This is a genomic window from Maribacter sp. (assembly GCF_039974175.1).
GTDB lineage: Bacteria > Bacteroidota > Bacteroidia > Flavobacteriales > Flavobacteriaceae > Maribacter_C.
Genome location: NZ_JBDWJN010000013.1, coordinates 115,344 through 173,014 on the forward strand (window position 1 = coordinate 115,344; position 57,671 = coordinate 173,014).

Sequence of the window (57,671 nt, forward strand, 5' to 3'; positions counted from 1 at the left end):
TTTAATTTTCCGAAATTGTAGGTCGCCACGAATCTAAAATTTTGAGTATTATAAACGCGATCAAAAAAGATGCGCGTATCTCCCAGTCTATAATTTCCATCTGGTTTATTAGTGTGAAAAATATCGTTAGCGACAATTTGCAACTTTAAGGATTTTTTGAGAAACTCCTTTTCAATTCCAATTGTTACATCGGCTTGATTCTTTCTAAAATAAATGCCGTCATAGCGGTCGCTCAGATACCAAGCCAGAAGTTGAATTTTGAAGCCTTGACTAATGCTAAACTTATTGTTGGTATAGAGATAAGCTTGTGGCCTGGTCACATTGAACCCGAACGATGAACGGGTATCAACAATTTTACGGTAACTAACAGTAAAAGTGTTGGTGGAAGTCCACCAGTTCGTGTTTAAGGGTGCCGACAGGCTTGCAAAAATATGATGTTCCGCATCACTGTTGAGTCTTTGAAGAATATAGCTTTTGGGGTTTTCTCCCTGAACCGCACCTCCAGTAATGGGGTCGATGGTATGGGTATAACCTAGTTTTACGGTTAGTTTTTTCAAATTTACACCAAGTTCAAAGGCATGAATCTTCTCAGGAACAATGTTTGGGTTTCCTTGTATAGAAGTAAACGCATCTTGATATACTATAGTAGGGTTTAGTGATTGATATCGCGGCCTAAATATCCTTGACGAATACGAAGCAAACAGTGATTTATCATCGTCAATCGAAGTATTAAAGGAAAAATTAGGGAACAAATTGGTATAGTTTTTTTCAAGTAAACCACTGTTTTCGGCATCTGAACTTAGGTTATATGTCGTGTACTCTGTACGAAGACCAACAGCATAATTGAATTTATTCTCAACCGCTTTGCTGTAATTCATATAGGCCCCATATATATTCTCATTATATTCAAAGTCACGAGATAGATTGGTATCGAAAATGAATTCTCGGTTATCGGTGGCGGTTAAAAACTGAGACGAAGAAGTATTCGAAACTGTACTAAGTTTTAGTCCCATCTCTATCTGGCTTTGATCTGCAAAGACTTTGGTGTAGTCTCCTTGTGCACTCAAAATGGGAATGCTACGTTTCACTAGATTTTTCAAGGTACGACCACGCGTTTGGTTTTCAGCCGTAGCTATCTCATCTATAAGGTCATTTATGGTAGTTTTGTTTAGCGAATATTGACCTCCAATATAGAGAGAGGAACCGAGGGTGTCTAATACCTTAGATAGGTTCAATGCGAGAGCATGTTGGCTGGTTAAATCGTCTTTATTTACGATACTTTGAAAATCTTCCATCTCAGAATTTGCTATTATGGTATTATTACTTGTTTCAGTACCACCTAAATCATTGGTAAGTCCGTTGTAAGCAATTGATAAATAGCTGCCCTCATTAAAATTATGCTGTACACCTAAACCATAGTTTGCAAAATACTTTTGTTTCCATTCCCAATCTGTAGTAATATCGGAGTTGAAAAAATCGCCTTCAGCTGAACGGGTTCTCGTGGTGTTAAGAATGAATCGAGACGGCCCCATTTCTACTCCATAGTTTCCTCGTATCGACATTTTTTTCTTTCGGTAGTCTAAGCTAAGATTTGTGTTTGACAACGGGGAGGCAAAATCAGATACCGTAATATTCTGTTGTAGCAATCCTTTTACTCCTTCTAATGCTTTTTTTATGGTAACAATATGTATAACCGCTTCACCTTCAGCATCGTATTTTGCCGAGGGATTGGTAATAATATCAATACGTTTAATTTCAGAGGGTTGTATGTTGGCAAGTTGCTCATTGAGAATACGCTGCCCATTGAGGTAGATTATAGCTGAGCCTTTGCCAAAGATGGCTATGCCATCGTCTTCAACGATTACATTTGGAGACCGTGATAATATTTCTTCCACCGAAGTGCTTGTTGCAAGCACGGTATTTTCAACATTTACTTGAACACTGCCATCACTTTTGGTCTGAATAGGGGGAATATTTGATACAAGTACTACTTCGTCTAAGGTAGTCACGGCTTCATTGGTAACGATGTTTCCTAAGTCTATTTCCGATTTTCCCTGGTATTCGATAACGCTATAGTAATCCTGAAATTCTAAAGAAGTCAGTTTCAGTAGTACTTTTTGTTCGTTGATATCAATAAGTTCAAACTTGCCTTCGAAAAAACTGGTCCCTTTTAGAATGGTAGAATCTTGCAAGGAAAGAAGAAGGGCATTTCCCAACATAACCTCATTTTTCGCGTTGATGACATTTCCTTTAATAGAAACTATAGATTGCCCTTTTACCAATAAACAAAGATGTAAGCATAGCGCCAGGCTGAAATATTTTAGACAGTTTTTCATAGTTTGCATTTTGATTAAATCAAAAGTAAAGGCCATGATTCCCGACTTTTTAAAAAGTAGACCAATGCCATACTTTTCGCTATGGAAAAGTATTTAGGCGTTGGTAGGTGATTTAGGGTGATTCATAGACCAAAGTGGTGGTTTGGTATACTATCGAATTTGTGAATGGATTTTAAAAGCTATTTTTAGTACCGATGCAAAGTATCTTAACATATTTCAACACCTCTTTTTTTAAACATCTATTGTTCTGGGTGGTGGTATTTTTATACTTTATATTATCGGTAGGTAATCTAAGTATTTACGCTAGTTACAAGCATTTACTAGAGTCTTACGGTATGATAGTCTTGGTGCAGATGATAATGGCATATTGCTGTATTTATGTTTTGGTGCCAAGGTTTCTCGAACGGAAGAAAATTGGTCTTTTCATTTTTTGGATGCTAATTCTATTCATGGCTGTTTTTATCCTGTATCAAGCGGTTAAACTGCTGTATTTTGATGTGGAGTACTTTGATTTTTATGGTGAAGCTCAAAGAAAATATGCAGTAGAACCTTTATTTAAGCGACTGTCCTATCCTTCACTTTGGTTAAGTAAAAGTGTCTTATATCTGACGCCCACAGCAATTTTATTGATGTATCGCTTTTATAGAGATCAACGGAAGTTGTTAAAAATCAATGAACAAAAAAAGATAGCTGAACTAAGTGCCTTAAAGCGGCAATTGAACCCGCATTTTCTATTCAATACGTTGAATAATTTATACGCCTTGGCTTTAGAAAAATCGGAAAAGACTGCAGAGGTAATAGAAAGGCTTTCCGATATGCTTGATTATATGTTATACCGTACCAATAGCAAATTCGTATTGCTACAAAAAGAGATCGAACTTATTGAGAATTACCTGGCCCTAGAAAAAATACGGTACGGAAATCGTGTTGCTGTTACCTTTGACTACGAGGCACCAAATGACGTCAAAATTGCTCCATTGCTTCTGTTGACTTTTATTGAGAATGCTTTTAAGCACGGGGTACGACAAGAGTTAAAAAAAGCTTCAATAGATATATCATTACATTTAATGAAAGAAGATATACTTTTCAAGATTAAAAACACCAAGCCTATGGCAGCAGTGGAAAACAAGAATAGGGAGGAAGCCTTAGGATTGAACAATGTAAAGCGACAAATGGAATTATTATATCCAAATGCCTATGAATTGCAATTGCACAATGAAGAATCTAGCTACGCGGTACAACTAAAACTTCAACAAAAATGATGTATAACTGTGTTGTCGTCGACGATGAAGATTTGGCGAGAAGACTTATTGAAAATCACCTTTCACAATTAGAAAACTTCAAAGTCATAGCTTCCTGTCAAAGCGCTATTGAAGCTAGCAAGATTTTGAAAAGCGAAAAAATCGATTTACTCTTTTTGGATATTGAAATGCCAGTTTTGACGGGAACAGATTTTTTTGCTAACCTGGTACAAAAACCCAAGGTCATCTTTACTACGGCATATCGTGACTATGCTTTAGATGGGTTTGAACTTAACGCCGTCGACTATCTCTTAAAACCAATAACTTTTGGTCGCTTTTTCAAGGCCGTCGAGAAATTCTTAGAGCAACATCAGGCGACAACGGCACTTCCAAAAGAATCAAACGATGTACGCAACGACTATGTTTTTGTTCGCAAAGACCGGAAACAGGTTAAGGTATTCCTTGCAGATATGCTGTATATAGAGAGTGTAAAAGACTATATCAAGATTGTAACAGATACGGAGAATCATTTGGTAAAACATAGTATCACAGCTTTTGAAGAGCTTCTCGATAATAGGTTTGTTCGTACACATCGGTCATACATTATCAACTTAGACAAGGTTACTGCTTACACCCATCTAGATGTTGAAATTGGAAAGATTGAAATACCAATAAGCGATACTTATCGCACCAAAGTACAAGGGCTTCTGGCGGGTTAAATTATGCCGAGTCGCTTGAGCCAACGCGATTCGAGTAGCCCCGTTCTGACTATCTGAAAATGTAAAGATTTTAAGGTAGCTCATTAATCATCTGAACAAGTTTGAGCCTACTATTGATTCCAATCTTTGAGTAGATTCTATGGGTATGGTCTTTTACAGTCTGTAAACTTATGAAAAGGTCATCGGCAATTTGTTGGTTTGTATTGCCTTCACATATCTTATTGATGATTTCCTTTTCGCGTTTCGTTATTCGGTATGTTTTAAACAAGAGCTCCTTTTTCTCTTCATTGGGTTGTTCGGCATGTACGGGTGTGAAAATTAAATCTGACTTTAGTCTTAGATAAAAAATTGGAATGAAGTTGGTCAAAAAATATAGCAGTAGAAGCAGTGCCAATACCCACATGTTTACCTCATGAAATATAAGAACGCATACCCTTAAAAGAAGACCCAAAATCATTAATTGAACAAACTGAGTCAGTACCGTTTTATTCTTTTTATTGCGCCTTTTTGACCCGTACAAAACTAGGCTTGCAAACCATAGTATATAGACGAATTCAATGATAAGCAGTATGCTTATTTCAAAATAGAAAAGGTGTTCTCCGAAAAGCGGATGATCCTTGCCCAAAACCACCAGCATGGTTCCAACTAGGGCGACCACGGTAAAAAGGATAGGAGCATGAATTAATAGCTCCTTTCTTTTGGCAACCACTTGCGCTAAATAGTATCCCATCTTGGGTAGCATTATCCACGAAATCATAAGAAAAGGAATTCCTAGAACAGGCAAGAAATTAGCGACCATTTGCACCGTTTCACTATCAGTTTTCATAGCGGAAAGAAAAGATCGCATTAAAATTTGTCCCCAAATGCCATAAAACCCAAATCCAAAAGTAGTAATAAGGTAGTAAAAATAGGTCTTGTGAAACTTTGTGTTATAGGTCGAAATAAACTGATATGAAATCCAAGTACCTGCAACGGCAATAGCCAAACAGAAGACAAATACAATTATTAAAGTAAGACTTAACAAGTGAAGTGGTTTAATAGGTTAAAAGTAGCTAAATCGCTTTAAAAGCGGTAAATACCTTAGTAGTGATTTTTGAAAACACTACTTAAGTTGGAAGTATTTCATTTGATATGCAGCTATATTTACGCAAATTATAATCCTCAAGAATTATGGAAATCGTAGATGAAAAGAAACCCAAGACAACCATCTCAGGCAGTTATGGATATGGTTGGCAGCAGATGAAAAAGAACTTTCTTTATTTCTTCTTAATCCTATTGATTGTTGGTATAGCAGAGTCTCCTGCTTCCTTGGCGCGTGAATCGGAGTTGGACAATTCTGCCATACGAATGCTCTTGCAAGTACTCTCCGCAACATATGCTTTGCTCATACTTCCCGTTTTTACTTATGGCGGCAATCTTTTGTATTTAAGAGGAATTAGGAATGAAGAAATTGATTTTTCAGAGTTGTTTGTCGGCTTTAGGGAAAAATACGTCAATATTGTTCTTGCGAATTTACTAAAGTTTGCCATCGTAGGAATTGGTCTTGTTTTTCTAATTATTCCTGGAATTATTCTCCTCTGTAGGTTGGCATTTGTATCGCTTTTGGTAATGGACAAAGATTTAGATCCAATTGCAGCGATAGAGAAGAGCTGGCAGATGACTAGAGGACACGGTTGGCGGATTTTTGGTATGGCACTGTTGGCGGTGCCTCTATTTATTGCAGGGCTGATTTGCTTTCTTGTGGGTGCTGTTGTTGCGGTTATGTGGATTTCCGCTGCCTTTACCGCCTTGTATCATGCCATTGACCTAGAAGAAAAAAAGCTACTGGAAGGCTAACTATTTAATAGGTTACATCTGGAAACTCAAAAGGAGATGCCTAATTCAATTTAGGTTTTGGCAATGTTTCGAATCATCCCGCCGAAGATAAAATAATGAAAAGGAACGATACTGTACCAATACAAACGCCCACGCAAACCCCGGGGGCGGAAGGTTGCCGTTTGATGCAATACATTGTTATCATCAATCTTGAATTCTAACCAAGCTTCTCCCGGAAGTTTCATTTCGGCAAACAATAAGAGTCGTTTTCCATTTTTATCGGCTAAGAGTACCCGCCAAAAATCAAGTGCGTCACCTGGATATAATTTATCGGGATGTGTACGCCCCCTACGTAAACCTACTCCGCCTGACAGTTTGTCTAAAAATCCGCGGATCTTCCAGAGCCAATTTCCATAATACCAACCTTTCTCCCCACCAATACTCCAAATATTCTCTAAAACCATTTCTTGGTTTGTAATGCTTCGTTTTTGTTCATCTTTTAAAACGCCGTATTTGGGTACTTGTATGTGCTTTTCCAAATCTTGGCGAAAACGACCGCTAACCATACTATCCTTCCAGCTACTTACAACCTGATTTTGAGCAATCTTTTTAAATGCCATGTCAATGGCTTCTGCGTAGGTGTGCGTTTTTACACCTAGCAATTCTTGCAATCGATGGTCTTTTGCAACAACTTCTATTTTCATACTGTCCACTAAGTTTAGCGCGAGTTTAAATGAGGTTGAGGTTACAAAATATAACCAGTACGATGATAACTTTGGGGTCATTATGGGTACGGTTAGGATCCAGTTTTTGAATCCCCTTGCCTTGGCATATTGCTGTAGCATCTGTTTGTAGGTCAGCACATTTGGTCCGGCAATATCGAAAGAATTGCTGAGTGTATTTTCGTTACCCAAAACGCCAACCAAAAAGTTCATGACATCACGGATGGCAATGGGCTGCGTTCTCGTTAAGACCCATTTCGGAGTAATCATAAAAGGGAGTTTCTCACACAAATCACGAATGATTTCGAAGGACGAACTGCCAGAACCCACAATAATTCCGGCCTTAAGAACGGTAAGTTTGAATGGGCCATCAGATAATATCTGCTCAACGTTTTTTCGTGACCACAGGTGTTTCGATAGGTTTTCATCGTTGACAATACCACTCAAATAGATGACCTGTTTTACTGACGTTTCTTCTAGGTAACTATTGAAGTTTCTAGCGGTTATGGCTTCCATTTCATCAAAATCCTTTGTAGAACTGCTCATTGAATGAATAAGAAAATAAGCGGCTTCAATATCGCTAGGAATCCTTCCCTGAATGGGGTCTTCTAGGAAGTCTATTTCTAAAACTTGAATCTTTGCTCTCGTTTCGTTGTCTATTGACAAGCGTTCTGCATCTCGAACCGTACAGGTCACTTCGTGGCCAAGTTCGAGCAGCATGGGAAGCAACCGCATGCCGATATAACCGTTAGCGCCTGTGAGGAGTATTTTCATAAATCTTCAATCGACGTTGGTGTATTGTCAGCTTTGTAATCTAGCATTTTACGAAAGTATTTTTGAATGGCTTTGGTGTCTGCTGTTACTTTAATAAAATGGTGGTCAATAAAAATAGAATATGCGGCCAAGTCTCCCTTGTAAACAGTTAATTTATAATATGGTATTACCAGAGCAAAGGTCTCTAACAAGGAACGAAACCTAACAATGATACCCGTAGGTCTCATTTCGATATTACAAGAATCCGTATTGTTGTCTAGAATAAGGAGGTTTTGAATTTCGACGCTTGTTTCAGTAATGAAAAGCCTAGGTGAGCCTATGCCGCTCATTTTCCAGCGCTCTTTCAAAGTAAAAGGTTTGCCTACAGCGTCATCTACTTTGCGGGTAATAGCTTTATTATTATAGGATACGTTTACGAGCATATTTAAAGGTTCTCTCCAAATTTTATCATATTTCCATCCTCATCTAAAATGGCAAACTCTCTGATTCTCCAAGGTTGGTCTCTCAGCGCTCCGTTCGGATGCACAACTCCAGCTTTCTTCATTTCTGCGTAAAGTCCGTCTACATCCTTCACTCGTATATAACAACTGGTATGCTCAGGGTGAATCTTATCATTACATTTCCAAAAATGGATTTCGATTTTATCTCTTGCGATTACGGCATAGTCCTTATCCTTCCAACCTATGCGGTCGAAGCCCAGATTTTCGTGATAGAATTTGACCGTTCTATCAATGTCAAGGGAAGCAAGTACCGGAATGGCTATTTGTAAGTGTTCCATTCAACAATTCTTTTCCATAAAGTTAACGAAAAGCGATGGCATTACTACCTATGCTTGCTTCAAAAGCACAAAAATTGCTTAGTTTTGCAGGCTTAGAAACCAGATTGTAATGAGTATTCAAATTTTATTGGAAACCAAAGTAAAAGAAGGGGTACGTTCGTTATTTGACACGGAATTACCATCGGTAGAATTTCAGCCTACGCGAAAAGATTTCGAAGGTGATATCACTGTGGTTGTTTTTCCGATGTTACGCGTTGTGAAAGGAAACCCTGTGCAGATAGGTGAACAACTCGGTGCTTTCTTGAAGAGTGAAGTTGATTCAATTTCCAGTTATAATGTTGTCAAGGGGTTTCTGAATCTTGTAGTTAGTGATTCGTTTTACATCGATTTCTTTAATGGAATAAAAAATGAATCAAACTACGGCTTGGTAGAAGAGAGTGTTACTGATGCCGTTATGGTCGAATATTCTTCACCCAATACAAACAAACCGTTACATCTGGGCCATATTCGTAATAACCTCTTGGGATATGCTGTAGCTGAGATTATCAAAGCTTCTGGAAAGAAAGTCTATAAAACACAGATTATCAATGATAGAGGTATACATATATGTAAGAGTATGGTAGCTTGGGTGAAGTTTGGAAATGGCGAAACACCCGAAAGTACCGGATTGAAAGGTGATAAATTGGTAGGGAATTACTATGTAGCTTTTGATAAGGTCTATAAAGAAGAAATTGCCAAAATGGTGGCCGATGGAATTGATCAAAAAGTAGCGGCCAAGGAAGCCCCGATTTTACTGGAAGCACAAGAAATGCTTATAAAATGGGAATCTGGAGATAAAGAAGTAGTTTCTCTTTGGAAAAAAATGAATAGTTGGGTATACAAAGGGTTTGATGAAACCTATAAGACTATGGGTGTTGATTTTGATAAGCTCTACTATGAAAGTGATACCTATTTGTTGGGTAAGGACTTTGTTGCAGACGGACTCGAAAAAGGGGTATTCTATAAAAAAGAAGATGGCAGCGTTTGGATAGACCTTACTGATGATGGGCTCGATGAGAAGATTGTGCTGCGTTCTGACGGTACTGCCGTTTATATGACACAGGATATTGGAACAGCGATACAGCGTGTAAAAGACTATCCAGATATCAAAGGAATGGTCTATACTGTAGGTAATGAACAAGACTACCATTTCAAGGTCTTATTCCTCATTTTAAAGAAACTTGGTTTTTCATGGGCGGAACAACTGCATCACCTAAGTTATGGAATGGTAGACCTACCTAGTGGAAAAATGAAGAGCCGCGAAGGTACCGTTGTAGATGCCGATGACTTGATGGTCGATATGACAGCTACTGCCCGCGAATTATCTGAGGAGCTGGGTAAACTTGAGGAGTATTCTCAAGCAGAAAAGCAAGAGCTTTACAAAATGGTAGGGCTTGGTGCCTTGAAATACTATATTCTAAAAGTTGATCCTAAAAAGCGAATCCTTTTTAACCCAGAGGAGTCGGTTGATTTTCAAGGAAATACGGGTCCATTTATTCAATATACCTATGCGCGTATTCAGTCGATATTGCGAAAAGCCAATGCTACGGAAGTTGACTGGTCGAGTGCTGTCGATACCTCTTTTGAATTGCACCCCAAAGAAAAGGAATTGATAAAGCAACTACAGCTCTTCCCCGAAACGATTCAGTTGGCAGCTGTGAATTTTAGTCCGGCACTGATTGCCAATTATGTATACGACTTGGTCAAGGAATTCAATTCCTTCTATCAGCAAGTTTCCATACTTGGAGAGACTGGTGAGCAAAAGAAAGTACTTCGTATTCAACTTTCGAATAAGGTAAGCGAGGTTATCGAATCTGGCTTCAAACTTCTGGGTATACAGGTGCCCGAGCGCATGTGATCGAATTTTAGGCAATTTATGACTGTTTCAAGAGTTTTAAACCTATGCAGTTATGGGATGTTCTGAAATATTTAGCTCCTGTTTATATCGTTGGTCATGCCTTGTATCTGGTGTACTATGCGATTGACCTATATCAATTGAATCCTTTTGTGAAGTTAAAACCCTTATCACCAAAGGAGGAAAACTTTGTTTCGTATAACTTTCCCATATACAAGGAGCTTACAGCTGAACAAAAGAAGCGGTGCAAAGAACGCATTGTTTGGTTTCGAAGTAAAAAACACTTTGTTTTCTATGGGGCTATTGATCAAAAGGAAGAATTACGACTACTTCTAAGCGCTACCTCGGTTATCTTGACCTTGGGTCTACCCCAATACCGCATGATGCGCTCTTTGCTTCGAGTAATCGTGTATCCGACCCAATATTATTCAAGAATTAATCGCAAGCATCATTTGGGAGAATATAATCCCAATTTTAAGACAATCGTACTTTCTGCCGACAAAATCTGGGAGGGATTTGAAGACTTATCAGACAATAGGAATCTAGCAATGCATGAGTTCGCCCATGCCCTTAGTTTTGAAATGATAAAAACCGGTACATGGCAAGCGCGGAAGTTTCGAGTTGGATTACGGCGTATTAAAAAATTATTTGAGCAAGAAGATTTTTTAATCAAATTCGCGGCCTCGGAGTACTTTCGGGAATACGGACTTACTAATTTACAAGAGTTCTTTTCTGTAGCGGTAGAAAACTACTTCGAAACACCTGCCATTTTTAAGAACGACTTCCCTGAATTGTTCGAAGCGTTGCAAGAAATGCTGAACATGAATTTTCACTACAACAAAAAAGGGCGGACTTTTAGAACTTCACTCGAAAGCTGAAGTTAGGTGTAATTCCTAACGAAAAACTCTCCACAGTTTCAATGGTATTGGCTTCGTTCACCTGAAAATAGGTATTCAAAATATTTTCACGATCTGTAAAGTTTAAGACAGAGATTCCGGCTGAAGCTTTCACATTACTCCCAAGGTCGAAATTATAAATTGCTGAAGCATCAGCTCTCAAGTACTCTGAAAGACGTTGGCTATTGGGCTCTTGATAGTTGATCAGACCAGGAAAAAAGGTAGTGTCTATAGGATTATCAGGGTCTGGCTCTGTAAATGGCTTTCCGGTGCGGTAGTTTAGTCCGATACCGATTTTAAACTTGTTGAAAGTAAGTGTACCTGCAAAAGTGGCCGTGTGCCGTATGTCTAAATTGTTAGGAAAAGTTGGGGGCACAATGGCATCGAAGGTATAGTTGTTAAAATTGTAGGTATAACTGGCCCAAATACTATAGTTTGATGTTTTTCTGTTGATTAAAAATTCAACCCCTTTAATATCATATTTACCGATTTCACTGCCAAACTGATTTTGATTTTGAAACCCTTGGGTGGTTGTATTAATACCCTTCACTTCTTTGTAAAATCCTTCAATTCCAACGTATAGATTTTTCGCATCATAATTAATACCCAAAGAAAGCTGTTTGCTTTTTATAACTGGAAGATTAGTGCCATCAGATAGTATCCAACGCCGCTTTTCGATACCTAAAAAGTTTTGTTCTAAATCTAGAATTTGATTAACACCCTGACTTTTAAATTCTCCCAGTAGAATTGCCTTCAATTCTCTGGTTATCGCATAGTTGAGGTTGAGGCGTGGTTCAAGCACAAATTCGGTAAACGTATCGGGATTATCAAAATAATTAATCCGAGCACCTCCTCTTGCGTGTAGTTTTTGATTGGGTGATGTATAACCGAGTTCTGAAAATAGAGAATGTACTTTAATAATATCCTTGACCTTACTGCCAAAGGCAGGTTGGGTAACTTGAGTTTCATTGGTTATACTTGTTTCGGTTAGTTGATATCCATTTAGCCAGTGCAAATTGTTTTTGAGTTGATAATTCGTGTTGAGTTTGAATGCCTTTTCAATAACGGTATTGTTTTGTAAAAGTATTTGTTGTCCCAATGCATTACTGTTGCTAGCGTCAAGATTGTAATTGCTATAATAGCTATTCAGAAAAGTGGAGAACTTTTTTGACCAGTTGCTTTCAAGGCTTCCACCAAAGGAATAGTTGGTCTGGTCTAATGCACTTTGGGTCTCACGATTAATACTGGGAATACGTTCGTTATAGTCTAAAAAGTTATTGATATTTATAAAGCTGAATCTCAATTTTTGATTCTCGTTGATATCATATAATACCTTTCCGGTAAAATCATAAAAGTAGAACTTGTCTTCTCTTTCTATACCAACATCTTGAGCGATGCCATCCTTGATTTGATTATTTAAAAATGCTTTGGTAAATAGATTATCGAACGTACTGGTAGCAAAGAAATCGGTAAGAGATCTTCTTCCTGAGAATTGAAAGGCAACCTTTTCTCCCAAAGGAACTTGTCCATATAAATCACCGCTAATTAGGTTAAACCCGGCGCCGCCATAATAATTCTCGGTAAGTTTATTGTTTGTACGCATATCGATAATACCGCTTACGCCATCACCGTATTGAGCACTTGTTCCATTTTTGATCAGGGTAACTTTATCCGTTAAAAAGGGATTAAAAGCGGAAATCAGTCCAAAAAAATGTCCAGATTGATACATTTTAATTCCATCCCATAAGATGAGGTTTTGGTCATTGCTACCGCCACGGATGTTGATGTCTGAAACCGTTTCATCAATACTTTTGATTCCGGGAAGCGCTTGAATGGTCTGTAATACGTCAGGTTCTATCAACCCTGGAAGTATTCCGAATTCGTCGGTATTCATTTGAATACTTCCGTCAAGCTGTTTTACCAAACCTTTTGTTAAGAATTCATAAACAACGACTTCTTCTAGTTTTTGGTAGAATTGCGCCAGCAATAAGGTTTGACATGGGGCGGTATGCTGTAAGCGCTTGGCATCGATAAAAAGTGTTCTAAAACCAATATGTTTTATTTGAATTTTGGCATCTATAGGAACATTTTCAAGCGTGAAATTTCCAAGTATATCAGTAACCACTGCTTTGTCGGTTCCCAAGATTTCAACGGTAGCACCTGAAACAGTATTTTGTTGAAAATTATCGAGTACGACCCCGCAAATGGAAATGGTATTGGTGTTTACAATAGTGTAGTATCGCTCGCTGAGCTTCTTGATTTGAAGTTTGGTTTGAATTCTGAGGTGATTGAGAATCTCGTCTAAGACCTCCGATTCGGGAATGGTAATCTGAACAGACCCAATACCGGCATCTGCGTAGGAAAATTTGACTTCGAATCTAGTTTCAAGTTGTTGTATATACGGAATAAGATTAATTTTCTCCTTGCCCTTTTCTTGGGCATTGCCAACCGAAAAGATAAAGAGTAACCCCAAACATAGGATTGCCAAACATTTACTGCGAGTTCTCGGCATAGAAGAGCACTTTGTTGCCCTCTAATTTAAACTTTATTCGCGAAGGCGTACTAATACTTTGTAACGCCAAATTAGCATCCGTATTGCTAAATGAACCCGTATACAATAGGTTTGTGTCAATATTTTTAGTTTCAACAATAATGTTGTGCTGTCTTTGAAACTCGTCAAGAACATATTTTAAGGGAATACTCTTAAAGGAGCTTTCAGCATTTATCCAAGAAGGTGTTTTCGCAACAGGCGCTTCTTCAGAAATAATTTTACCATCAATGGCCACAAAAGAACTTCCTGCTGGTAGTTTTGTTTCTTTTCCGTTAAAAGAAACACTTACCAATCCTTCAAAACATGTAACTTCAAAGAAGTCTTTTCTATTTTCAACATTAAATTGGGTACCTAATACAGCAACTTCACCTGCGTCAGTAGCTACCGTGAAACGTTTTCCCTTAGCCACTTTGAAGAAGGCTTCTCCTTCTAAAGCTATATTTCGGTTAGTGTCCCAATTCTTCTTGTTATAGGTAACCTTCGAATCTGCATTTAAGACTACCTCAGAATTATCTGGAAGTACAATTTCCTTATTTTCCGCGTATTGGGTAGAAACGGTTGCATCTAACGAATTCACATAAAAATAGGTGCCAGTAAGAAGAATAACAATAGCCGCAGCTACTCTTAAAAACTTCTTGAACGGATTCAATTGAATAACCTTAGTATCTGTAAGCGAACGCTTATTCTTTATGGCCTCTAGGGCTTCATCAGCATTAAAATCGGGGGACTTTAAAGCATTTGAGGCATCAACAATACGCTGATAAGCTGCATACTCATCGGAATTTTTAAATTCCGCAAGTTCCGCCTCAGAGAGCTCGTTGTTCAGCCATTTTGCTAAGTAATTTTCTTGCATGATTTCTATCTTACTGTCTTAATAACAACTAATTAGGTGAAAACCCTACCTGATATCGCTTATTGTTTTCCAATTTATCGATGAGGATGTCAATATTCGCGTTCAAATGAGTAAAATCACCATACTAGTTCATTTTTTGTCACTAAATTCCATCAATTTTTTCGCGAAGCGATTTTAAGGCCAAATGCATCCGCTTTTCAATTGCTTTCACGCTAACCCCTTCCATTTCAGCGATTTCCTTATATTTCTTTCCGTCAATGCGATTTAGTAGGAAGGTGGTTCTCTGATTTTCGGGTAAATCGTTGAGTGCCCTGTCTAACTTGGTTTTAAATTCACTCTCCTCCATCAAGTACTCAGGAGTCTCATGTGTTGTCTTTAAGGTCTTGTCGGCATACTTCAAGCGCACCTTTTCAGCCTTAATCACATTAAGGTACAAATTATTGGCAACGGTATAAACATATGATTTTGCTTTCTCAGGAGCCACTTTGGCACAGTTCTCCCAAAGCTTTACAAAGGCCTCTTGTACAGCATCATACGATTTTTCTTCGTTGCCGAATTTATAATATATGTAATTAAATACCGTTTTAGAATTAGCTTTGAAGATGCTGCTAAAGACCTGCTCGTCGCAAATGTTATCGTTGTTTTTGGTTTCCAAAGAGTCGGTTTTTTCCAAAGATATTTAGAAAAAATTTAAAAAAAGAAGTAGGGTGTTTTTAAAGTGAATTGTTTTAAGACCGTATTAACAAACAAAATTCCAAATCGTTATGAAAAAGTTCTTGAATTTTGCGACATATGCAATCCTACTTGCATTCGCACTAAGTTTTACCGCTTGTTCTACTGAGGAACCATTTGCCGTTCAGTTAGATGAGCAACAGACCCTTACTGCTAACTCAGCAACTTCTAAGTTGATTGAGGCTACCGTTTCAAATGATGGCTCATATGATAATATCGTTGATGGCTCAAGTTGTTTTGATATTCGTTTTCCGTATACCGTTATGGTAAACGGGCTTGAAGTTACTATAGACTCCAAAGATGATTTAGAAATAATAGAAGAGTTATTTGATGCCTTCGATGGCGATGATGATATTCTTGACATCATTTTCCCTATTACCATTACAAAGGCTGATTATACTGAAATTACCATTAATAATATTGCTGATTTGAGAGAACTTGCTGAGCAATGTGTAGAAGGTGGTGATGACGATGATATCGAATGTATCGATGTGATTTACCCAGTTACTTTTTTTACATATGACCGTAATCAAGAACAAACAGGTTCCATTACACTTGAAAGCGATAAGGAAGTTAGAAGGTTCTTTGCCGGATTGGATGAAGAAGATATTATTAGTCTACAGTTTCCAGTAATGTTCGAAATGTATGATGGAACTAAGATTACTGTCAACAATATAGAAGAATTGAGAGATGCTCTAGAAAGTGCAAAAGAGGCTTGCGACGAAGATGATGATAATGATCATAACGACGATGATTTTACCAAAGAGCGTTTAGATAAGCTTTTGGTTGAGTGCCCGTGGTTGGTAAAAGAAATCAAAAGACAAGATCAAAACAGTACAGATTACTATTTTGACTATGCCTTAAATTTTAAGGAAGACGGTACGGTAACTGCTCGTGATAGAGAAGGAAACATGTTAGAAGGAGAATGGGGTACAAGAGTATCAGATTACCGCGTAAAGTTGACCTTAGCATTCGAATTCATAGAAGACTTCACTTTGGAGTGGTTCGTTTATGAAATTGATAAGGATAGAATCAAGTTACATATTATAGGTAGCGATGGTGACAAGATAATTCTAAAAAGAGCTTGTGATGAACCAGATGTAGAATGTGGCGAAGCCTTTATTACTGATACGCTACAAAACTGTGTTTGGGCGGTTTCAAATGGAGAGAGTGCAAGCTTTCTTGATTCGTTGAGAATCGATTTCTCAAATATGAACATTCATGTAAGAAACCCAAATGAGACCGTAGTTGACGAAGGAAACTGGGCGATTTCTGGAACCACTATTACGTTCAACGATCTTAGCGCTGAGCTAGCCAACTATATTGGCGACTGGGAGATTATTGAGTGTAGAGCGGATCGTTTTAAAATGAAGCGAGGTGAAGAGTATTTGGTAGTTGAAAAAGACTGCGAATAGTACCACTTATAATAGCAAAAAAATCTAGTCCCTAACCTTTTTTGCCCCACACTTTTGAAAGAGCATTCATCGCAAGATGGGTGCTCTTTGTTTTTGCACCCACACAAACCCTCGCCAGCACGGTGAGCCGGGGTGGCGACATTTTTTAGACATATCATCCTTCTTTCCTATACTTATTCTTAAATTTGCTTTTCTTCAAAAGATAGCAAGACGATGTTTGATAATTTAAGTGAAAAGCTAGATAAAGCCTTACATGTTCTTAAAGGACACGGGCAGATTACAGAAATTAACGTTGCAGAAACTACCAAAGAAGTGCGCAGGGCTTTGTTAGATGCCGACGTTAACTTTAGAATAGCCAAAGAATTTACTAATCGGGTAAAGGAAAAAGCACTTGGTCAAAACGTATTGACCACTTTGCAACCTGGCCAGTTGATGGTAAAAATTGTAAAGGACGAGCTCACCGCATTAATGGGGGGAGAATCTGAAGGAATCAATCTTTCAGGAAACCCTTCAATCATTTTAATGTCAGGACTCCAAGGTTCGGGTAAAACGACTTTTTCAGGGAAATTGGCCAATTATCTAAAGACGAAGAAGACTAAGAAACCATTATTGGTCGCTTGTGACGTATATCGCCCTGCAGCGATCGACCAATTGCATGTAGTTGGAGAGCAAATAGGTGTTGAGGTCTATTCCGATAGAGAGAACAATGATCCGGTTGCGATATCACAGGCAGCTATTGCACATGCCAAAGCTAACGGACACAATGTGGTTATTATTGATACCGCTGGTCGTTTAGCCGTAGATGAGAAGATGATGGATGAAATTTCAAACATCCACAAAGCAATACAACCGCAGGAGACCCTATTTGTAGTTGATTCTATGACAGGTCAAGATGCTGTAAATACGGCAAAGGCTTTCAACGATATTTTGAATTTCGATGGTGTTATCTTAACGAAGTTGGATGGCGATACCAGAGGTGGTGCGGCTATTTCTATTAAATCGGTTGTTGATAAACCTATTAAATTCATTGGTACCGGCGAGAAGATGGAAGCTATTGACGTTTTCTATCCTGACCGTATGGCCGATCGTATTTTGGGAATGGGCGACGTAATTTCCTTGGTGGAAAGAGCTCAAGACCAATTTGATGAGGAAGAAGCTCGAAAAATCCAAAAGAAAATTGCCAAAAACAAATTCGGCTTTGACGATTTTCTATCGCAAATACAACAAATCAAAAAGATGGGTAACATCAAAGATTTGATGGGGATGATTCCCGGGGCTGGAAAAGCCTTAAAGGGGTTAGATATTGATGATGATGCATTCAAGCATATAGAGGCTATTATTCACTCGATGACCCCTGATGAACGTTCCAACCCTTCCAAACTCAATGCCAGTCGTAAAAAAAGAATCGCCAAAGGTGCGGGCCGCGATGTTAAAGAAGTAAATCAACTACTGAAACAGTTTGATCAGATGAGCAAAATGATGAAGATGATGCAAGGAGGCGGGGGCAAACGAATGATGCAGATGATGGGAGGAATGAAAGGAATGCGTTGATTTAGCTAATTGCCAGATGTGCTACGCAGTACGTATAATTAATAATTTTAGCTGTATTTGAAATGGTAAACGTGCCAATTACAACTGCCAACTGAATATTTAGGAAATATGGAAATACTTGACGGTAAAAAAATATCCAATGACATCAAGGCCGAAATCAAGGCGGAGGTTGATAAAATGAAAGAGCGCGGGGAGAAGGTTCCGCATTTGGCCGCTGTTTTGGTTGGCAATGATGGGGCCAGCCTTACCTACGTTGGTAGTAAGGTCCGCTCATGTCAACGCATAGGTTTTGAATCTACTTTAGTACAGTTGCCAAACACTACCAGCGAGGTGGAACTACTAAAAAAAATAGAAGAGTTGAATGAGAATGATGCTATTGATGGTTTTATAGTTCAATTACCACTGCCTCCACAAATCGATGAGCAGAAGGTATTGCTGGCGGTAAATCCGGATAAAGATGTAGATGGATTTCACCCTATGAACTTCGGTAAAATGGCCTTGGATATGAGCACCTTCATACCGGCTACTCCTTTCGGAATTTTAGAACTTTTAGATCGTTATCAGGTCGAAACACAGGGCAAACACACCGTTGTGATTGGTAGAAGTCATATTGTGGGTAGGCCCATGAGCATTTTGATGGGTAGAAAAGGGTTTCCAGGAAATTCTACGGTTACCCTAACGCACAGCCGAACCAAAAACATCAGTCAAATTACCACTCAGGCCGATATCATTATTTCCGCTCTTGGCGTACCGGGCTTTTTAAAGGCTGAGATGGTCAAAGACGATGTGGTCATTATTGATGTAGGTATTACTAGAGTGCCTGACGAGAGCAGGGAAAAAGGTTACTATATAACAGGAGATGTCGATTTTGAAAATGTAAGTAAAAAGGCTTCTTACATTACCCCGGTTCCTGGAGGTGTAGGACCTATGACCATTGCCATGTTGCTTAAAAATACGCTGCTGGCACGAGAAAGACACAGAAACAAGCAATAGCACTCAAAATATAGAAAAAGCCCGCTTCATAGCGGGTTTTTTTATGGTTACTTTGTTTGCACTATTCCCGTTGCTGTACTATCGATCGGGTTCAGTACATCGATATCATTGCTGTCATCGTAGTTACAGCTGCTCAGTGCTACAATAGATCCAAAGATCACTACTGCAAATATTATCTTTTTCATAACTAGAGATTTAGTAGGTATTTAACCCAGTTAGTCTATAATCAACGTAAAAATCAAGCCAAATATTGCTTAATCGATGGTCACGCTGAACGTAGTGGAGCGACTAGATTGATGTGTTTAAACACCTGCAGATTTGTTTCCTAATCGAAAATGAGTACCTTTTGTGGTAAATCAACCGACATGCAAAAACTATACTACTTTTTGGTGTGCTGTACCATCTTAGGGTGCCAGTCTAATTCAAAATACACATCCACAAACTCCATAAACGTCTCATTTACCGAAGCAGCAAGTGCTGAAGTAAAAGATGGTCGCTTGCTACTAATGCTTTCCACAAGCGATGAGAAAGAACCACGTTTTCAGATCAATGACGGCCCGACCACACAATTGATTTTCGGAATGAACGTAGATGCGATGGCCCCTGAAAAGACTATGACCTTCACTAACGAAATCTTCGGATATCCCTATCCCAGTTTGGCAGAGGTTCCGCCTGGAGAATATCATATGCAAGCCTTATTACACACTTATGAAACATTTAAGCTTTCCACTGGGCATACGGTAAAACTACCAATGGATAATGGGGAAGGACAACGCTGGAATAGGTCACCAGGTAATCTATATAGTAAACCCGTTAAAGTAACGGTTACTAAAAACGGAATTCAAAATGTGAATGTGGTAATGGATCAGGTCATACCTCCCATTGAAGAACCCGAAGACACTGAATGGATCAAACACATTAAGGTCAAGTCTGAAAAACTCTCTGAATTTTGGGGCAGAGATATTTACCTTGGAGCTCATGTGCTATTACCAAAGGGGTTCAACGAACATCAAGAAGCAAAATATCCTTTGATGGTTTTTCACGGACATTTTCCTTCTGATTTTGGAGGATTCCGAACCACACCTCCAGACCCCAGCCTGAAACCAGAATACGCAGCCCGTTTTGATTTAGACGGATATAATATCATTCAACAGCAGGAAGCCTATGATTTCTATAAGCGATGGAACGAACCCGATTTTCCGCGGATGTTGATTATAGAAATACAACATCCAACTCCGTATTACGATGATTCCTATGCGGTAAATTCGGCAAATCAAGGCCCGTATGGCGATGCCATAACCTATGAACTCATTCCTGAAATAGAACGACAATTTCGAGGTATAGGAGAAGGATGGTCTCGTTTTTTATATGGAGGTTCTACCGGCGGTTGGGAGGCCTTAGCTGTTCAAGTAAAGTATCCCGAAGAATATAACGGCTGCTTTGCGGCCTGCCCTGATCCCATCGATTTTAGGGCCTATTGTCTTACCAATATTTATGAAGACAAAAACGCTTATTACTACGATAGTGATCACAAAAAGCTTGAAGTACCCGCCCGTAGAAATTATTTAGGTGATATTCAATCTACTTTACGTTCAGGAAATCATTTGGAACTGGTATTAGGGGATAAATCTCGTTCGGGTCAACAATGGGATATTTGGGAAGCTACCTACTCCCCACAAGGCGATGACGGGTATCCTGTTCGAATTTGGGATAAAATGACAGGCGATATCGATCATCAAGTAGCAGCCTATTGGAAAGAAAACTATGATCTCAAACATATTCTAGAAAGAGATTGGGATAAACTGGGAGAAAACCTGAAAGGGAAAATAAATATTTATTGTGGCGATATGGACAACTATTACCTTAACAATGCCGTCTATTTGATGGAAGAATTTCTTGAAGGTACAACCAACCCATACTATGATGGTGAGGTGCTGTATGGTGATCGTGCTGAACACTGTTGGAATGGAGACCCCGATCAACCCAATGCGATAAGTCGATTGCGCTATAACAGTATGTATGTACCAAAGATTATGAAGCGCATTGCCAAAAGTGCCCCCAAAGGCGCTGATTTAACGAGTTGGAGATACAAATAGCGTATGAAGAATACAACAAATAAAGTAGGGTGGTTTGTTTTCGCTTTTTTGGCAATTGGGGTCGGACTGTATCCGCTTTTATATTTTTTTCTAGATCGTAAGTTTGGTTTGCTAGCTTCTAAAAGTGATGCGCTGTTGGCTGATGTTTTTTGGAATACGGGTTTCTACGGTCATATTCTTTTTGGAGGGTTAGCACTCGCGATTGGATGGGTACAGTTTAGTAAAAAGATCAGGTCTCGGCAACTCAATTTGCATAGAAACTTGGGCAAGGTGTACGTCATTGCCGTTGTTATAAGTGGCATATGTGGCATTTTTATTGCTTTCAATGCTACTGGGGGAATTATCACTATGCTCGGCTTTATGGGGCTTGGCTTGGTGTGGTTGTATACTACCTCGAAAGCGTATTTCGCCATTCGGAAAGCAGATATTCAATTGCATCAAGGATTTATGATTTATAGCTATGCGGCTTGTTTTGCGGCGGTGACCTTACGTATTTGGTTGCCCTTGTTGACTATTGGTTTTGGCGATTTCACTGTGGCCTATCGTATAGTGGCTTGGTTATGTTGGGTGCCAAATATCATTTTTGCCTACTTCTGGGTACGGAGAAAAGGACTGATTATTGGATGAGTCTTTGAACCTAATATTTAAACCTATTTGATGAACTTGAAATATCTTTTTATACCGGTTTTGGCACTTACAGTTTGTTGTGCTGCTTTGGGCCAATCATATGCCACCCAAAAACCTACGAATATACTTTGCATATTGGTCGATGATTTGGGGTATGGCGACTTGTCTTGTCAAGGCGCTACTGACATGCAAACCCCAAACATAGATAGCATATCAGCGGAAGGACTCACCTTTACTAATTTTTATGCGAATTCTACGGTATGCTCTCCTAGTAGGGCATCTCTTTTGACGGGTATGTATCCTGATAAAGTGGGAGTGCCTGGTGTAATTCGACAAAATGAAAAAAACAACTGGGGGTATCTCTCAAAGAGCGCCTTATTGATGCCAAGTGTTTTAAAAGCAACTGGATATCATACCGCTATTATTGGCAAATGGCATTTGGGATTGGAAAGCGAGAATGGCCCAAATGCTAGGGGTTTTGATTACTTCAAAGGTTTTCTGGGCGATATGATGGATGATTACTGGAATCATCGCCGAGGAGGAATAAACTGGATGCGGCATAATGAGGAAGAAATCGATCCTGAAGGTCATGCCACCGATTTATTTACGGAGTGGACAGTTGATTATCTTAAGGAACAAAAGGCTTTGGCAAAACCGTTTTTTCTATACTTAGCTTATAACGCCCCTCATTTTCCGATACAACCGCCACAAGCCTTCCTTGATAAAGTGCGCAAAAGGGAACCTCACCTCTCAGAGAAGAGGGCAAAGAACGTGGCTTTTATCGAGCATTTAGACTTCAACATTGGCATCGTAATGAAAACGCTGCAGGAAAGCGGACTAGACGAAAACACTTTGGTTGTATTCACTTCAGATAACGGGGGAGCACTTCGATATGCCCAAAGCAACGGCAAGCTTAGAGGGGGCAAACAAGATATGTACGAAGGCGGTATTCAGGTGCCTACTTTCTTTTATTGGAAGAATAGAATTAAACCCGGCTCAGTAACCAACAGATTGGGTATGTCAATGGATTTGTTTCCCACCTTTTGCGAAGTTGCCAAGGCTGAAACACCCAAAGGCCTTGATGCTATTAGTCTTCTTCCCACGGTATTAGGAAGAGAACAAGTTACTGATAATCGAACCGTTTTCTGGGTAAGACGTGAAGGAGGGCATTATGGCGGCCAAGCTTATTACGCAGCGCGTTACCAAGATTTTAAAATCCTGCAAAATACACCGCATGAAGCTATTCAATACTTTGATATTGGCAATGACGCATATGAAAAAAGAGCTATTGAACCCGCTGTCGATGATGCGATGTATAACAAACTAAGAACAGCTTTGCAAGAGCATATTCGAGAAGCCGGTGCGGTTCCCTGGCAGAAAACCGAAAAATAGCCGCGGCCCTGTTAGCTTCAAATAAAAGTTCCCAAATCGTACTTTATGAGCTGTCGAAGAAGAAGGAGTACTACTATTTGATAAAAGTTATTTACCTCATGGATACGAAAAAACTAGAAATATATGATGCCCTGGTGGCCCAATGCCCAAGATTTGCACGAAAAGGAAAAACCATGCCCTACACATCGGCCAATGGATATATGTTCTCCCTCTTTAATAAAGCGAATGAAATCGGTATTCGATTCTCAAAAGAGGTTCAAAAGAAATATTTGGAAGAATTCAATACAACACTTTATAAGTCTTACGGCGCCGTGATGCAGGGGTATATCTTAATTCCTGAACGGATGTGGCATGAAGAAGGAACCCTTGTAAATTTGTTAAACGAAAGTTATGATTATGTGATGTCACTTCCGCCGAAATAATCCATCATCATTTCTTATCTTGTTGTTTACTTCAATCAATACTGTAAAAAATGAAAAAAATAGTCTTTGTCTGTATTTTAGGTCTCGCCGTGATGGTGTCCTCTTTTGCACAATCGGGAAAAGTTCATGATAACCTAGCGATGACCAGCAAAATTTTAAAAATGGAACGGAAGTATGCGATTTATCTTCCACCAGACTATGAAACCTCAGCACGTAGTTATCCCGTTTTGTACTTACTGCACGGGGCGACCGACGATCATACCGGTTGGGTGCAATTTGGAGAGGTCTTGCGAATTACCGATAATGCAATCAAAGATGGTACTGCTACACCCATGATTATTGTGATGCCTGATGCCGATACCGGAAAAATGGGATACTTCAACCAAGGAAAGGATTGGCGTTATGAAGATTTCTTTTTCGAGGAACTTATGCCGTATGTAGAGCAGAAATACCGCATCAAGGGAGAAAAGAGGTACCGTGCCGTTGCCGGACTCTCAATGGGTGGCGGCGGATCATTTATGTATGCCTTGCATCATCCAGAATTATTTTCTTCTGCCTGCCCCTTGAGTGCCTATGTTGGGCCTCTTACTGTTGAAGATTTAAAAAAACGTATGCAAAGAAGTGATGTAAAATATTCTGAATCTGACATTCAAGCCTATTTTAAACAGCACAACGCCTTGGAATTATTGAAGACGGTACCGGTGGCAGATGTAAAATCTGTTCGCTGGTATATCGACTGTGGCGACGACGATTTTCTGTTTGAAGGAAATAGTCTGATGCATATAGCTATGAAGAAAAAGGAAATTCCACATGAATATCGCGTTCGCGATGGAGGGCATAGCTGGACGTACTGGCGGGAAGCCCTGCCTACGGTATTAGGTTTTGTTTCCGATGCGTTTCATCAGTATTAGGTCTATTAAAATAGAATTTTCAAATGCAAAAGTTGAATATTAAAAAATATATCAGTGATGGTCTGCTGATCGTATTTAGTGTACTTTTTGCACTGTTTATAAACAAGATAGCGGAGCGGATGGATATGCAAACACGCAAGGAGACCGCTTTGACCAGTATTCGCAGCGAACTGTATCGCAATTCAGGGGTAATTGCAATGTGGAATGAAAAGCATGGCGCAATTCAAAACAGATTGGATAGTTTGATAACTGGAAAGAATGACAGCCTAATGAAAGTTATGTTACAAAATGATTATTTAGACTTGGGTATATTGACAAATCAACAGAGTTTGATTGAGGCTGTACTATCAGATACGGCTTGGGAGAGTGCAAAAGCTGCCGGTATCGTTTCACAATTTGATTTTGATACCACGCAAAAATTAACCAATGTCTACAAGATGCAAACAGTTTTAATGGATGATACCGTTCGCAGTATACTAGACCTCTATTTTAGTAGGGAGTCTCACAAAATGGATGATATGGATGCGACACTGTTTCAGTTTCATCTTAGATTTCATGAACTTGTAGGGCAGGAGATCTTAATGAAACAACTTTACGACGAGGCGATTACGGCAATAGACTAAAATGGATTTAAGAAAAATTGTAATACAAGCTGTAGTTGGTTCTATTTTGTTTACCATCATATCTGTAATTTTAGATGGCAGTTATGGGCGAGAAATATGGATTGAGAAGGGTATAAGAGGACTTGTTTTTGGTGCGCTCTATGGTGTATTTTTGGTGTTGAGGGAAAAATTTATTAAGAAAAAGTAATATATGAAATACAGAAATTTTGGAAGAACTAACTGGCCTATTAGTGAAATTGGATATGGCATGTGGGGCATGGCTGGTTGGACAGAAAGTAGCGATATACAGTCGGCAAAAAGTTTAGATTTGGCAGTGGAAAACGGAGTGACTTTTTTTGACACTGCTTGGGGTTATGGAGAGGGGCATAGTGAGGAACTGCTGGGTCAGCTGGTTCGAAGACACCCCTCAAAAAAACTCTATACGGCTAGTAAAATTCCTCCTAAAAACTTCCAATGGCCGGCAAAACCCGAATATGCGTTTGAAGAATCTTACCCAACTGAGCACGTCATTAAGTATACTGAAAAGACTTTGAAGAATCTAGGCCTAGAACAGCTTGATTTGATGCAGTTTCATACCTGGGATGATGGTTGGAGTCATCGTGAAGAATGGCAGCGCGCCGTTGAAGACCTTAAAACTTCGGGAAAAATTGCTGCAATGGGCATCAGCGTAAATCGTTGGGAACCCGAAAATGGAATCAAAGCCCTTAAAACAGGAATGCTAGATATTGTACAAGTGATTTATAACATCTTTGATCAGAACCCCGAAGATGTACTTTTTCCTTTGTGTGACGAATTGAACATCGGAGTGATTGCTCGAGTCCCTTTTGATGAAGGAACACTGACTGGTAATATTACAAAAGAGACCACTTTTCCGGAAGGAGATTGGCGGGGTACCTATTTTGTGCCTGAGAACCTAAACTCAAGTGTGGATCACGCTGATGCCTTAAGACCCCACATTCCTGAAGGAATGACCATGGCAGAAATGGCACTGCGTTTTATCTTGATGAATAAAACGGTAAGTACCATAATTCCAGGTATGAGAAAAGAACGCAATGTGCTGGCCAATGTTGCAACTAGTGATGGGAAGGGTCTAGCTGTAGAACTGCATCAAGAACTTAAAAAACACCGTTGGGATCGAACCCCTACGGAATGGTCGCAGTAGTTCGTCATGCGATTAGGGTATAGCAATCTTTGAATTCTAAACTCCGCTGGCGATTGGGGCTCTATCTCAATAGTCGCCACAAAGGGCCAATATTGGTGTTACTGATGGAGAATCAGTTGGCAAACAATTGTCCTGCATCTTTAAACGCCTTGAATTCAAGTGCGTTACCAGCAGGGTCTTTGAAGAACATCGTTGCCTGTTCGCCTACTTGTCCTTCAAAACGAATATAGGGTTCAATAATAAATTGAATTCCTTTCGACTTCAATTCTTCCGAAAAAGACTGAAAGGTTTCCCAAGGGAGCACCACGCCATAATGTGGTACTGGTACTTCCTTGCCGTCTACAGCGTTGTGATGTAAATCTGAAGTTGCTGATTTTGCTTTGTAATGAATTACCAGTTGGTGCCCGAATAAATTAAAATCGACCCAATGATCGCTGCTTCTACCTTCTTCACAGTTGAGTACATCACGGTAAAAGTTGCGACATTCCGTAAGATTATGCACTGGAATTGCCACATGAAAAGGGGCTAATTTATTCATAAAAAAAAGTTTGATTAAAATTACTTCTTTTTTACGATTTCAAAAAATCAACAATTTGATCACGTACTTTATCTTGATGAAGTGAATGACCCAACCCCTTGGTGGTTACCAGTTTGCTTCCCTTCCAATTGGCATGTACTTGCTCTGATGACCAATAGGGCGCTATGACGTCCAATTCATCATGAATCAATAAACCTTTTTTAGTGATGTCTTTTACAAACTTTGAGGAGGAAAATTCCGCAAAACGAAATCCAAAGGTATTGATGAAATAGTCCTCTAATAGTTGCATCATTCTACCGTTTAGTCCTAATATGTTCTTATACTGTCGCATAAAATCTGAAAGTTCTGAAGGCGATCCTAGGGTTACCACCTTGTGAACCTTTTCATTGTGCTTGGCGTGTTTAAAAAGATTATACAATAGGGTCATTCCTCCTATAGAATGCCCAATGATGAATTGTGGATTATAGGTGTTTATTACTTTTTGAGCGCATGATGTATAGAGGGGAACGTTCAATATAGCTCCAGAGGAGTTGCCATGTGCTGGAGCATCCATTGCGATAATGTTGTAATTCTCTTTTTGAAGGCGTGGAATAAAATTTCGCCAACGAAATGTATTGCTTTCCCAGCCGTGCATTAGCAAGAGCGTGGGGCCAGTTCCTTTCCAGCGATAGGTTTGAATACTGTTATCTCCTTCTTCTAAAATAAGGTCCTTGGCATCCTCAAGAAACCCTTTTTGCCCCTTTATTACTTTTCCTTTTCGAGGTGTACAAAAGAGAACAAATGCTTTTTTCGCTGTTTTTTTTGGTACAAACAAAGAAGTCAGATTAAAATAGAGTCCCAAGCTGCGCGCAAACAATTTGCTGATCAATTTATACATAGGTGTTTCTTGTCATTTACCAATTTATTAGTAACTCTTTTAAGGGCGCAAAGATAGTCTAAGCTTTAATTGTTTATATCGGATTCGTCGTCTAACATGGTAACAATTAAATTTTGATGATGCTCCGCGTGATAGATGGCGTTATACAACATCTCTCTTAAACTCAGTTTTCCTAGTAGTGGGTGTGGTACACACAAGCTGTCTAGTTCTTCTTCTGAAAACCTTTCGATTAAACCACTTAGTTGGTCGACCAAGATATTTAAGCCATGGCAAAGTTCAGCGGTTTGATAAGGTGATTCAGTAGTAGGAATAAAACGCTTAGGAGCTTTTCCGCCTCCTTTGAGTTTTTCAAAATAGAAACCCTTGATAAACTCATATGATCGGGGAGGATCGTTCGTTGTGCCGTACTGTTCGGCTATAGAGTGCTTTTCCATTTCAAAGACATACACCAGCGGTTTTACACTGAGTACCAAATGACCTAAATGCATAACAGCTGACCACTTCTTGTTTATGCTATATTCTGATGCTTCTTTTGACAACGAACTTGTGAAGGCTGTAAAAGAAGAATAGTTTCGTTTTAAGAATTCGATGAGCTCCTTTTTTTTCATGATGTCTATGTATTAAAAACTCTTTTTTGTCATAAGAAGTTGTTGATTCCAAAAAATTAGTTACTTTTAGTAACCTAGTTTTTATTTATTACCAAAAATACACCTTCTTTTTAGTATTTAAAAGAGGTGAAAGAAACCATATTAAGTATCTCTATGGAAACTATTACTGAAAATCAGAAAGTTAAGGTTGCGAAAAAATTAAAAAAAATGTTCGGTCATGTCGACTTGAGGGATACTACCTTGGCGTGTCCTGTACGCGATGTCATGGCGTTGGCCTCGGATAAGTGGAGTATATTGATTATACTATACCTAGGTTATTTTCCTGTACTGCGATTCAATCAAATCAAGAAGAAAGTTTATGGGATCTCTAATAAGGTGTTGAGTGAACGTCTGAAGCACTTAGAGGGCGATGGCTATCTCAAACGAACCATGTACCCAGAAGTTCCTGTTCGCGTAGAATATAAGCTTACCGATTTTGGTCATTCTTATCTTCAAAAACTCATTGAACTTACCGAGTGGGCAGAGATGCACAAAGAATGTGTGATTTCTAATCGCAATAGATTTCAGGGAGTTGAGGCTTAATGAGTATCATTTCGACTGCGTATAAAACACCACAGTACTTACTCCCATCCTAACATCATGTACTTAATTTTGGCTTTGTCAGGAATTTGTACCGCTTCAATATTCACACTCGAGGCATACCGCAAACTTGAAGGTAGTTCTGCTTTGTCAATCGTAAAGTAGAGATCGCTATTTTTTATAAAAACTACTACGTTATTGGTTGAAGTCAATATCTTGCCAAGCTCATACTTTTCTTTAATCTCTTTAAAAGTACTGTTGAGTCCGATTCCCATTTCAGTTTTGAAACGCGAATCTTGAATACGAACATTCTCAATACTTGGAATACTGTCTGAGTTGGGGGTTAAGGTCAATAGGTGACTGCCTCCCTTTTCGAAAATGTCAATCTTTTTTGCCCCAAAGCCTACCAAAAGTTTGGCCGTGTCTTTAACAATAGAATCTTGTTCGTAAATGATCTCCAAATCTCGAGCAAGACTTGATTTATCCAATTTGCCAATGCTGGTTTTGGTGATTAAAAATGTCGTGTCTTTCGGTTTTTGCTCACATTGTATAGCAACAATCCCCAAACAAAATAATGCTGCAGTTGCCAACTTCCTCATAAACTATCGTAATACTTTTTTTAACACCCCTAGAACGCCTCTAATAAAGGTTGCGCTGGTTAAAACTTTTATTATTGGGTTTTGTCGCGTACTTCTTCTTCTCGATGTGGCTCTGGCTTTTGGTTTTGCCTTTTCCTTCTCGGCTGCCTTTTCAGCCTTTTCAATTTTTTCGTTCAGAATTTCATATGCGCTTTCGCGGTCGATTTCCTCACCATATTTTTTAACCAATTTGGAGCTTTTTATAACGCCTTCCAACTCGGCATCGGTAAGCACATCCATACGGCTCATTGGGGCTCTTAATAGAGTTGCAGCTAGCGGGGTAGGCCTTCCTTTTTCATCGAGTGCCGAAATTAACGCCTCTCCGATTCCTAAGGAAGTCAATACTTCCTTTGTATTGTAATAGGGTGATTCTGGATAGTTTTCCGCTGTCAACTTTATGGCCTTTCTATCTCGAGCTGTAAAGGCCCTTAAGGCATGCTGCACCTTTAAACCAAGTTGAGCCAATACATCGTTAGGAACATCGGTCGGGTTCTGGGTAACGAAGTACAGTCCGATTCCTTTGGAACGAATCAATTTTACTATGCTTTCAATTTGATCTAAAAGGGCTTTTGAAGCCTCATCAAAAATCAAGTGGGCTTCGTCAATGAACAAAATCAATTCTGGTTTATCACTATCACCCTGCTCAGGAAATGTGGAATAGATCTCTGCTAATAAGCTCAGCATAAAGGTTGAAAACAATTTTGGTCGATCTTGAATATCGGTCAAGCGAATGATATTGATATACCCTCTTCCGTTTTTGTCGATACGGGTCAAATCGTCAACTTCAAAAGACTTCTCTCCGAAAAATAAATCAGCACCCTGTTGCTCTAACTCTATTATTTTTCTTAAGATGGTTCCGGTCGAACTAGTAGAAATGCGACCATATTCTTTTGTGAATTCGGGTTTGCCTTCTCCGGTGGCATATTGCAATACTTTTTTGAAATCTTTCAAGTCAAGCAAAGGCAGTTTGTTATCATCACAGTACTTGAAGACGACTGCGACAATACCTTCTTGGGTAACGCTCAAATCAAGAATACGCGATAGGAGGGTAGGTCCGAATTCGGAAACTGTAGCTCTTAGTTTAACTCCATCTTGTTCCGATAGGGACAAAATTTCTACAGGAAAGCCTTTCGCTTCAAAAGGAAGCCCAATTTTATCATGGCGTTCATCTATTTTCGGATGCCCAGGACTCGGTTGTGCAATGCCACTTAAATCACCCTTTAAATCCATTAATAACACTGGAATACCCTTTTCAGATAGGTTTTCCGCCAATACCTGTAGCGTTTTGGTTTTTCCGGTACCTGTAGCCCCGGCAATGAGTCCGTGACGGTTTAAAGTTTTTAATGGAATTTTTACATATGCATTGGTGACCGCTTCTTCATCAAGCATTGCAGCACCCATAGTTATGTAATCGCCTTTGGTGGCATATCCCTTTTCAATATGTGAAAAGAATTCGTCTTTGGTACTCATTGGGTTTAATTTGCCATAAAAATAGGGGATTTTTAGGCAACAGAAAAAGAGATAATGCGAGATAGAGTGAAAAATGTCGTGATTACCGCATTGCAAATTTGATTTGACCTAGTCTTCTATTCCTAGCTTTAGAAATAATCAAACAAGGCAATCACACCATTATAAGAAATTACGCAAGAAAATATAAACGCAAGTGAAAGACCGATATTAATCCAAACATTGGTTTTATAATCCTTCATTAGCTTTTTATTGTTGATGAGCAGCATAATTCCGATGATCACCAAGGGTAATACAAACACATTGAAAATCTGAGAGACGATCTGCATTTCAACCGGATTTGAACCAAAAACAGGAACTATCAAAGCAAATAAACAGGCTATAGCGGTAATAATCTTAAATTGCTTAGAACTGGTATCTAATTTCCCAGACTGATAATCGGCTACTAGTATTGGAGCAATCAACAAAATTGGGAAAATGGACGATAGACCAGCGCTTAGGGTTCCAAAAAAGAAGAGCGTCAAGGCAAATTTACCTGCAACGGGTTCCAGCGTATTGACCATGTCTAAAACCTGGGTCACCGGCTTGCCCTGATGAAATAAGGCCCCAGTTGCAACAGCCATCACAGCTGCACTTATGGAAAAGACAAGAATGGCAGCAATAATTGCATCTTTTTTTTGTTGTGCACGATTTTTGATAGTCCAGCCCTTGCCTTTTACGAATAAAGGGCGCGATAAAAAAGTTGCTGCGGCCATCGTCGTTCCAACGAATGCAGCCACCAACATTTTACCACCTTCAACCTTTGGAATTGTGGGTATAAGCCCTTGTAATACTTCGGAGGGTAAGGGGTACACCAGAAAAAGCGAAATCAGGAAAGAAAGCCCCATAATGGTAACAAAAATTACTAGAATCTTCTCGAAAAAGGTATACTTGCCCACCAAGAGCAGTGCATAAAAAACCGCGGTTACTACTACTGCAATGAGAATTACCGATTCATATTTGTATCGAACAATCTCAGGTACATAAATCGCAAATATTTCATAAATAATATTCGCTGAAATACCCATGATTCCCATTAGAGAATTCCATTGACCAAACGAAATGCCAACGATTATAAGAATGGCTATGAGTTTGCCCCATTTCAGGTGTTTCCGAAATGCATATAGGGCCGTTTCTCCTGAAATCAGTGCGTAGTTTCCGTAGACGTACATTAAGAGGCCTGAAAAAACGCAACTCAATAACAACACCCAAAGTAGCTGCATGCCATAGGTGCTACCGGCAACAATCATAGAGGTAACGCTACCTGTACCAATGGTGTAGCCAATAGCAAATATTCCGGGACCGAAGGCCAAGACAAGGGCCATGAATTTTTTTATAAGCGATGTATTGCCTGTTGAATTCTTTGTAAGTTTATTCATAGTCCTTAATTTATTGAGCGCCTAAAAATCCTGATTTTGTGTTAGAAAAAATTTAGGAACCCTTTGAATGCAACGGTTAACATATAGCAATTGAATATAAAAGTAGCTCCTAGCGCTATATTCATCCAAATGTTGACTTTATACGCCTTCATGACGCTAGATCTGTTGAGTAGTATTAATAAAAAGAGTGTAATCAACGGCATTATAAATGGGCTAAGTGCTTGAGAAGCAATCAAAATCCATACTGGTTTACCTCCCAAGATGGGAACAATTAGCCCAGATAAGGCAACCAATACCACCAACAATTTATAGAGTGGTTTTTTCATATTCCGGGCGGTGCCGCTATAGTCTGCAATCAACCAAGGAAACAACAGGAGATTGGGGAAAATAGAAGATAATCCGGCGCCAATAATTCCCAAAGTAAACAAGCTAAGAGCAAAATCTCCTGCCCATGGGCCTAAAGCGTTCATCATATCGGTAGCATCATCAACGGCCAAACCTTTAAAATAAAGGGTGCCGGTTGCACTGATCATTATGGCAAGACTGATAACAAATGTCATCACCATGGAAGACATGGCATCTCTGCTCTCGGTTTTCAAGTCTTTTACTCCCCAGCCTTGCTCTTGAACTAAAATACTGCGTGAAGCTAAACAAACCCCTGCCATGGTCGTACCCACTATACCTGCGACTACCAGACCAGTAGTATCTCCTTGCGGTAATTGGGGAAAGAAATCAGTAAATGATGTTCCTGCCTCCTTAACAACTACGACACTGGTAATAATAAAAGCAAAGGCCATAAAGCCTACCATGATGCTCATTGCCTTTATGAAATTAGCATGTTTTCCTGTCCAAAAAAGACCAATCAAGAGCGCAATGAAGAAGATGGCAATGATGGGTCTATTAAGAAAGGAAATCGAAGTCCTTACCGATATCCATTCCATGGCCACTTCCGCAACCACACCCATTACTCCTATACAAGACGATACTATGGAAACCAGCAGGGCGGCAATGATGAAAATGGTTACTGGCTTTCCGAAAGACTTTTTAAAATTATACATCAGGGTTTCTCCTGAAACAATAGTCAATTTACTAATGCCGACTAAGAGAAAGTACGTGAAAAAGCATGAAAGCAAAAGTGCCCATGACAGGCTTAGGCCGTAATTGGCACCAGAAACCACCATGGAGGTAACACTACCAGTACCAACTACATATCCGATGATGAAAAAAGCGGGACCATAACTTTTAAGTCCTTTTTTTAATCTTTCGGAAAGTGACATACTAGATGATGTCATAGCTATAAAAATGTTTTGACAACTAGGACCTGAGCTTTGATACCAATGCCAAAGTTTGCGCTACCTTTTGTTTTAGGCCTTCAAAATCTTCATTGGCTAAAATTTCTTTGCTTATCAATTTAGATCCCATACCCACACAAGTAACCCCTGCATCGAACCAAGCTTTAAGATTTGATTCTTCTGTGCTTACACCTCCTGTTGGCATAACATTGGTCCATGGTTGTGGGCCTTTTATGGCTTTTACAAAAGATGGTCCGTAGGTAGAACCTGGAAAGAGTTTGACGATCTCACATCCGAGTTCTTCGGCTTCATTTATTTCAGTCAAGGAACCGCAACCGGGAGACCAAAGTACTTTTCTTCGGTTGCACACCACAGCAATGTCTTTTCGTAAGGAAGGTGTAACTATAAAATTAGCTCCCATCTGCATAAAGAGTGAAGCTGCTGCAGCATCGGTTATCGAACCTACCCCCATAATCATTCCTGGGAGCTCATTGATAGCGTATTTGTTCAATGCTGAAAATACTTCAAAGGCAAAATCTCCTCTAGCGGTAAACTCCAATAATCTGGCCCCGCCATCATAGCATGCTTTTAGAACTTTTTTTCCCAAGTCGATATTGGGATGGTAAAACAAAGGAACCATACCTGATTCCTTCATTACCGTTGCTACTTCTATTCTTGAATATTGTGCCACTTTATCTATTTATCTTGCTACTCTACCAGATGCATCACCACCCATTAATTTTTCCACTTCTGAAACGGTCATCAAATTAGCATCTCCTTTTATGGTGTGCTTTAAACAAGATGCCGCAACTGCAAAATCGAGGGCATTTTGGTCATTTTCTGGATATTTCAATAGTCCGTAGATTAACCCTCCCATAAACGAATCTCCTCCACCAACTCGATCTACGATATCGGTAATTTGATATTGTCGGGTGTCGTACATTTTGGAGCCGTCCCATAATACACCTGCCCAAGTGTTGTGCGATGCAGAAATGGAACCTCGTAGGGTTGTAATTACCTTTTTTGCTTTAGGGAATTTCTTCATCATTTGCTTGCAAACTGAAAGAAAAGCTTCCGCTTTTACATCATGACCATCCTTATGCACATCCAAGCCTTCTGGATGAATGCCGAAGTGTTTTTCGGCATCTTCTTCATTACCCAAAATGATATCGCAATAGGAGGTAAGTTCGGTCATGATTTGCTCTCTATCACCTCCATAATTCCATAGTTTGGCGCGATAGTTTAAATCTGTAGAAATAGTGATGCCCTTTTGATCTGCTGCTTTTACAGCTTCTAGGCAAACATCGGCCGCACCTTGTGAAATGGCAGGGGTAATACCAGTCCAATGAAACCATTGCACGTCTTTGAAAACTTCATCCCAATCGATCATACCCGATTCTATTTCTGCAATTGCCGAATGCGCCCGGTCGTATACGACTTTAGACCCACGTGAAACTGCACCAGTTTCAAGAAAATAGATGCCCAAACGGTCACCACCAAAAACGATCTTGTCAGTGCCCACGCCTCTTTTTCGCATTTCCATTAAGGCGCATTGGCCAATATCGTTATTGGGTAGACGGGTCACGAAATCTACAGGAACACCGTAATTCGCCAAGGAAACGGCCACATTAGATTCTCCACCACCATACACTACATCAAAACTATTTGCCTGAGAAAATCTGAGATATCCTGGAGGTGCCAACCGGAGCATAATTTCTCCGAAGGTTACTACTTTGTTCATTCCTACTTTATTTATTGTTATTCCCCTATTTATACCGATTTCATTTCGGTAGTTAAAGGAATTAATTTTAGATTGATTTTAAAAATTTACAACGGCTTTTATTTTATATTCCTAAACCTTGTCCTCCACCAATTTGGATTGTTTCGGCTGTAATAAAGGATGAATCGGCACTTGCCAAGAAAGAAACAACAGACGCTACATCTTCAGGCTGACCCAATCTACCGAGCATAATGTTATTTTTCCATGAAGCAAAAACTTCAGGTTTGGTAGACTTTATTTGTTTATGAAAATCTGTGTCTATTGTACCAGGTGATACGGCGTTCACTCGAATGCCGTATTCGGCCAAGTCTTTTGCCAATGCTCTAGTTAATGTTTGCACTCCTGCTTTTGATGTGCCATAGATTCCGGCGCCAGGGCCACCCGCATTCCACGCGGCATTTGACACATAGTTTATAATGGTTGGATTTTCTCCTTTTTTGAGGAAAGGTATTGCCGCTCTTGAAGCGAAAAATGCTGAGTCAAGATTTAATGCCATTACAAATCGGTAAAAATCTGTGGTCATGTCTTCAAATCGAGACCTTCCACCTAGTCCACCCGCATTGTTGACCAGCACATCTATTTTTCCATACTTTTCTCCAATGGCTTTGATATTTGAAGTTACTGCCTCTTCCTTGGTAACATCGAAACCATAATACTCGGCAGTGATTCCTTCGGCCGCGAGCTCTTCTATTCTTTTTGCCCCTTGCTCATCTTCAATACCGTTCAAAATTACGGTATATCCATCCTTACCTAGTCTTTTTGCAACTTCAAAACCGATACCTCCGGTTGCTCCGGTTACAATTGCCACTTTTTCTGCTGTACTCATATGATATTAATTTTATTTTTTATTTAAATTTTACTTTTAAGCGGTTCAATTTTAGGACATAATATCCACACACTCGCCGTTGTAATTATAGCTAACGCAGCACCAATGATAAATGCTGGCGTATAATTGCCCCCAGATGTAAGCCACGGCACCAAAGCAGTGAGTCCAAACGCCCCTAACTTAGCGGCCATGCCAGCAAATCCAGCAAGTGTGCCAACCGACTTTCCGCCAAATAAATCGCTTGGTAAGGTCTGTACATTGCCAATAGCTGTTTGAAAACCGAAGAGAATAATAGCCATCAAAAGTACTGCTGTTTCAGGCCCTCCCGGATTTGACATCGCTAGTAATGTCGGTAACATAATGAAACATCCAAGTGTAATTACGAACTTACGTGTCTTGTTTACAGACCAACCCGCTTTGATACGATTTTGAGCTAAAAGTCCGCCAAACCAAGCCCCGATCATTGCTCCGACATAGGGCACCCAGGCATAAAAACCAATTGCTTTTACATCCATACCATAAACCTCATTTAGGTAAATGGGAATCCAAAAGATAAATAACCACCAAATGGGGTCAATTGCTGCTGATGCAATGATAACACCCCAGCTTTCTTTGTGCGATAGCATTTGTCCTGTTTCAGGATTGTAGCCTTCATCAAATTCTCCATCTCCGTCCACATCTTGATTTTGCTGCCCTGTTAAAATGTATTCACGTTCTTTATCGGTGATCCACGGGTGTTTTGAAGGAGGAGATTTTACTAAGACCCACCATGGAATAAGCCATAATATGCCTAGGATACCAACCAATATGAAAATGTATTGCCAGCTGAAATATACAGATAAGATTCCGATGGTTGGAAAGGCAATAATTCCTCCTATAGCGGCACCCGAATTGAAAATACCTTGTGCAAACGCACGTTCTTTGGTTGGAAACCATTCTGCGTTCCCTTTTGCCGCACCGGGCCAGTTGCCAGCTTCTGCAATACCCAGTAACGAACGAAAAATAGAAAGGCTCACCACTCCTCTAGCAAAAGCATGTAATGCGGTTGCAATTGACCAAAAACCAATGGATAGTGCAAAGCCTAACCTTGTTCCAACTCTGTCGAAAATTTTTCCAAAAATAGCTTGACCAAATGCATAAGAGAAAATGAATATGGTTGAGATAATTGCGTAAATTCCTTTGCGTTCATCTGCGGTTTTATCTGGATATAATTCTTCAGCCATATCAGGCCATAGCACAGGTAACGCTTGGCGATCTATATAATTGATAACTGTTGCTAGGGCTATTAAGCCTATAACTCCCCACCTTAACCTTTTGACTTTCATAATTTTTTTGTTTGGCTGTTCAAATATTCTTTGTCTCAAATAGACAATAGCAAACCAGCAAGCAATATGCCTGTCTTTACATTCATACTTAAGTTTTAGCTAAAAATTTCTGGAAGTAATTGGAACTGATATTCAATTACTGCGGAATTTGTATAGTCAAGTTTTAAGTATTAATTCCCTTCATATATTTTAACTAGAAAGACAAAATCGTGCACTTTTATCTTTTCGGTATTCATTTAAATGTTATAGCAATATTGATATAGTGCTTTAAAATGTACTTTCATTTTCTCTTTGGCCAATTGCGGGTCTTGATTTTTGATTGCATCAAATATATCTTGATGTTCTTGAATGCCCATAAAAGCCAAACCTTTGTCGCACACATGATATTCTTCGAATTTCGTAATAATCTCAGGTGTAATGATCAACATAAAAGTGTTCATGGTACTATTACCGCTTGCTTTTGCTATGGCAAGATGAAATAGCAAATCTTCTTGCATTGCATCTTCACCATTCTCAACCTTTTCGCTGTAGGCGTCCAAAGCTTCCTTCATTTGTATTAAATCTTCCTTGGTTCTCCTTTGCGCAGCCAGTCGTACTGTCTTTAGTTCCAATAGAATTCTGGTCTCAACCAAAGACTTAAAATCGGGGTCCTCCAATCGAAGAATATCCTCAATCATACCGTTCATAGCCACTTGGCCAATATCTGCAATGAAAGTACCGCTTTGAGGTTTTGATTTTAAGAGTCCGTAAAACTCAAGCTTCTGAATAGCTTCCCTAACATTGGTTCTGCTCACTTCAAACTTCTCAGACAACATTCTTTCCGAAGGTAGTTTATCTCCAGGCTCAAGATTTTTATAATTAATTAAATCCCGAATTTTGGAAATAATCTTGCTTTGGATTTCTTGATTTTCGTTTTTTGTAAGGATTTCTAGTTTCATATACTATTTAATATCTGTCGCTACTAAAACTGGTTAACCAGATTGGTTTGTTAAATTTATGAAAATTACTCCAACCAAGAAAGGTATTCCAACGTTGTTCGCCCCAAAAGAGCAACCATACAACCAATTAAGTTTGAGTAGTTTTACTGGCCTCGTGAAAGACCAGCAAAACAATATAAAACTAACTCAAACAACTCATATTACAACCGTTAGGAACTAAACTTTCCTGATTTTTCTTAGTGCTTTAATGGGTCACTACTAAATCAAAATAATTAACCGTAGCAGATGCCCCCGCATCTATAGTTTGCAGGTAATTACCTGCCTTAAAATAATTTTCGAATACACCCCATTTTTGCATGTTTATATCATCATAGACTACTGACTCATTTTCATTTAGTATTACTTCCATTCTACCTTCTGTCACTATAACTTCTAATGAAAATTTCTGGTCACCTATTTCTTCAGCAAATACAAAGCCCTCATCACTTTGCCAAGCATCAGTAGTTAATATGTCGTCTCCAGATGCGTTGAGATCTTTTAACACTTTGGTCAGAACTCTTATCTTTCCTTTTTGCCAATAGATTTTCAAAACTGGGGGAGCATTATTATCAGTTGCTCCAATACGGTCTCTTTGTTCATTTGTTAACCTACCATGAATTTGCATTACAATGGTACGGTGATATTCGTTATTCGAATCTTTAGAAATGAAAGGAACCGACAAGCTGCCTTTTATGCGTCCTCCTTCAGCAAATGTCCAATTTGTCGAATTGCTACCCGATACCATCTGTTCTCTAAGTTCTGTTCTCGAATAGGACGAATTTTGGGTAGAAGCAGCTGGATATGTATAAAAAACCAAAGAACCATCTTCGGTATCATTGTACATAAACTCTTTCAACATTTCATTGTTTGTATAATTTAAAATTTCAGGTGGTTCAACTTCAATTGTCTTACCGTTTTCCGCAATTGGTAACGTAACCTTCCAGTGACTTAAATCTATATTACTAACTATACCCGAATCTGTCTCTTCCTCACTTTCTTCCTCATTGGTATTTGAATCGCTGTCATCTACTACCACTTCCTCTTCCGGTACTGATTCTTCTTGATTCAGATCAATGGGCTCGTCACCGCTTTGACATGATACCATAACCAAAATCAGTATAAGACCAAATAGTTGCTTATTCAATGTATAAGGGGTAAACCTCATTATTCAATGCTTTTAATGCGCAACTTCAATCTCATAAAAATTTACTTTTGCAAATGCTCCTTCGTCTCGTGTTTGAAAGTAATTACCTGCTTTGAAGTAGTTTTCAAAAACACCCCATCTTCTTAAGCTTTGATTTTCATATACTTTGAATTCACTTTTATTAAGAGTTACAACCATCTTTCCATCTGAAACTTTCACTTCGATCGTAAATTTTCTAAATCCCACTTCGTCTTCAAAGTTAAACCCCTCGTCATCTGTCCAAGCTTCTTTGTGCAATATTCCAGTAGGGCCGACACCGGCAAATTTGAGTTTCTTGGTCTTCACTCTAATTTTACCGTTCTGCCAATAAATCTTCAATACTGGAGGTGCATTATTATCTTTCTGCCCAATTAAATCTCGTTGCTCATCTGTTAATCTTCCATGAATTTGGAGGATAATAACTTTGTGATATTTACCATTTTTATCTCGAGAAACGTCATTCATTGCAAGCTTTGCCTTCAGTGTTCCTCCTTGCTTAAAAGTCCAGTTTTTGTTATCATCACCCGGAACCATTTGCTCTCGAAGTTCTGTTCTTGAATACTTCGTATTTGCTGTGGTTGCGGAAGTTGGATAGGCATAAAATACCAGGGCACCTTTGGTCGAATCGTTGTACATATAAGGCATTAGGGTCTTATTTGTAGCGTAATTCAAAATTTCTGGAGGCGCAACACTAATAGCTCCTCCTTTTCCTTCACCTTCTGGTATGGTAACCTTCCAATTGCTTAAATCAATTTGAGGTAGTTTTACCTTCTTTTTTCTTTTCTTAGATTTTTCAACCTTTACATCCGATTTTGCAACGCTACTTTTCTTTTTTTGAGCAGTAGCGTTAACAAACAGAGCTATCATGAATAGAAACGCTAATAGTTCTTTTCGGAGGAGGTTTTTCATTAAAAGTTAATTATTGAGCAATTACCTTTACATTATCTACATAGGCATCTTTAGGACTAACGGCATAAAACATTACAGCAACTTCACCACTGCTATTGGCGGTAAATGGAATTTGCACTAATGTTCCAAAATCATTATCGGTATCTGAGAATTTCCCTTCAGCTACAAATCCTTCATTAAACCCTAAATTGTTACCGAGATTATCAACTGCATCGGCTCCATCGTCATAATGCTGATCGAGGATTAAACCTACCACTCTTCTTCCACCTATAGGGTCAGTACCACTATCATCTTTTATAGCATATTGATACTCTAAAACATAATTAGCACCGGGAGTTAAGACCAACTCTTGATAGGCATATCTAGAACTTGAAGATCTAAATTCTCCACCAGATTGACTTGAAGACCACTTAGCGCCTCTGGTTTTCCCTCCGGTATCATTTCCATCATAATCGAAATCAGAACCATCTGAGCTTGAACCAAATGGGTTGGTTTCGCCATCCGTAAAGGTCGTCCATTTCCAGAAATCTTGACCATCTTCAAAATCACCATTTAATATGGTTGCTCCCGTCATTCTGGTCATATAAATATTATCAACGGTGATAGTTGCATGATCATTTGCAGTACCTCCAGTGCCTAATTCAAATAGTATTTCATCAAATTGAGCAACTGCTGGCGAGAAATCTGTAGACAAATCAAAATCAAAACCTACCCATTCTCCATCGATTAAATCTAAATCATCAATGACATGGTTTACAGCATTTGTATTATCAACAAAGGTTATTTTTAACTTATCTATACCCGTTGCAAAATTCGAATGCACATCAAAATGAATATTTGACGATCCAACACCACTATAAAATGCATCTGCAATGACAACTTCATCACTCAATTCCAAAACGCCACTTTCACTATGCAGCCTTGAAAATTCAAGCAGATTGTTCCCAGATTCCAATGCTACCACTTTACCTCCAGAAGCTCCCGATCCAACTGAAGTGACGTCAGTAAAAATATTCAACAAATTATAACGCTTACCTTCAGGCGAAGGCGGGGCGGTTGAAATAGATTCTACCGAATGATTCACTGTAATATCTGCAGTCTTGGTCGTACCGCCGGCAGTTACAGATATCGTATAATCTTCTGATGCGTTAATATTCGGATAATCATAAGTTACGGTTTCTCCCTGCGCACCTGTAATAGGACTGCCATCTCCAAAATCTACCACATAAGAGTCAACCCCAACAGTAATTGGTGTTACCGAAACAACGGTGCCATCACCACTTGTTGCCGTTGAAAAACTAGAAAATACAGCGGCTGTTTCTCCATTAAATGAATCATCTGGGGCAATAGGGATAAAACCCTCATCATCACATGAAATTACGATGCCCATTATTAGCAAGGCGCTCGTTGCTTTTTTTAATAAATTCATAATTGTTTACTTTTTTTATTTTTTATTTCTCTCTGCTCAAATTAGCTCGTTAGAAAAACTTCAAACGTATCAACTCTGTTACTCCATAAAAAATAGTGTAACAGCAATAATGCTTAAAGTCGTTCGATACTAATTTTAGAATATCTACATTCAGTACCATCATATTCAATGTTGAATCTCATATTCTCTGTATCGGCACCGGTCGAAAATGAAACTGAATATTCTACATAAGCACTTGCCTGACTAGTTAATGGAATATCTTCACTTAAAAAGGCATCCTGAGTATCAGCATCTTCAATTAATAGCTGCCCAGCGGAAGTTCCTGTAGTTTTACTTACATACCAGAAAGTTATGCGGTAATTCGCCCCAGCAACCACTCTGATGGTTTGATCAAGAAATTGTGAAGAACTACTGATTTTAGCAGCACCATTTCCTTCAGGTGGAGTTGGAGAACTACTGCCTGAGAATGTACTTGTACCTCTACCACCACCCCAAGGTGTTCTTGGGTCACACAAAAAGTCAGGACATTGAAATGCGGCTACCAATTCATCCACAACTTCTACATCGATAGTAACAGAGGAAGTTTCGCCATTAGCATCACTAGCAGTTAAACTAACAGGATAAATACCTTCTCCAGCCTCAAAAGTATACGTAGGATCTCGTTCTGTCGAGGTAGCTCCTCCACCAAAATCCCAAGCATAGGTATTCGCTTCAGTAGATAAATCAGTAAAATTTATCATTCTAAAATCGTCTTGATCTGCTGTATAATCAAAATTCGCTTCCGGAAATACAGTATCTTCTTTAGACCCTGTATCGGGTAGTTCATCTCTAAAAGCATCGGAACCTACACAACTCACAATACTGGCCATAACAAGACCTAAGAGTATAAATGCGGTTTGACGGAAAAATGTCGCTTTATTTTTCATAGTTAAATTATTTAATTATTAATATCCTGGGTTTTGTGTTAATAGACCACCGCTAAGGTTGATTTCGCTCGCTGGTATTGGCAATAATAATTTTCTAGCATCAAAGGCATAACCGAATTCGGCCGAATATGCACTTAAAACGGACTCGGCTACACCAAATCTGATTAAATCAAAAAAGCGCTGATTTTCAAAGGCTAGCTCTACTCGTCTTTCTAACAAAAGCTCTTCCTGCGTTATAGAAGATACCGCAGCCGTTAAACCGGCTCTATTTCTTACCGCTTGAAAAGAAGCTAAGGCAGCTGCATCAGATGTTGATGCTGCACCTGCCATAATGGCTTCTACATGCATTAACAAAACATCAGCATAGCGTAAGGCAATGTAGTCATTACCAGCATCTCGACCAGCTCCGTAAGTTGGAGGTGTTGTAGTGATGTCAGATCCTTCTGGCAAGAATTTAATCACTTCGTTAGACAAACCAAAAGTAGTATAAGAAAGTGCAGTTCTATCTCCACCCGCTGCAGCAAAGTCTGCAACCAAGTTATCCTCTACAATATTTTGTCCGTCTTCTGCACCAACACGAGTAGATGAAGTAAATTCAGCAGAAAAACCTTGACTTTCTAACTGGTTTCCAGAAATATACTGAACTGCGAATATTACTTCACTATTTGCCGATGCATCATATTCTTCCTCGGTTCCTGAATAAAAAACATTGTTAAAATCAGATTCTAGAGCGTAATCTCCGCTATTAACTATGTCTTCACATAATTGTCGTGCTCCTGTATAATTAGGGTTAGTCTGCGTAAGATAAACCTTTGCCAAAATACCTTGAGCTGCTGCTTTAGAAGCTCTTACTACATTTGAATTATCTAAACCTGCGATTGCCTCTTGCAAATCTGCAATAATTTGAGTGTAAATCTCAGCTTCTGGCGTTCTAATGAAAGGGGTTTCCTTGTCATCAGGTGCTACCACTTCAGTTACTAAAGGCACATCACTATACAATCGAACTAGTTTAAAATATGCATAGGCTCTTAAAAATTTAGCTTCCGCAGCATATTTCGCTTGATTTTCAGCATCTGCAACATCAATGAAGGTTAAGATATTGTTTGCTCTAAAAATTACCTCATACATAGAAGCGTAATAATCTTGAGACTCTACATTATTGGCATTAACAAGATATCTGTGAAAATCAGCCTTTGAACCTTCTGTTGTGGCATTTCTTGTATTATCGGTTCTATGCTCTGTTAAAAGGTGCTCAAATTGCACTCCTCTATTTGTAGTGGCTTCATTTGAATTTGTACCATCATTTACTCCTTGGACGGCATCATAAACTCCCATCAGCCCGGAAAAAACGTCCGCATCTGTTTCAAAGAATGCATCTACTGTAACTACAGTGTCTGGTACCGGATTTAAGAACTCTTCCGTATCACAGGAGATCAAAAATGACCCTGCAACAGCAAAAATTAAATATTTTATATGTTTCATAATCGTTTTCTTTTTTTTAATTAAAAGTCAATATTCATTCCAATAGTAAACGTCTTAAATATTGGAGTACCAGCTCTCTGAGAACCAAAGGCTCTGACATTACCATTATCATCATGCTCTGGGTTGAACCCGTGATAATCATCGGCAGTGATATAAATCAAATTCTGAGCTGTAGCATAAAGCCTTAATCCATCTAAACCTATACGAGATGTTAGATCATTTGAAAAATTGTAACCAAGGTTTATGTTGCGCAAAGAAAAGTAGTCTGAACTTGCGATAACTTCACTCGTAACAACCTTACGTTGAATGAAAGAAACATCAGGCACTAAACCAGCTGCAACTGCCTCTTCAGCTCCAGTACCTCTTGTGGTATTACCAAACCAATTGAAGAAGTATTCATCACCTATATTATTTACTTGACCACCTAACTGACCTTGAACCATAAAAGAAAAGTCAAAATCTCCAAATTTAAATTCATTGGTAAAACTATATATCAAATCTGGGTATGGATCTCCTAAAATGGTTTTGTCTTCATCTGTAATCAAACCATCACCATTTAAATCTTTTACAATAGTAGCCCTAGACTCTCCGTTTATTCTGTTCCATGGCCTATCGACATAAGTTGTTCTAAATTCGGTTTCATCAAAAAGTTCTTCATCTACAACAAAACCCCAAAAAGAGGAAATCGGTTCGCCTACCCTATTGATCCACAATGAATTTCTACCATAAGTATCGGCGATTAAAGCATTGTCAGAATCTGCAAAATCTAGTAATTCATTTTTGTTGGTAGATGCTATAAAGGTTGAGTTCCAATTAAAATTCTCATTTACGATGTTTTTAGTTCGTAATTCAAATTCTACCCCGCTATTTTGAACTTCCCCTAAATTTACAATACCCTGATCAAATCCAGTGATATAAGATACCGGGTTTGAAAGCAATAGATTATCACTAGTTCTTTTGTAATAATCAATTGAACCAGAAATTCTATTATTAGCAAATCCGTAATCCAAACCTATGGTTAATTCTCTTGAAGATTCCCACTGTAGATCAGGATTAGCGATATTAAGTGGAGAAGCACCTTGTGCAGTACCATAGTTCGTAGGTTGGCTTAATGCTAGGTAAGGCCATGCGTTTTCAACAATACTCCCCACATTAAAGTTTTCAGTACCTGTAAAACCATAACTAGCTCTAAACTTCAAGTTGCTAATGAGATCACTATCTATTAGGAAGTTTTCTTTTGCCACATTCCAGCCAATTGATACGGCAGGGAAATTACCCCATTTAGTGTCCGTGCCAAATACAGAACTTCCATCGCGTCTAAACGAAGCATTCAACAAATATTTATCCTTATAGGAATAATTTACACGAGCAAAATAACCTAATTTTCTTTGGTCAGCATTAATCTCAGATACTATAGTATTAGCAGGATCGGCTCCTTGAACGTTTTTAAGTCGATCATCAGTAAATCCACTAGCATTAACCTGACTAATTTCAGTTCTTCTTTTCTGAATCGTTACACCACCTAATAAGTTGAGGTCATGGTCACCAAAATTTTTGGTGTAATTTAACGTATTGTCATTAATCAATCTCGTGCGGTATCTGTTTTGCAAACCATATGCAGAACGACTTGCGCCAGATGCGTGATAATTGGTTCCATCCCACCTAGTTTGCTTTCTTTGGTCTATTGTAACACCCAAAGATGTTTTAGCGGTTAGACCTTCCAATATTTCATAGCTTAAATACGTTGATCCAAATAATTTTGTATTGATATCATAATGCTCTCTCTCTACATATTGCTGATACGGGTTTGAATCACCAGAGGTACGAGGTCTACTGGAGCTTCCATCACCATTTAAATCTAAATTCACCAAATGGTTTTCACGGAAGTAATCACCCACACCAACATCTGGAAAGTTTGCTCTATCAACGAACTGAAGCGATTCTTCAGTATGATAAATAGGCAACCAAGGCGATTGACGTGTAGGATTATGAATTGATGTTGGCAAACGTCGCTGCTTCGTATAAGAAGGGGTTGCACGTATGCCAAACCTTAGCTTATCACCAATTTTTGAATCTACCTTTATGTTACCAGTATATAATTTATAATCATCTGTAATTACAACACCTTCATCGTGAAGATACCTTAAAGACGAGCTAAACTTGGTGTCCTCCGTGCCACCCCTTGCAGAAAGCGAGTGACTTGAAACAAATCCTCCATCAAAGAAAACATCTTGCCAATCTCTGTCTACTCCAGTGGTACTTCTTAATAGGTTAATATATTGTGACTCTTCGGAAAGCGTACCTGTGACCGATTGCTCTAGAGCAAACCACTCGTCGGTATTTTTTCTATAATCATCGCTACCATGCGCTTGCTTGTAGCCTGTATATGCTTGATAACTAAATTTAGTCTTTCCTGCCTTCCCACTTTTCGTAGTAATTAGGATGACACCATTAGCACCTTCACTACCATAAATAGCAGCAGATGCCGCATCTTTAAGTACTTCAAATGATTCGACATCATTCATGTCAATGTTTGCAAGAAATTCTGAACTCATAACAATACCATCAACTACTAAGGCAGGCCCTGAATCAGCAGCAACAGAACCAACACCCCTTATGGTAATGGTTGGCGCACCACCCGCTTCGGCGTTGGTTGCTTGAATGTTTACACCTGATACCTGACCGATAAGGGCATCATCAACCCTTGACACTGCAATTTGATCTAGTTTCTCGTTTGTTACTTTAGATATTGACCCTGTAACGGTAGATTTTTTCTGTGTACCATAACCTACAACAACAACTTCGTCAAGTTGGCTAGCATCCTCTGCTAGGACAATATTTAGGGTTGTCTGCCCATTTACAGCAACTTCCTGTGTAGAATAGCCGATATAGCTAAATACCAAAATAGCGGTATTGTCTATATCGTCTATAGAAAAATTGCCATCGAAATCCGTTTGTGTACCATTTGTGGTTCCTTTAACCACAACACTTGCTCCAGGTAATGGTCCGCTAGAATCAGAAACCGTACCGGATACCGTCTGTGCTGATACAGTGGAGAAACAAATAAATGCTCCAAACAATAGCAGCCGCTTTAGTAACATAATCTTCATAAATTTAAATTTTAGTTAAAATAAGTTAGTCAATTTTGCTTTTTGATCTTTAACATGTTTAGAACCTGTTAAATGAAATTTACCGAAGACATGTATTCTAAAAAACCAAATGTTTATTGTAATTTTGCAGAATATGATATCAATGGTATCATGTGAGTATTACTTCCCTTCAAAATGAAGTAATTTGATTTAAAAGGATGGGCGTGCACCCGTCCTTTTTTCTTTTCTTAAAGTTTTTATTTTTTCATCTTGCTAGTTATAATACTTTAGTTGTTAGACTTTTGAGCGATATTAATTGGTTTTCCATACTGGTTAACCAATTTGGTGAACCAAATATATGTTATTAGAATGTTAAATAAAAATTAAATTCAAATTTTATGATTTGTATTTATGTGGAGTCCGTAATTAAAGGGGTCGTCGTCTAACGGTTTGGCAAAATTTCAACAATTTTCTCATGAAAAGACCAATCCTCCATTAATGTCAACATTGGTTCCTGTCATAAAAGAGGTTGCAGAGGAAGCCAAACAAGCAACGGTGTTTGCTATTTCTTCGGCGGAACCTTGTCTGCGAAGCGGTGTCATACCTTCCACTTTTTTTCTGACTTCATCTGTGGTAAAATCATCATGGAATTTGGTCGCAATCATACCAGGACATAAAGAATTCACCCTTATGTTTTGAGGTCCTACTTCTTTGGCCAATCCTCTAGTGAACGTTATCACAGCTCCTTTGGATGTTGCATATGCCAAAGAACCACCTCCTCCACCATCTCTTCCGGCTTGGGAAGCAATATTTACTATTGAGCCCCCTGAGCCCATAAAAGGCAAAGCCGCTTTTGATACTAAAAAGGTAGAGTTAAGATTTAAGAACATGACTTTATTGAAAAAAGCTTCATCCATTTCTGCTATGGTTTTTCTAGCAACCAATCCGCCGGCATTATTCACCACAATGTCAATTGTGTCGCCAAAAGCTGTTGTCGTTTCTTTAATTAAATGGTCAACATCGGCCTTTTGGGTCATATCACCTTTGATGATAATTCCGGTTCCGCCAACTGCTTCAATGGCCGCCAGGGTTTTTTCAGCGTTTTCCTTATTATTGAAATAATTAGCAACTACCTTTGCCCCCTCCTTTGCCAATTTAATGCTAATTGCTCTACCTATATCTCTGGTTCCACCAGTTACAATGGCTACTTTTCCTTTTAAATCCATAGTTGTCTTTATTATTTTTTTCGTAAAATAAATTCTTCTTTAAGCAACTCTTGTTCTTAATACATCACATATTATACACACCGCCATTGACGTCAAGCGTTGCACCCGTAATAAAACCATCATATTCAGATGCTAAATACAATACCGCTCTTGCCACGTCGCTGGCGTTACCAGCGCGTTGAATCGGAATACCAGCAATGGTGTTTGCGGCAGATTCCTTCGTTGTATGTGTATTATGAAATGAAGTTCCGAGAATAAGACCTGGAGCAACCGCATTGACCCTTGTACCTTGAGGACCCAATTCTGAAGCAAGCGCTCTTGTAAAAGTCAATATGGCTCCTTTGCTTGTGGAATACGCCAAAGAACCTGCATGCCCGCCTTTGCGACCAGCAAGTGAAGCCAAATTCACAATACTGCTATTGTCATTTTCGGTAAGGTGAGAAGCTGCAGCCCGTGTCATGAACATCATAGATGTCATATTGATGTCCATTACGCTATGCCAGAACTCCGCTTCCAATTCGTGCAACCTTTTTCGAGCGACAAGCGAACCTGCGTTGTTAATCAATATATCTAAGCCACCTAAGGCTTCTACACTTTTCTCAACCACTGCATTCGCATCGGATTCTTTCGTTAAGTCACCACTTATGGCCACCGCTTTTTGCCCTTTGCTAATAGCGTATGCTGTCAACTGGTTTGCAGTATCGGCACTTGAAAAGTAGTGGATGGCTACATTGGCACCCTTATCAATAAAGTGTTTCGTGATTGACTCGCCAATTCCTTGGGCTCCTGCGGTGATAAGCACATTTTTTCCAGTAAGTTTACTTTTCATATTGATACGATACTAATTCGGTTACTTGTCGTGAATACTTGATTTTTCATTGTAATGAAATCTTAACGACTTGGATTCGCACCTTTTGTTATGACAGCTTATCTCCAAAATAAGATACCCCATCACCGCTTAAGAAATCTTCTCTTACCGGACTAAAGGTGTCAATTAGCATCCCTTCTTCCAAACATACTGCACTGTGCAATAAATTGGGTTCAATATATACGCCGTCTCCGGCTTCTACAATTTTCTTTTCCCCATCAATTTCAAATTCAAATTTGCCTGAAACGCAATAGGTAGTTTGGGTGTGAAAATGTTGATGAGGAGAACCTAAAGCTCCTTTCTCAAACTTCACTTTTACCATCATGATTTGGTTGTCGTAGCCAAGAAATTTTCTTGAAACTCCACCTCCAAGTTCTTCCCATTCCATTTCTTTTGTGCTGATGTACTTTTCACTAAATCGTTTCATAGTTATAGCTATTTCTATTTCAAATAATATGCAGCTGACCATTGCTGATCAAGTCTGTTTCTATTTTAATTATGTGTACTTATTTTACTCGAATCCGTATTGATTTTCAAATATTTTTGGTCGTCGATAAACACCAACTTTTGGGATATTGCCCAAACGCATAACTGCGAATTTGACAAATGGCTCACCAACGACCAAAGGCATGTTAATGGTCTTACTACCTTTAAAAATACTTTTATTTCGATTCACTTTGCGAAAGACGAAACTGTTAATTTAGTCTTTGCTCGTTTTTGTTCCTAAACCTATTGTAGCATCTCTAAACCATACTTCGGTATAACAACCATTTTCATACTGTTTGGCAATATCACCGTCATAGGTTTCTGCACCGGCGCTCCAGACTATATTTGCTTCAGGACTTTTACCATTGGTTTGGTTGTAAGCACCTTGCTTAAAATAATTCAGCTCCCCACTATAGGCCGTTGCGCGTTCTGTTCCGTCTTGTCCTATGGGCACAAATAGTTGCTGTACTTGTGCTGGTAAATCTGATTTATTTGCGAATTCAGATTGGATTAGATTTTTAGTAAAGGTTTTTGTTTTATGACCTTCACTTTCAAACCTGAGGTACATAATACCATCATACACATTTACCTCATAACTGAATTCTTCGCCCAGTTCGATACCGTCAGTAGGTTCTACAGGAGGTTCATTTTTGCCTGTTCCGACGACAGACATGTCGTGCCCCCATACGGAAGTAGAATAGTCCCATCGTCCAGAATTGTCATCTCCAGCGGTATTAATTTCATAATTCCAGAATACCGATCCTTTTGCATGACCCGGAAATTTCTTGTAGAATATTTTTAATGGTTCATTTTCATGTCCTTCACCACTGTGAATTTGTCCAACCACTGTGGAGTACGAGGCCGCAACTCTGGCATCTCCAGAAGTAGAAACTTGCATTACCTTGCAGGTACCCGTAAGTTTACCTCCTTCTTCGGGCGTCCATTTTCTTTTTTCGTGCAGCTCGGTTCTGGTATTGCTAGAGTTTTTTGAAGTGACACCAGAATTTGGTGTTTTGTATACTACCCAACGCCTTGTACCATCGATTACCGTATAGAAGAAATCTTTGTGTTCGAAGTCGACCAGGTTTTCTACCGTGGTTCCATTGCCCATCAACATTTTAAATTTATCCATAAAGGGAATCACCTCACTTGGATAAACTGTTTTTTCACTTAAACCGTCGTTGGCTTTGAAATAGCCTGCATTTGATATGGCATCATCTGGGATGCTTATACTCGCTGATTTAAACCATACTTCAGCATAATTGCCATCTGCGTACTGTTTTTGAATATCACCACCATGGGTCTCAGCACCTGAACACCAGACTTTGTTTACCTTGGGGTCTTTGCCATTCGTTTGGTTGTAGGTTCCCAATTTAAAAAAGAGCCCTTCGTCGGAATACGCAGTTCTTCGCTCTACACCGTCTTGACCTATTGGTACAAATAAATTTTTGACTTGATCCGGAATAGTTGAGTGCTTTGTATATGATGAGGAAATGAGGTTTTTTGTAAATGTTTTGGTTTCATGCCCTTGACTGGTAAATGTCAGCTGCATCATTCCGTCTTTAATTTCGACCTTATAACTAAATTCTTCCCCTAAAGCTATGCCATCTTCTGGTTCTGGTGGAGCGCTGTTTGCGCTCGTACCTACAATGGAAAAATCATAACCCCAAATAGGATGTGAATAATCCCATCTGCGTGAATTGTCATCACCTGCAGTATTGATTTCATAATTCCAAAAGACTGAACCTTTAGTGTGGCCGGGAAATTTTTTGTAAAATATTTTTAGGGGTTCGTTTTCATGCCCGTCTGCACTATGAATCTGACCAACAACTACTGAGTAAGTAGCTGCAACACGAGCATCTCCGGTGGTTGCCACATTCATCACCTTAAGCGTGGCATTCATTGTGGCTTCGGTCATCGGCGACCATTTTTTTAATTGTGCTAGCTCGGTTCTCGTATTGTTAGAAGTGCCATGGGTATTGCCTGCATTGGGCGACTTAAATACCACCCAATCGCCATGGTCGTCTGTTTTTGTATAGAAGAAATCTTTGTTCTCATAATCAGTTGCCTGACCCACATTCGAACCATCACCTAAAATTAAATTCCAATGTTGGAAAAATGCTATGATGTCGTTAGCCTTAGTCGCTACAGCGGGTTTCTCAGTTTCTTTTGCGACACTTTGCTTTTTATTCATTTCCGCACAACTATTCAGTAATAAAACAACAGCTGCCATTATTGTGTATTGGACAAAAGCTGATTTAGTTATTTTCAAGTTCATGGTATTATTTTGTGTTGGTTATTATTAATTTAATAACAGTGCCCGGCATGGCTTTTCGATGGCCTGTTCCATTTTTAAAATTGGAAAGGAGATCTAGCTGTATAAAAAACAAAGCTGCGTCCAATAGTGAATCGATATTGCAGCAAATTGGTTAACCACTTTGGTTTACCAAAAATACATTTATTTGGAAGATTGACAAATTTTTTGCAAAAAATCGGTAGTTAAAATTCGTATTTAATAATACAAAATGGGTCAAACTGTAATCTTAACGAATTAAAAATTATAACAAGTATTTAGTGAAAATTATTAATCATCGCTTACAAATACTAATTCTTAAGTGTGAACTCCCAGACCTCGCCTGGTGCAATTTCCTTCTTTCTTTTCGTTGCATTTTTGTGTGTGATATTCAAGATCGTATTTTCGGGTCCAAGCGCATGAATGCGAAGTTCGGTATCGATCAGTTCTATAAATAGATCTGTTTCGGAAGATGTCTGAATCTTTAACTTTTCAAATTGCAGGGTACGTACACCAAAACAGTAAAAGCGATTATCCTTGCCAAAACTAATGGCATTGTGTCCAGCTATTTTCAAATCTGTTTTGTTGACTTCCCAATCATAAAATGTGAATTTGTTATTGGTTTCATCTAGTCTGTTGCTGTATCCTCGATATGGATAAATCACTGTTAGGAAGCTAAAATTCTTTTGATTCCGTTTTGAGACCACACTCCAATTTTTTCCTCTTGCCCCAGAACTAACGACAGTGTCTACTTTAGTTAGCTGTAAAATATCATGGCCGCTCGCATCGGCAGCTGTGGCTCGAATGAGGTTGGGGCCATTTTCATAGCTATAATGACCCTGCCAAACTTGTTTGTATTCATGTACCGATTCAGACGAAAAGTTATCTTTCACAATCCAAAAGTTACGGTCTACAAATAGAACCTGTCTTGTATAGGCCACACCCGCATTTTCAAACCCATCATGACCGCCTACGAATAAATCAAAGTCTTCTGTAGTTGACCATGCAATTACGTTAGGACTCGGTAAGCTGCCAAACTTGCCAAAACCACTTCCACCTTTGTTAGACGTCCATTGTTTTCCTTGTAGCTCATTGTCGATTAAGGCGACATTTTTGACCTTTGAGTTTTTGAACAGCTCATAATCCGCTAGGGAATAACGTACTTGATAGTTGGGTAAAATGGCATTTCCGTTGGCTATCGCTTGAATACCTAACATATCGCCATGTTGATGATCGGGTTTCATTTCATCGAGACCAGCACTTATTACCATCATTTTGTCGTTTACATTCCATCCTTCACGCATGACATAATAATGGGTATCTGTGAGTGCTAGTGAGCCATAAGTAGGTTTTTTGCCTTGCATGTTTTCGAGCAATTGAATTTGAGACTGACTTAGAAACCAATACATGCTGTCATCAACCTTGTTGGTAGCAAAATACCCCAACTCAGGATCTTCAAATAGCAAATAACCAAGTGTCATAGCTCCCGAAATGTCGTTTTTTTCTGCCCACGGAATCTCTGTATCGTCCTGAAGTACTGGGGCACTTTTATCAGGATAAGCCACCTTAACAAGTGTTGAGAACAGCCCCCTAAGTTTTAAGGTCCAGTCTTGGGGTACTTGTATTTCGTTTAGTTTGGCCAATTGATAGGCGTAGAAGTAATTGTTTATATCACTCATATGATAGTGTACGGAACGTTCAAACTGAAATCCGTCATCATTGATTTCTCTGTCGAGATGCTCCCCAAGGCGCTGCATCGCCCTTTCGTACCATAAGTCAGTACCTTCAAAATCACTAAAAAGAATAGCGAGCATCACCAATGCAGACATGCCCCTAGTTTGGTGATTACCCCATTTAAAGGTATCATTTCGCTCATAGAGATGTTGCCCGTGCTGTAAAAGCGTTGCTATAGTGGTAAGCTGATCCTTGTCGGCATATTCGGGCTCATTGAGAATCATGTTATGAATCCACAACCAATTGAGTATTCTGTAACCCGACCTGAAGACTTCGTAAACCCCGTTACCATCTTCTATTTTCTCATATTTGCCAGCTTCCAATGCCGCATTAAGCGAACGCATCTGGTTTTCAAAATATCTGATGTATTTCGGGTCTTTTCCTTCATTAAAATATAACAGTATGATATCAGACATCTTATGCTGCCTTGCCAAATGACGAAGTGCATAAGCATTTACTTCTTGACCGTTTTGATAATTGAAAGGTAAGACCCATTGTGTCGAGTCTGCGTATTTTTCCAAATGATCTAGTGCTCTTTTTTTATGGTCGTGCTCATTCTTATAAAGCGCATTGTAGTGCCGCAATCGCTGTTCAATTGTATGGTAATCGTAGAAGAAGCGTTCCGAAAATTTTTCCCTGAAATAGGTTGCAAGCTGTGCCTCCGTTAATTTCCCATCAATTCCTATTTTGTTTTTTACTTCCTTTTTGAGAAAAGCAGGGAGTTCTTCAGTTTTTAAAACTTTGTGAGAGGGTAGTTGCTGTGCACTAAGGCAAAGAAAAAAAGAAAAGCATAGCAAGCATATAGAGACCTTCATTAGTATTACTATGGATTAGTACATCAATTTCAGCGGAAGATTTTCTTCTACCACTAATTCTCCTGAGTTTTGTATGTCATTATTTGAGTGGGTGTTATTTTTTGCTCCCCATAAACGGGCAACCATTTTCACTTTGTTGCCTATGAATTTATTTCCCCTAAGCGCTACGTTGATGATACCATACGTATTGAGCAATATCCCGTTTTCCTCTTTAGCACCACATTGCGTAAAACTACTGTTGGTCACAATTAGGTTACCTCCCACGGTAGATTCATCATAGCCACCTCTATAGTAGTCAATCACATTCTTGCTGACACCATCGAATTGGCAATTGTCAATAAAGACGTTTTCCGCATTATAATCACCACGGTCATCATCTTCTGCTGCCAATTCTATTCCGTTTATACAGTTTTGAATTCGGGTAGATCTTAAGGTTATATATTCTGAAAAAGAGTATTTATAGCCCTTTAGAACAGTGTCGAAATCGGCTATCTCACAATCGATTATGGTTAAATTATAAAGGCTAGACATATTGCTTTGCAAACTGGCAAAGGCATATTGACTTTTTCGGCCTTTTAGCGTAACACCTTCAAGGCTAAGGGCACCTTTGGGGTTCATTTCAAACGCCGGTGTTTGGGCCTCGCCACTATAGGTAATAGTAGCTTTCTTACTATCATTTGCTGAACGTATAGTTAGTTCTTTGGAAATCTTCAAAGCATTTTGAAGTTCGTATTGGTCTGATGTTAATACGATAACATCACCACTATTGGCTTCTTCAACCGCCTTACGCAAATCACTTATAGATGCTGCTGAATGCGTTTTTGAATCTCCTTTATTTTCTCCATCAATATCGTACCAATCTGGACCGTATTTAGACCTGTCCATGAGGTTCGGTTTCTGAGTGCTTGCACCAACTATCGCTCCAACTACATTATTGTTGGTACGTGAATTACCCAGCAAATCTTCTGTTATTTGGTCAAACTCAAAACCCTTATAAAGTTCAAAATCTGCTAAGTCATTATCTGGCACTAGAAGATTCTCTTCCAATTTTGAAAGTGCAAAATCCTTTTGAGTAAATCCTGCATCGTGCGCAAATGAGACTCCTTGATTATTAATTAGATTGCTTTTAAATGATATACCACCTAAAGAATCATGAGCTACAATTGGGTGCTCATCGTCCTTATCATTGTAAAGTAGGTTGTTCGCCACAATTGTACGAATAGGTCTTTCCGACCTGATTTCAGAAGGGGGTAGCACCTCCTTTTGGTCTAGGTTAGACCCTACTCCAAATTGTAATGGTGAACTACAGTTAATCCAAGAATTATGAGCCACAACTACATCAGTTACCTGTATATAACGATTAAGCGGTGATTTCGGAATGCCGTTCATCACAGCAAGCGGGCTTCTAAAAACCTTTCCCTTTAGCCTATAGAAATAATTGTTCGTTACCCAATGCCCGGTGCCTATTAAGCGAATACCACCGATTTGTTCAGAATTGTCATCTCCAATAAAATAATTACCATCTACGATACAATAGTTTCCGTGCCTGGTTACCAAAGAACCCTCACTCTTGTAAAAGACATTGTTTCGAAACTCATTGAAATTCGTTTTACTTGAAATCACTTCTACTTCTCCATTACATCTATCAAAAAAGTTGTTGGCCACAAAGGTATAACTGGGCGACATGGAAGTAAAACTATTGCCGATTTGGATGGTCTCTGCACTAGGTCCTCCTTTAGGAGGTCGAGGTCCAAAATAGTTATTCGTGATTTTATGGTAATTCTTTATGCTCCTATTTCCCGCTAAATCTACCCTGATAGTGGGGCCTCTGTTAGATTTGCCCGAAATATAACAACTATCGAGCTCGTTATAGCGTCCTTTAAACTGTACCCACAGATCGGACTCATTTCTTTGTGGCTTGTTGTAGTCGACTATAACCGTGTTTACAATCTTTGAATGATTGGCCACAGTATCTGCGTTGATAGCAAACTCTATAACCGATCGAGAAGGTGATGCCCCTTCTCTAAAGTACAATCCGTTGACGATCAAATGCTCCCCTCCCAGTTTTAAATCAGATTTTCCTCCAATAGTAACCTGACCCTGTGTTTCCGCGCGCAAGGTTATAGGTTCCTTCTCATTTCCATAACCAATAAATCGAATCTGGATGTCATTCCAATTGCCATTGGCCATTACAATTTCATCTCCGGGAACAGCTTTTGCTATCGCTGCGTTTAATTCAATGCTATTTGTTACGAAGATTTCTTTGTTGGAATTTTCATTGCACGAGTACAATAGAAGTCCTAAGCCTGCTAGTTGGATGTATTTTTTGATCATTTTGATTTTTTTGAGCAAAACAATTGAAGCCCGCAATTGATGGTCGTTCAAATGTGTCAGTAGGTGACT

The 57,671-nt window shown here is 39.1% G+C and carries 50 protein-coding genes (1 of these 50 only partly in view); 17 read left to right on the top strand and 33 right to left on the bottom strand.

What is annotated here, in order from left to right; genetic code table 11:
- Positions 1-2,336: the 5' portion of an outer membrane beta-barrel family protein gene (locus ABJN95_RS17880; protein WP_348372421.1), read on the bottom strand. Its footprint begins 55 nt before the window's first position; 2,336 of the gene's 2,391 nt are visible here — the first part of the coding sequence; its start codon is at positions 2,334-2,336; its stop codon lies off the left edge, out of view.
- 449 nt (positions 2,337-2,785) lie between these two features.
- On the opposite strand from ABJN95_RS17880, the gene ABJN95_RS17885 reads away from it, so the two are divergent.
- Positions 2,786-3,598, top strand: a complete 813-nt coding sequence (locus ABJN95_RS17885; RefSeq protein WP_348372423.1) for a histidine kinase — start codon at positions 2,786-2,788, stop codon at positions 3,596-3,598.
- Positions 3,595-4,296, top strand: a complete 702-nt coding sequence (locus ABJN95_RS17890; protein WP_348372425.1) for a LytTR family DNA-binding domain-containing protein — start codon at positions 3,595-3,597, stop codon at positions 4,294-4,296. The genes ABJN95_RS17885 and ABJN95_RS17890 overlap by 4 nt, the downstream gene beginning before the upstream one ends.
- A gap of 70 nt (positions 4,297-4,366) precedes the next feature.
- Here the strand turns inward: ABJN95_RS17890 and ABJN95_RS17895 are convergent, their stop codons facing one another.
- A complete protein-coding gene (locus ABJN95_RS17895) occupies positions 4,367-5,320 on the bottom strand; it encodes a helix-turn-helix transcriptional regulator (RefSeq protein WP_348372427.1) in 954 nt (317 codons plus the stop codon).
- A gap of 146 nt (positions 5,321-5,466) precedes the next feature.
- On the opposite strand from ABJN95_RS17895, the gene ABJN95_RS17900 reads away from it, so the two are divergent.
- Entirely contained in the window at positions 5,467-6,132 is a 666-nt protein-coding gene (locus ABJN95_RS17900) for a hypothetical protein (protein WP_348372428.1), read from the top strand.
- A 50-nt stretch (positions 6,133-6,182) separates the two neighbouring features.
- On the opposite strand, the gene ABJN95_RS17905 is transcribed toward ABJN95_RS17900, so the two are convergent.
- Genes ABJN95_RS17905 through ABJN95_RS17915 form a run of 3 tightly spaced genes read right to left on the bottom strand, consistent with a single transcriptional unit; the run spans position 6,183 to position 8,385 of the window.
- Complete coding sequence (locus ABJN95_RS17905; protein WP_348372430.1) at positions 6,183-7,607, bottom strand: SDR family oxidoreductase; 1,425 nt, start codon at positions 7,605-7,607, stop codon at positions 6,183-6,185.
- Positions 7,604-8,029: a hypothetical protein gene (locus ABJN95_RS17910; protein ID WP_348372432.1), complete on the bottom strand. Its 426-nt coding sequence runs from the start codon at positions 8,027-8,029 to the stop codon at positions 7,604-7,606. The genes ABJN95_RS17905 and ABJN95_RS17910 overlap by 4 nt, the downstream gene beginning before the upstream one ends.
- A 2-nt stretch (positions 8,030-8,031) precedes the next feature.
- A complete protein-coding gene (locus tag ABJN95_RS17915; RefSeq protein ID WP_348372433.1) occupies positions 8,032-8,385 on the bottom strand; it encodes a VOC family protein in 354 nt (117 codons plus the stop codon).
- 109 nt (positions 8,386-8,494) lie between these two features.
- Between ABJN95_RS17915 and argS the strand changes: the two genes are divergently transcribed.
- Complete coding sequence (gene argS, locus ABJN95_RS17920) at positions 8,495-10,282, top strand: arginine--tRNA ligase (RefSeq protein WP_348372435.1); 1,788 nt, start codon at positions 8,495-8,497, stop codon at positions 10,280-10,282.
- Between the two features lie 44 nt (positions 10,283-10,326).
- Positions 10,327-11,157: a zinc-dependent peptidase gene (locus tag ABJN95_RS17925; protein WP_348372438.1), complete on the top strand. Its 831-nt coding sequence runs from the start codon at positions 10,327-10,329 to the stop codon at positions 11,155-11,157.
- Here the strand turns inward: ABJN95_RS17925 and ABJN95_RS17930 are convergent.
- The 3 genes from ABJN95_RS17930 to ABJN95_RS17940 form a co-directional block, all read right to left on the bottom strand.
- The gene (locus ABJN95_RS17930) at positions 11,135-13,687 is read right to left on the bottom strand and encodes a carboxypeptidase-like regulatory domain-containing protein (protein ID WP_348372440.1); all 2,553 of its coding nucleotides are present in this window, start codon (positions 13,685-13,687) and stop codon (positions 11,135-11,137) included. The genes ABJN95_RS17925 and ABJN95_RS17930 overlap by 23 nt on opposite strands.
- Positions 13,668-14,579 (bottom strand): FecR family protein, encoded by a 912-nt coding sequence (locus tag ABJN95_RS17935; RefSeq protein ID WP_348372442.1) that lies wholly within the window; start codon positions 14,577-14,579, stop codon positions 13,668-13,670. The genes ABJN95_RS17930 and ABJN95_RS17935 overlap by 20 nt, the downstream gene beginning before the upstream one ends.
- Positions 14,580-14,721: 142 nt before the next feature.
- Positions 14,722-15,234 (bottom strand): sigma-70 family RNA polymerase sigma factor, encoded by a 513-nt coding sequence (locus tag ABJN95_RS17940; RefSeq protein ID WP_348372443.1) that lies wholly within the window; start codon positions 15,232-15,234, stop codon positions 14,722-14,724.
- Positions 15,235-15,343: 109 nt separating this feature from the next.
- Between ABJN95_RS17940 and ABJN95_RS17945 the strand changes: the two genes are divergently transcribed.
- From ABJN95_RS17945 to ABJN95_RS17955, 3 genes are all read left to right on the top strand, one after another.
- Entirely contained in the window at positions 15,344-16,726 is a 1,383-nt protein-coding gene (locus tag ABJN95_RS17945; protein WP_348372445.1) for a hypothetical protein, read from the top strand.
- 213 nt (positions 16,727-16,939) lie between these two features.
- Complete coding sequence (ffh, locus tag ABJN95_RS17950; protein WP_348372446.1) at positions 16,940-18,277, top strand: signal recognition particle protein; 1,338 nt, start codon at positions 16,940-16,942, stop codon at positions 18,275-18,277.
- A 108-nt stretch (positions 18,278-18,385) separates the two neighbouring features.
- Entirely contained in the window at positions 18,386-19,270 is an 885-nt protein-coding gene (locus tag ABJN95_RS17955; RefSeq protein WP_348372448.1) for a bifunctional 5,10-methylenetetrahydrofolate dehydrogenase/5,10-methenyltetrahydrofolate cyclohydrolase, read from the top strand.
- A 47-nt stretch (positions 19,271-19,317) separates the two neighbouring features.
- On the opposite strand, the gene ABJN95_RS17960 is transcribed toward ABJN95_RS17955, so the two are convergent.
- Positions 19,318-19,455: a hypothetical protein gene (locus tag ABJN95_RS17960; protein ID WP_348372449.1), complete on the bottom strand. Its 138-nt coding sequence runs from the start codon at positions 19,453-19,455 to the stop codon at positions 19,318-19,320.
- A gap of 180 nt (positions 19,456-19,635) precedes the next feature.
- Here ABJN95_RS17960 and ABJN95_RS17965 point away from each other — a divergent pair, with 180 nt between their 5' ends.
- The 8 genes from ABJN95_RS17965 (at position 19,636) to ABJN95_RS18000 (ending at position 26,503) form a co-directional block, all read left to right on the top strand.
- A complete protein-coding gene (locus tag ABJN95_RS17965; RefSeq protein ID WP_348372451.1) occupies positions 19,636-21,366 on the top strand; it encodes a hypothetical protein in 1,731 nt (576 codons plus the stop codon).
- A 3-nt stretch (positions 21,367-21,369) separates the two neighbouring features.
- The gene (locus ABJN95_RS17970) at positions 21,370-21,993 is read left to right on the top strand and encodes a DUF2306 domain-containing protein (RefSeq protein ID WP_348372453.1); all 624 of its coding nucleotides are present in this window, start codon (positions 21,370-21,372) and stop codon (positions 21,991-21,993) included.
- A gap of 30 nt (positions 21,994-22,023) precedes the next feature.
- Positions 22,024-23,385, top strand: a complete 1,362-nt coding sequence (locus ABJN95_RS17975; RefSeq protein ID WP_348372454.1) for a sulfatase-like hydrolase/transferase — start codon at positions 22,024-22,026, stop codon at positions 23,383-23,385.
- Between the two features lie 98 nt (positions 23,386-23,483).
- Positions 23,484-23,807 carry a hypothetical protein gene (locus ABJN95_RS17980; RefSeq protein WP_348372456.1) on the top strand — a complete coding sequence of 108 codons (324 nt, stop codon included), beginning with the start codon at positions 23,484-23,486 and terminating at the stop codon, positions 23,805-23,807.
- A 50-nt stretch (positions 23,808-23,857) separates the two neighbouring features.
- A complete protein-coding gene (locus tag ABJN95_RS17985) occupies positions 23,858-24,718 on the top strand; it encodes an alpha/beta hydrolase-fold protein (protein WP_348372457.1) in 861 nt (286 codons plus the stop codon).
- Positions 24,719-24,741: 23 nt separating this feature from the next.
- The gene (locus tag ABJN95_RS17990; RefSeq protein ID WP_348372459.1) at positions 24,742-25,341 is read left to right on the top strand and encodes a hypothetical protein; all 600 of its coding nucleotides are present in this window, start codon (positions 24,742-24,744) and stop codon (positions 25,339-25,341) included.
- A 1-nt stretch (position 25,342) separates the two neighbouring features.
- Positions 25,343-25,528, top strand: coding sequence for a hypothetical protein (locus tag ABJN95_RS17995; protein ID WP_348372461.1), 186 nt, complete (start codon positions 25,343-25,345; stop codon positions 25,526-25,528).
- Between the two features lie 3 nt (positions 25,529-25,531).
- A complete protein-coding gene (locus tag ABJN95_RS18000) occupies positions 25,532-26,503 on the top strand; it encodes an aldo/keto reductase (protein WP_348372463.1) in 972 nt (323 codons plus the stop codon).
- A gap of 112 nt (positions 26,504-26,615) precedes the next feature.
- Here the strand turns inward: ABJN95_RS18000 and ABJN95_RS18005 are convergent, their stop codons facing one another.
- The 3 genes from ABJN95_RS18005 to ABJN95_RS18015 form a co-directional block, all read right to left on the bottom strand.
- On the bottom strand, positions 26,616-27,041 hold the full coding sequence (locus ABJN95_RS18005) for a VOC family protein (RefSeq protein ID WP_348372464.1): 426 nt from the start codon (positions 27,039-27,041) through the stop codon (positions 26,616-26,618).
- A 31-nt stretch (positions 27,042-27,072) separates the two neighbouring features.
- A complete protein-coding gene (locus ABJN95_RS18010; RefSeq protein WP_348372466.1) occupies positions 27,073-27,918 on the bottom strand; it encodes an alpha/beta hydrolase in 846 nt (281 codons plus the stop codon).
- A gap of 65 nt (positions 27,919-27,983) precedes the next feature.
- A complete protein-coding gene (locus ABJN95_RS18015) occupies positions 27,984-28,526 on the bottom strand; it encodes a DinB family protein (protein WP_348372467.1) in 543 nt (180 codons plus the stop codon).
- Positions 28,527-28,679: 153 nt separating this feature from the next.
- Between ABJN95_RS18015 and ABJN95_RS18020 the strand changes: the two genes are divergently transcribed.
- Positions 28,680-29,108, top strand: coding sequence for a helix-turn-helix domain-containing protein (locus ABJN95_RS18020; protein WP_348372469.1), 429 nt, complete (start codon positions 28,680-28,682; stop codon positions 29,106-29,108).
- Positions 29,109-29,146: 38 nt separating this feature from the next.
- On the opposite strand, the gene ABJN95_RS18025 is transcribed toward ABJN95_RS18020, so the two are convergent.
- The 21 genes from ABJN95_RS18025 to ABJN95_RS18125 form a co-directional block, all read right to left on the bottom strand.
- Entirely contained in the window at positions 29,147-29,704 is a 558-nt protein-coding gene (locus tag ABJN95_RS18025; protein WP_348372471.1) for a hypothetical protein, read from the bottom strand.
- Positions 29,705-29,707: 3 nt separating this feature from the next.
- Positions 29,708-31,213, bottom strand: coding sequence for a helicase HerA-like domain-containing protein (locus ABJN95_RS18030; protein ID WP_348372473.1), 1,506 nt, complete (start codon positions 31,211-31,213; stop codon positions 29,708-29,710).
- 128 nt (positions 31,214-31,341) lie between these two features.
- Positions 31,342-32,628 (bottom strand): Nramp family divalent metal transporter, encoded by a 1,287-nt coding sequence (locus tag ABJN95_RS18035; protein WP_348372475.1) that lies wholly within the window; start codon positions 32,626-32,628, stop codon positions 31,342-31,344.
- Positions 32,629-32,669: 41 nt separating this feature from the next.
- Complete coding sequence (locus ABJN95_RS18040; protein ID WP_348372476.1) at positions 32,670-33,920, bottom strand: Nramp family divalent metal transporter; 1,251 nt, start codon at positions 33,918-33,920, stop codon at positions 32,670-32,672.
- 22 nt (positions 33,921-33,942) lie between these two features.
- The gene (locus tag ABJN95_RS18045; protein WP_348372478.1) at positions 33,943-34,611 is read right to left on the bottom strand and encodes a bifunctional 4-hydroxy-2-oxoglutarate aldolase/2-dehydro-3-deoxy-phosphogluconate aldolase; all 669 of its coding nucleotides are present in this window, start codon (positions 34,609-34,611) and stop codon (positions 33,943-33,945) included.
- A 9-nt stretch (positions 34,612-34,620) separates the two neighbouring features.
- The gene (locus ABJN95_RS18050) at positions 34,621-35,661 is read right to left on the bottom strand and encodes a sugar kinase (protein WP_348372480.1); all 1,041 of its coding nucleotides are present in this window, start codon (positions 35,659-35,661) and stop codon (positions 34,621-34,623) included.
- 103 nt (positions 35,662-35,764) lie between these two features.
- Complete coding sequence (locus tag ABJN95_RS18055) at positions 35,765-36,526, bottom strand: SDR family oxidoreductase (RefSeq protein ID WP_348372481.1); 762 nt, start codon at positions 36,524-36,526, stop codon at positions 35,765-35,767.
- A gap of 23 nt (positions 36,527-36,549) precedes the next feature.
- Complete coding sequence (locus ABJN95_RS18060; RefSeq protein ID WP_348372483.1) at positions 36,550-37,851, bottom strand: MFS transporter; 1,302 nt, start codon at positions 37,849-37,851, stop codon at positions 36,550-36,552.
- 236 nt (positions 37,852-38,087) lie between these two features.
- Positions 38,088-38,789: a FadR/GntR family transcriptional regulator gene (locus tag ABJN95_RS18065; protein ID WP_348372484.1), complete on the bottom strand. Its 702-nt coding sequence runs from the start codon at positions 38,787-38,789 to the stop codon at positions 38,088-38,090.
- Positions 38,790-39,033: 244 nt separating this feature from the next.
- Positions 39,034-39,993 (bottom strand): polysaccharide lyase family 7 protein, encoded by a 960-nt coding sequence (locus tag ABJN95_RS18070; RefSeq protein ID WP_348372486.1) that lies wholly within the window; start codon positions 39,991-39,993, stop codon positions 39,034-39,036.
- A 12-nt stretch (positions 39,994-40,005) separates the two neighbouring features.
- Complete coding sequence (locus ABJN95_RS18075; protein ID WP_348372488.1) at positions 40,006-40,920, bottom strand: polysaccharide lyase family 7 protein; 915 nt, start codon at positions 40,918-40,920, stop codon at positions 40,006-40,008.
- Between the two features lie 10 nt (positions 40,921-40,930).
- Positions 40,931-42,349, bottom strand: coding sequence for a hypothetical protein (locus ABJN95_RS18080; RefSeq protein ID WP_348372489.1), 1,419 nt, complete (start codon positions 42,347-42,349; stop codon positions 40,931-40,933).
- A gap of 113 nt (positions 42,350-42,462) precedes the next feature.
- Complete coding sequence (locus ABJN95_RS18085; protein ID WP_348372491.1) at positions 42,463-43,275, bottom strand: PKD domain-containing protein; 813 nt, start codon at positions 43,273-43,275, stop codon at positions 42,463-42,465.
- 18 nt (positions 43,276-43,293) lie between these two features.
- Entirely contained in the window at positions 43,294-44,757 is a 1,464-nt protein-coding gene (locus tag ABJN95_RS18090) for a RagB/SusD family nutrient uptake outer membrane protein (protein WP_348372492.1), read from the bottom strand.
- Positions 44,758-44,777: 20 nt separating this feature from the next.
- Entirely contained in the window at positions 44,778-47,867 is a 3,090-nt protein-coding gene (locus ABJN95_RS18095) for a TonB-dependent receptor (RefSeq protein ID WP_348372494.1), read from the bottom strand.
- A 452-nt stretch (positions 47,868-48,319) separates the two neighbouring features.
- Complete coding sequence (locus tag ABJN95_RS18100; RefSeq protein WP_348372496.1) at positions 48,320-49,072, bottom strand: glucose 1-dehydrogenase; 753 nt, start codon at positions 49,070-49,072, stop codon at positions 48,320-48,322.
- A gap of 64 nt (positions 49,073-49,136) precedes the next feature.
- Complete coding sequence (locus ABJN95_RS18105; protein ID WP_348372498.1) at positions 49,137-49,901, bottom strand: glucose 1-dehydrogenase; 765 nt, start codon at positions 49,899-49,901, stop codon at positions 49,137-49,139.
- A gap of 88 nt (positions 49,902-49,989) precedes the next feature.
- Positions 49,990-50,367: a cupin domain-containing protein gene (locus tag ABJN95_RS18110; protein ID WP_348372500.1), complete on the bottom strand. Its 378-nt coding sequence runs from the start codon at positions 50,365-50,367 to the stop codon at positions 49,990-49,992.
- A gap of 273 nt (positions 50,368-50,640) precedes the next feature.
- Entirely contained in the window at positions 50,641-52,659 is a 2,019-nt protein-coding gene (locus ABJN95_RS18115; RefSeq protein ID WP_348372501.1) for a polysaccharide lyase family 7 protein, read from the bottom strand.
- 371 nt (positions 52,660-53,030) lie between these two features.
- Positions 53,031-55,268, bottom strand: coding sequence for a heparinase II/III family protein (locus ABJN95_RS18120; protein ID WP_348372503.1), 2,238 nt, complete (start codon positions 55,266-55,268; stop codon positions 53,031-53,033).
- Positions 55,269-55,283: 15 nt separating this feature from the next.
- Positions 55,284-57,602 carry a chondroitinase-B domain-containing protein gene (locus ABJN95_RS18125; RefSeq protein ID WP_348372505.1) on the bottom strand — a complete coding sequence of 773 codons (2,319 nt, stop codon included), beginning with the start codon at positions 57,600-57,602 and terminating at the stop codon, positions 55,284-55,286.
- Positions 57,603-57,671 lie beyond the last annotated feature (69 nt).

Coding starts and splice junctions, on each gene's coding strand:
- ABJN95_RS18055 (WP_348372481.1), bottom strand. CDS start 36,526: ATGAGTACAGCAGAAAAAGTGGCAATTGTAACCGGAGCAACCGGAGGT.
- ABJN95_RS17965 (WP_348372451.1), top strand. CDS start 19,636: ATGCAAAAACTATACTACTTTTTGGTGTGCTGTACCATCTTAGGGTGC.
- ffh (WP_348372446.1), top strand. CDS start 16,940: ATGTTTGATAATTTAAGTGAAAAGCTAGATAAAGCCTTACATGTTCTT.
- ABJN95_RS18000 (WP_348372463.1), top strand. CDS start 25,532: ATGAAATACAGAAATTTTGGAAGAACTAACTGGCCTATTAGTGAAATT.
- ABJN95_RS17995 (WP_348372461.1), top strand. CDS start 25,343: ATGGATTTAAGAAAAATTGTAATACAAGCTGTAGTTGGTTCTATTTTG.
- ABJN95_RS18075 (WP_348372488.1), bottom strand. CDS start 40,920: ATGAAAAACCTCCTCCGAAAAGAACTATTAGCGTTTCTATTCATGATA.
- ABJN95_RS18005 (WP_348372464.1), bottom strand. CDS start 27,041: ATGAATAAATTAGCCCCTTTTCATGTGGCAATTCCAGTGCATAATCTT.
- ABJN95_RS17915 (WP_348372433.1), bottom strand. CDS start 8,385: ATGGAACACTTACAAATAGCCATTCCGGTACTTGCTTCCCTTGACATT.
- ABJN95_RS18065 (WP_348372484.1), bottom strand. CDS start 38,789: ATGAAACTAGAAATCCTTACAAAAAACGAAAATCAAGAAATCCAAAGC.
- ABJN95_RS18110 (WP_348372500.1), bottom strand. CDS start 50,367: ATGAAACGATTTAGTGAAAAGTACATCAGCACAAAAGAAATGGAATGG.
- ABJN95_RS18010 (WP_348372466.1), bottom strand. CDS start 27,918: ATGTATAAATTGATCAGCAAATTGTTTGCGCGCAGCTTGGGACTCTAT.
- ABJN95_RS18035 (WP_348372475.1), bottom strand. CDS start 32,628: ATGAATAAACTTACAAAGAATTCAACAGGCAATACATCGCTTATAAAA.
- ABJN95_RS17960 (WP_348372449.1), bottom strand. CDS start 19,455: ATGAAAAAGATAATATTTGCAGTAGTGATCTTTGGATCTATTGTAGCA.
- ABJN95_RS17980 (WP_348372456.1), top strand. CDS start 23,484: ATGGATACGAAAAAACTAGAAATATATGATGCCCTGGTGGCCCAATGC.
- argS (WP_348372435.1), top strand. CDS start 8,495: ATGAGTATTCAAATTTTATTGGAAACCAAAGTAAAAGAAGGGGTACGT.
- ABJN95_RS18120 (WP_348372503.1), bottom strand. CDS start 55,268: ATGAAGGTCTCTATATGCTTGCTATGCTTTTCTTTTTTTCTTTGCCTT.
- ABJN95_RS18085 (WP_348372491.1), bottom strand. CDS start 43,275: ATGAAAAATAAAGCGACATTTTTCCGTCAAACCGCATTTATACTCTTA.
- ABJN95_RS18125 (WP_348372505.1), bottom strand. CDS start 57,602: ATGATCAAAAAATACATCCAACTAGCAGGCTTAGGACTTCTATTGTAC.
- ABJN95_RS18070 (WP_348372486.1), bottom strand. CDS start 39,993: ATGAGGTTTACCCCTTATACATTGAATAAGCAACTATTTGGTCTTATA.
- ABJN95_RS18095 (WP_348372494.1), bottom strand. CDS start 47,867: ATGAAGATTATGTTACTAAAGCGGCTGCTATTGTTTGGAGCATTTATT.
- ABJN95_RS18105 (WP_348372498.1), bottom strand. CDS start 49,901: ATGAAAAGTAAACTTACTGGAAAAAATGTGCTTATCACCGCAGGAGCC.
- ABJN95_RS17890 (WP_348372425.1), top strand. CDS start 3,595: ATGATGTATAACTGTGTTGTCGTCGACGATGAAGATTTGGCGAGAAGA.
- ABJN95_RS18080 (WP_348372489.1), bottom strand. CDS start 42,349: ATGAATTTATTAAAAAAAGCAACGAGCGCCTTGCTAATAATGGGCATC.
- ABJN95_RS17910 (WP_348372432.1), bottom strand. CDS start 8,029: ATGCTCGTAAACGTATCCTATAATAATAAAGCTATTACCCGCAAAGTA.
- ABJN95_RS17900 (WP_348372428.1), top strand. CDS start 5,467: ATGGAAATCGTAGATGAAAAGAAACCCAAGACAACCATCTCAGGCAGT.
- ABJN95_RS17945 (WP_348372445.1), top strand. CDS start 15,344: ATGAAAAAGTTCTTGAATTTTGCGACATATGCAATCCTACTTGCATTC.
- ABJN95_RS17975 (WP_348372454.1), top strand. CDS start 22,024: ATGAACTTGAAATATCTTTTTATACCGGTTTTGGCACTTACAGTTTGT.
- ABJN95_RS18030 (WP_348372473.1), bottom strand. CDS start 31,213: ATGAGTACCAAAGACGAATTCTTTTCACATATTGAAAAGGGATATGCC.
- ABJN95_RS18015 (WP_348372467.1), bottom strand. CDS start 28,526: ATGAAAAAAAAGGAGCTCATCGAATTCTTAAAACGAAACTATTCTTCT.
- ABJN95_RS17955 (WP_348372448.1), top strand. CDS start 18,386: ATGGAAATACTTGACGGTAAAAAAATATCCAATGACATCAAGGCCGAA.
- ABJN95_RS17930 (WP_348372440.1), bottom strand. CDS start 13,687: ATGCCGAGAACTCGCAGTAAATGTTTGGCAATCCTATGTTTGGGGTTA.
- ABJN95_RS18020 (WP_348372469.1), top strand. CDS start 28,680: ATGGAAACTATTACTGAAAATCAGAAAGTTAAGGTTGCGAAAAAATTA.
- ABJN95_RS17985 (WP_348372457.1), top strand. CDS start 23,858: ATGAAAAAAATAGTCTTTGTCTGTATTTTAGGTCTCGCCGTGATGGTG.
- ABJN95_RS18115 (WP_348372501.1), bottom strand. CDS start 52,659: ATGGCAGCTGTTGTTTTATTACTGAATAGTTGTGCGGAAATGAATAAA.
- ABJN95_RS18090 (WP_348372492.1), bottom strand. CDS start 44,757: ATGAAACATATAAAATATTTAATTTTTGCTGTTGCAGGGTCATTTTTG.
- ABJN95_RS18025 (WP_348372471.1), bottom strand. CDS start 29,704: ATGAGGAAGTTGGCAACTGCAGCATTATTTTGTTTGGGGATTGTTGCT.
- ABJN95_RS18040 (WP_348372476.1), bottom strand. CDS start 33,920: ATGACATCATCTAGTATGTCACTTTCCGAAAGATTAAAAAAAGGACTT.
- ABJN95_RS18100 (WP_348372496.1), bottom strand. CDS start 49,072: ATGGATTTAAAAGGAAAAGTAGCCATTGTAACTGGTGGAACCAGAGAT.
- ABJN95_RS18050 (WP_348372480.1), bottom strand. CDS start 35,661: ATGAACAAAGTAGTAACCTTCGGAGAAATTATGCTCCGGTTGGCACCT.
- ABJN95_RS17885 (WP_348372423.1), top strand. CDS start 2,786: ATGGCTGTTTTTATCCTGTATCAAGCGGTTAAACTGCTGTATTTTGAT.
- ABJN95_RS17905 (WP_348372430.1), bottom strand. CDS start 7,607: ATGAAAATACTCCTCACAGGCGCTAACGGTTATATCGGCATGCGGTTG.
- ABJN95_RS18060 (WP_348372483.1), bottom strand. CDS start 37,851: ATGAAAGTCAAAAGGTTAAGGTGGGGAGTTATAGGCTTAATAGCCCTA.
- ABJN95_RS17925 (WP_348372438.1), top strand. CDS start 10,327: ATGCAGTTATGGGATGTTCTGAAATATTTAGCTCCTGTTTATATCGTT.
- ABJN95_RS17970 (WP_348372453.1), top strand. CDS start 21,370: ATGAAGAATACAACAAATAAAGTAGGGTGGTTTGTTTTCGCTTTTTTG.
- ABJN95_RS17935 (WP_348372442.1), bottom strand. CDS start 14,579: ATGCAAGAAAATTACTTAGCAAAATGGCTGAACAACGAGCTCTCTGAG.
- ABJN95_RS17990 (WP_348372459.1), top strand. CDS start 24,742: ATGCAAAAGTTGAATATTAAAAAATATATCAGTGATGGTCTGCTGATC.